Below are 57,671 nucleotides of genomic sequence, written 5' to 3'. Positions count from 1 at the left end.
AGTGCGGCGGTACTTTCAGCCCGGCGACCTGGGGATCGCGCTCACGAGCATCAGTCTGTTGTTTGTTGAAGGGTTTATTTCCTGCCATAGTGAATGGAGTTACCGAGATAATGATTGGGTCGAAAGATTACCACATTTCTTTTGGAGGAAGCATGGCAACGCGTATTGAATTTCACAAGCATGGTGGTCCTGAAGTGCTTCAGGTCGTCGAGTTTACGCCTGCAGATCCGGCAGAGAACGAAATCCAGGTCGAGAACAAAGCGATTGGCATCAACTATATCGACACTTACATCCGCAGTGGTCTTTATCCACCGCCTTCTCTGCCCAGCGGTCTGGGAACCGAAGCCGCCGGCGTAGTCAGCAAAGTGGGGAGCAAAGTGACGCACATTAAAGCTGGCGATCGCGTGGTGTATGCGCAGTCAGCGCTTGGCGCTTACAGCTCAGTGCATAACGTTCCGGCCGATAAAGCCGCCATCCTGCCCAATGCGATCTCGTTTGAACAGGCAGCCGCGTCGTTTCTGAAAGGGCTGACCGTGTTTTACCTGTTACGTAAAACCTATGAAATTCAGCCTGATGAACCCTTCTTGTTCCATGCAGCAGCGGGCGGCGTCGGGATGATTGCCTGCCAGTGGGCAAAAGCATTGGGCGCGAAGCTGATTGGTACTGTCGGCAATGCGCAGAAGGCACAAATTGCGCGGCAAGCCGGCGCATGGCAGGTCATTAACTATCGTGAAGAAAGCATAGTTGAGCGAGTGAAAGAGATAACCGGCGGAAAAAAAGTACGGGTGGTGTATGACTCGGTGGGGAAAGATACCTGGGAAGCCTCGCTGGATTGCCTGCAACGCCGGGGATTGATGGTCAGCTTTGGCAACGCCTCCGGGCCGGTAACCGGCGTTAACTTAGGTATTCTGAATCAGAAAGGCTCCCTGTATGTCACGCGCCCTTCTCTGCAGGGTTACATCACCAACCATCATGAATTAACCGAAGCCAGCAATGAGCTGTTCTCGCTGATTGCCAGCGGGGTGATCAAAGTGGATGTCGCGCCGGGTCAGAAATTTGCGTTAAGTGACGCACAACGGGCCCATGAAGCACTGGAAAGCCGGGCCACGCAGGGATCGAGTTTGCTAATCCCATAATGCTTCGACTTCCCCTAAATAATTCAAATTGCAGGAAGGCGGCAATTGAATGAATCCCCAGGAGCTTACTGGAGTAAGTGACTGGGGTGAATGAAAGCAGCCAACACACCTGCGGTTTGAATTATGACGGGGAAGTAAAGAATTAGGGCTTCCCATGGGAAGCCCTTTCTTTTTTTAGTTCGGCTGTATGTAGGGTACAGCTCGATGAATTCGTTAACCACGCAATAGTGACAGATTTGATAATCAATTCCTATTTGGTTCTAAAGGCAATGTTGCAGGTTGTGACGCACCGCTCAATACCTTAGTAAAATCGGCGGTTATTGCGCTGATACTGTGGGACTTTTGGCGCTTTTATCGCCTTGATAACCCACACTACGGCAACGGCCAGTAACAGCCAGGGTAACAGTTTAATCATCAACGCAAACATCCCACCGAGGAACATTACTGCCGTCGCCACCATCAGCGCGGCGAGGATGCCCAACAGTGATATGCCAGTGACCATCAGCATGATAAAAAAACCAATCACAAAAAGTAGTTCCAGCATGACGCTCTCCCGAAATGAAATTCTCTCCATTGCATTACAAGAAACATGCCAAAATTAATGCATTGATTTATAAAGAAAATGCCCCGCGACAAAGCGCAGGGCGTGGTGAAATTAACTAACTTTTGGTGAAAACTTAACGCTTGTCTGCCACCAGTTTCAGCGCGTGTTCCAGAACGTTAATATCGGCCCCGGCTTTATGCGCATTTTCACTCAGATAACGACGCCATTGGCGTGCGCCTGGAATTCCCTGGAACAACCCCAGCATGTGGCGGGTCACATGCCCCAGATACGTACCTTTACTCAGCTCCCGCTCAATATAGGGATACATGGCACGCACCACGGCGACAGGGTCTGCATCCGGCGTGGTCGCAGCAAAAATTTCACGGTCGACCGACGCCAGAATCCCCGGGTTTTGATAGGCTTCCCGGCCCACCATTACGCCGTCCATATATTGCAGATGCGTTTTTGCTTCTTCCAGTGATTTAATTCCGCCGTTAATCGACATCGTCAACTGCGGGAAATCACGCTTCAACTGATAAACACGGTCATAATCCAGCGGTGGGATTTCGCGGTTTTCTTTCGGGCTTAACCCCGACAGCCAGGCCTTGCGGGCGTGGATGATAAACATCTCACATTCGCCGTTACCCGAGACCGTGTTGATGAAGTCACACAGGAATTCGTAGCTGTCCTGATCATCAATGCCGATACGGGTTTTCACCGTCACCGGAATCGACACCACATCGCGCATCGCCTTCACGCAATCGGCGACCAGTTGCGCATTCCCCATCAGGCAAGCGCCAAACATCCCGTTTTGTACGCGATCGGAAGGGCAGCCGACGTTGAGGTTAATCTCGTCATAACCTCGTGCTTCAGCCAGCTTTGCGCACTGCGCCAGTGCCGCCGGATCGCTCCCGCCCAGTTGCAATGCGACCGGATGCTCTTCTTCGCTATACGCCAGATAATCGCCTTTACCATGAATGATCGCGCCGGTGGTTACCATCTCCGTATAGAGCAACGTCTGGCGGGACAGCAGGCGCAAAAAGTAGCGGCAGTGTCTGTCCGTCCAGTCGAGCATCGGCGCGATAGAAAAACGATGAGCGGGAAAAGCGGTAGACTGAGATTCAGGCAGCATGGCGAATATTCAAGCATCCGGTTAAAAAAGGGGCGCTACTATAGCATAGACCGTTGCGATAGTGAGCCACATCATCGTGGATAGCGCCCTTCGTTCGCGTGGATTGTCATTTCCGCCCAGGTTTTCCGTCGTGTGGACCAAAAAACTGTGGAGGATGATCAACCCAGCGATCTTCACGCGTGACTGCATAGACCGGATTGAGTGGATAGTAGATGCGGTTATGCTTCTTGTTCGCCTCACCGACGACCAGCAGCCGCACCTCGTCACTGGTGTTGTTGATAAAAGTGTGGCACACACCGGTTCCTGCCGGAAAACCAACGCTGTCGCCGGGTTCCAGCTTCCATAAGTAACCATTTATCCAGGCTTCCGGGTACCCTTCCAGCACGTAGATGAACTCTTCTTCATCACTTTCAGCGTGTGGATAAGAAGTACGCCGACCCGGCGGCAGACGTTCGTGATGGATGCCTAATCGCCCTAACCCCAACCTGCGGGCCAGCGGCGCGCCAATAGAAAAAAGCTCATCGCTGCCTGGATAGGTGGAGTCATCAGGCCCCTCAACTTCACGCCAGTGGCGAATACAATCGGGTCTTTTCATGTTAATTTTCCAGTGTTGCGATGCGTCAGGTATAGCACACAGCGGTGGATCTCGGCGTTTTAAGCAGAACATGATAAAGTAAGGGATTAACCTTCCACGCAAATCGAGGCGCCAAATGGACAAAACCACCACGCAGGAGTTATTGGCTCAAGCTGAAAAACTCTGTGCGCAACGTAACGTGCGGCTCACGCCACAGCGCCTCGAAGTGCTGCGCCTGATGAGCCTGCAGGAAGGGGCAATCAGCGCTTACGATCTGCTTGATCTGTTAAGGGAAACCGAACCACAGGCTAAGCCGCCTACCGTCTATCGTGCGCTCGATTTTCTGCTTGAACAAGGTTTTGTGCACAAAGTGGAGTCAACCAACAGCTATGTGCTTTGCCATCTGTTCGATCAGCCAACCCACAGCTCCGCAATGTTCATCTGCGACCGCTGTGGCGTGGTAAAAGAAGAGTGTGCGGAAGGCGTGGAAGATATTATGCATACGCTGGCAGCTAAAATGGGATTTGCTCTGCGCCATAATGTGATTGAAGCCCACGGCCTGTGTCCGGCATGTGTGGAAGTTGAATCATGCCGCCATCCTGGCGAATGCCAGCATGACCATACCATTCAGGTGAAAAAGAAAGTCGGGCGGTAAATAAAAGAGCGTACGTCCTTGTACTCTCAGGAGGGAGGGGTTAATTACCAGCGGTAATCGTTGCGTTTTTCCCAATCTTTAACTTCTTTCTCCGCCTGATCTTTCGCGTACCCGTATCGTTCCTGGACTTTACCAACCAGCTGGTCGCGTTTACCTTCAATGACCGTCATATCATCATCGGTCAGTTTGCCCCATTGCTCTTTCACTTTACCTTTGAACTGTTTCCAGTTACCACTGACTTCGTCTTTATTCATCATCAAGTCCTCATCGTTAGGTTGTGAATAGCGAGAGTGCTGCGCCCGAATACATGCTGTTTTTGCTGGACGTGATAGTAAGTGTAGTCAGGGATTCTGGGTTTTATTTACTATTCGGAATTTTTAACCATAGGCATCAGGCAAACCAGGTGCCATTACGCCAGTGACGTCGCCAGATGAAGGCCAGTGAAAGCCCGCGCAGCGCGAGAAAAACGGTTAACGCCAGCCACAAGCCGTGGTTTCCCAGCAGCGGTAAAGTCAGGAGCGTTAAGGCGAATCCCACTGCGGCAACGGCCATACTGTTGCGCATTTCTGCGGCACGCGTTGCGCCAATAAACATGCCGTCCAGCAGATAACACCACACACCCACCAGCGGCAAAACCACCTGCCAGAAAAGATAGCGATCGGCCAGGTGTTGGATTTGCGGCAGCGAGGTCAGCAGCGCCACAATCTGCTCGCCGAACAGGGCATAAACCATCGAAAACAAGACGGCAACAATACCCGACTGCCGGCAGGCCGCCCGCCAGACATCCAGCAACTGGCTACCATCGCGTGCCCCATAGGCCTGGCCAGAGTGCGCTTCCACGGCATAGGCAAACCCGTCCAGCGCATAGGCAGTGAACGTCAGCAGGGTCATCAGAACGGCATTGACCGCAATGACATCGCTACCGAGGCGAGCCCCGAGTACCGTGATAGCACCAAAGCAGAGTTGCAACAGCAGCGAACGCAGCATGATGTCACGGTTGAGCGCCAGCAAACGGCGGAAGTTGCCACGCCACGCCTGCTTCAGCATTGCCAGCGAAACTCCGCGCAAATGCAGGACTTTGCGCACCATCATCAGACCGATAAGCAGCGTGGCATATTCGGCAATCACCGTCGCCAGTGCTGCACCCTGCACGTTCATATGCAGGCCCATCACCAGCCATAAATCGAGCGCAATGTTGAGAATATTGCCGACAATCAGCAGGATAACCGGCGCACGCGCATATTGTACGCCAAGCAACCAGCCGAGCAGCACCAGATTGGCCAGTGAGGCGGGCGCGCTTAGCCAGCGGATTTCCAGGAAACGCCGGGCTTGTTCCAGTACCGCTTCACTTCCCCCGACAATATGCAGCGCTAAATCGATAATCGGCATGCGAAACAGCGCGATAAGCAGCCCCGCTCCCAGCGCCAGTATCAGCGGTTGTACCAGCGCGCGCGCTAGCGCCTGAGGATTTTTCGCACCGAACGCCTGGGCCGTCAGGCCGGTGGTACTCATGCGTAAAAACAGCAGCAGCATAAAGAGAAAACTGGTCGCTGTTGCGCCGACAGCAACGCCACCCAGATAGACCGGGCTATCCAGATGACCAATCACTGCGGTATCCACCAGCCCCAGCAGTGGAACAGTGATGTTGGAGAAAATCATCGGTAAGGCAAGGTGCCAGAGTGCTTTATCAGAGGAGGTAAAGAAAGGCATGGAAAAGAGCCTGAAAAGAAATTAACGCGTTTTTGTAGGCCCGATAAGCGTAGCATCATCGGGCAATTTGCCGGAGAGCAGCGTAAACGCCCTTTCCGGCCGACAGGAAATCAGCAGATCATTACAGCCATTCACCGTTACGAATTACGCCGACAGCCAACCCTTCAATGGTGAAGTTTTGCTCGCGCAGATCGACAACGATAGGTTTAAATTCACTGTTTTCCGGCAGAAGTTCAACCTTGTTACCCTGCTTTTTCAGGCGCTTAACCGTGACTTCATCATCAATACGGGCAACAACAACCTGGCCGTTACGCACGTCCTGCGTTTTATGCACAGCCAGTAAATCGCCATCCATAATCCCGATATCTTTCATCGACATACCGCTGACGCGCAGCAGAAAGTCGGCGTTCGGTTTGAACAGTGATGGGTCAACCTGGTAATGGCCTTCGATGTGCTGCTGTGCCAGAAGTGGCTCACCGGCCGCCACACGACCGACAAGCGGTAAGCCTTCCTCTTCTTCCTGCAGCAGGCGAATACCACGCGATGCGCCAGAAACGATTTCCAGCACACCTTTACGCGCCAGTGCTTTCAGGTGTTCTTCAGCCGCGTTTGGGGAACGGAACCCCAAACGCTGCGCGATCTCCGCACGCGTCGGTGGCATACCTGTCTGGCTGATGTGATCTCTAATGAGATCAAACACCTCTTGCTGCCTGGCCGTTAACGCTTTCATTCCGCCCCCTGGGTGTATATACAGTTATGCTGTGAGTATATACAGCTAAAGGCGAATTTGGAACCGCAAACTGCACAAAAAACAGGAGATTTATGAAGTTGTGGAATCTTTATCGCAAATGCGACCACAACAGGATGCCCCAGGTGATCACAGCGACAAAAATAGAAAGCAATACCGCAGCCGATCCCATATCTTTCGCCCGACCAGAAAGCTCGTGATACTCAGAACCAATTCGGTCGACAACCGCCTCAATGGCGCTATTCAGAATTTCAACGATCATCACCAGCATCACCGAACCAATCAGCAGTACGCGGGTAATCGCGTCAACGTCCAGCCAGCAGGCAATTGCTACCCCCAACAGTACGGCAACGCTTTCCTGACGAAATGCCGCCTCATTGATCCATGCTGCGCGGAAACCTTGCCAGGAATAGCCTGCTGCTTTGATAATCCGAGTGAATCCAGTGGTATTATTGGCCATCAAAAGAACCTTTTTACATTATTAGCGTGAGTATTATTGCATCGTTACCCTGTTTGTTTCAGGGCATAAGCAAAGCTGCGCGAAGTATGACGGGATACCACAGAAATTCACTAAACTTTCTGATATCCTTGCAGCGCATTTGCATTATTAACCAGAGGCTTTACATCGTTTATGTCCGGCTGGCCACGAATTTACTACAAATTACTGAATTTACCATTAAGCATCCTGGTAAAAAGCAAGTCTATCCCGGCGGAACCCGCCCCGGAATTGGGACTCGATACCTCTCGTCCCATTATGTACGTCTTACCGTACAACTCAAAAGCTGACTTGCTGACGCTGCGTGCCCAATGCCTGGTGCACGACCTCCCTGATCCCCTGGAACCGCTGGAGATAGACGGGACTTTGCTGCCGCGCTACGTGTTTATACACGGCGGCCCGCGTGTATTCACCTATTACACGCCAAAAGAAGAGTCCATCAAGTTGTTCCATAACTATCTCGACTTACATCGCAGCAACCCCGATCTGGATGTTCAGATGGTGCCGGTGTCTGTGATGTTTGGCCGTGCTCCTGGGCGCGAGAAAGGCGAAGTCAATCCACCACTGCGCATGCTGAATGGCGTACAGAAATTCTTTGCTGTGTCCTGGCTGGGCCGCGACAGTTTTGTCCGCTTCTCACCTTCCGTCTCCCTGCGCCGCATGGCAGACGAACACGGCACAGATAAAACCATCGCGCAGAAACTGGCACGCGTGGCGCGTATGCACTTTGCCCGCCAGCGCTTAGCGGCGGTTGGCCCTCGCCTTCCTGCCCGCCAGGATCTGTTTAATAAACTGCTGGCCTCAAAAGCCATCGCACGCGCGGTGGAAGATGAAGCACGCAGCAAAAAAATCTCCCATGAAAAAGCGCAGCAAAACGCTATCGCATTGATGGAAGAGATTGCCGCCAACTTCTCCTACGAAATGATCCGTTTGACGGACCGTATTCTGGGCTTTACCTGGAACCGTCTGTATCAGGGGATTAACGTTCATAATGCGGAGCGCGTACGCCAACTGGCGCACGACGGACATGAAATCGTCTATGTGCCGTGCCACCGCAGCCATATGGACTACATGCTGCTGTCGTACGTTCTGTACCATCAGGGACTGGTTCCACCGCATATCGCGGCAGGGATCAACCTGAACTTCTGGCCGGCAGGTCCGATTTTCCGCCGTCTGGGCGCATTCTTTATTCGTCGTACGTTTAAAGGCAATAAGCTCTATTCCACCGTATTCCGCGAATACCTGGGCGAGTTGTTCAGCCGCGGCTATTCGGTTGAGTACTTTGTCGAAGGTGGGCGGTCGCGTACCGGCCGTCTGCTCGACCCGAAAACCGGCACTCTGTCGATGACCATTCAGGCGATGCTGCGCGGCGGTACGCGTCCGATTACCCTCGTACCGATCTACATCGGCTACGAGCACGTAATGGAGGTGGGCACCTACGCCAAAGAGCTGCGTGGCGCGACGAAAGAAAAAGAGAGTCTGCCGCAAATGCTGCGTGGCTTAAGCAAGCTGCGTAATCTGGGTCAGGGCTACGTTAACTTTGGCGAACCAATGCCGCTGATGACTTACCTCAACCAGCATGTGCCGGAGTGGCGTGAATCTATCGATCCTATCGAGTCTATCCGTCCGGCCTGGCTGACGCCGACGGTGAATAACATTGCTGCCGATCTGATGGTGCGCATTAACAACGCAGGCGCGGCCAACGCCATGAACCTGTGTTGTACCGCGCTGTTGGCTTCCCGCCAGCGCTCTCTGACCCGTGAACAGTTAACCGAGCAGCTCGACTGCTACCTGAGCCTGCTGCGCAACGTGCCGTACGCGACGGACTCAACCGTTCCCGCGCAGAGCGCCAGTGAACTGATCGACCACGCCTTGCAGATGAACAAGTTTGAGGTTGAGAAAGACACCATCGGCGACATCATCATTCTGCCGCGCGAGCAGGCGGTACTGATGACCTACTACCGCAACAACATTGCGCACATGCTGGTTCTGCCTTCGTTGATGGCAGCCATCGTGACTCAGCACCGTCGGATTTCACGCGCCGCATTGCAGCAGCATATTGAAGCGCTGTACCCGATGCTGAAAGCCGAGTTGTTCCTGCGTTGGGAGCGTGATGAGCTTGCCGGGGTAATTGACGAGCTGGCCAACGAAATGCAACGTCAGGGTCTGATAACCCTGCAGAACGATGAGCTGCATATCAACCCGGTTCATTCTCGCACGCTGCAGCTGTTGGCTGCGGGCGCGCGTGAAACGCTACAGCGCTATGCCATTACCTTCTGGCTGCTGAGTGCGAACCCATCCATCAACCGCAGTACCCTGGAGAAAGAGAGCCGCACCGTGGCACAACGTCTTTCCGTGCTGCACGGTATCAACGCGCCTGAGTTCTTCGATAAAGCCGTGTTCAGCTCCCTGGTGCTGACGCTGCGTGACGAGGGCTACATCAGCGATACCGGTGATGCCGAACCGGAAGAGACGATGAAGATCTATCAGATGCTGGCCGAGCTGGTCACGTCCGATGTGCGTCTGACCATCGAAAGCGCAACGCAGGGCGAGTAAGCATAAAAGAACCGGTCGAAATGACCGGTTTTTATTTTGCAGGCTAAGCCAAACTCAAAGGTGCCAGTAGCTCATCGCCAGCCCTAAGAACAGTACCAGCCCCACATAGTTATTGTTCATAAACGCTTTAAAGCAGGCATCCCGTTCACGATCGACAATCAGTTTCTGCTGATACACAAACAGCGCGCCCGCCACCAGCAGTGACCAGTAATAGCCCAGCCCCAACCCGTTTAACCACCCCACCATCGCCATCAGCGCCAGCACACCGACCTGCAGAATGCCAATAATCAGCTTATCGTTTTGGCCAAACAGAATGGCGGTCGATTTAATGCCAATCTTCAGATCGTCATCACGATCAACCATCGCATACTGCGTGTCATACGCCACCGCCCAGAGAATGTTGGCGAGGAACATCAACCAGCAGCTCAGCGGTACAGATTCACTGACGGCGGCGAACGCCATGGGAATAGACCAGCCAAACGCCGCCCCCAGCACCACCTGCGGCAGGTGCGTATAGCGTTTCATGAAGGGATAAACCCACGCCAGTGCTAACGCGGCAACGGACAACAAAATCGTCATCGTGTTAAGAGTCAGAACCAACAGAAAGGCGAGCAACACCAGCACAACAAACAGTGTTCGGGCCTCTTTCTCCGTGACTGCACCGCTCGGCAGCGGCCGGTTTGCGGTCCGTTTGACGTGTCCGTCAAATTTCCTGTCGGCATAATCATTCACCACGCATCCGGCAGCGCGCATCAGCCACACACCGGCGACAAACACCGCCAGTATCCATAATTGCGGTACACCAGGGGTCGCTACCCACAGCGCCCACAGCGTCGGCCAGAGCAGCAGTAAGGCGCCAATTGGCTTATCCGTACGCATCAAGCGGTGAAACGCCAGCAGCTTACTCTGCGTCAGACTCCACTCCATCTTTATCTTCCTCTCAGTACAACGGCGATGCAGGCAAAAAAAGCTCGGTAAGCATCAGCGGCTTACCGCTCAGCCGCAGGCGGGAACGACGCCCCCACAGCGCTGCATCGCGGCCAATCTCAATAAAATCGCGGGTCAATGTCGATGATGTAAACAGATAGCGCCCGAGCGGGGTTTTCCCCAGATTTTGTAAAGCCAGTTCGGGGCCGCACAAGGTGGATTCAGGCACCACGGTCCGCCCGGCAAGCCATGGCTCACCATCCGCGCATAACAGGATTTCCCGCAACCAATAGCGGGATTCTGCCGGCAGCAGCGTCAACTCTTCAGCGACCTCATTTTGCCCAACGAATCCTTCTCGTATCAATGTTACGGTGACCTGTTTTCCCTGCTGCTCAAAACGTTTGGTCATCGAATCTTCCAGTAACAACCAGTCGAGCAATTGAGGGTCAAGCGACGGGATCGCATCAAAATAACGCAGAGCACGCAGTTGCGTTAACGCGGGGTGTGGCATGCCTTACTCTCCGATTCATAACCTGAAGGCATTGTATCGCAGAAAAGGCTTTGCGGGGTGAGCAAACACGATTAAGTGATCGGTAGGGCAACATAAGTGTAACAAGTAGCATCGAAGGATAAAAAAAGGTGCGCCAGGAGACGCACCAGTTGTTGCAAAATCAACAATGTGGGGAGATGGTTACCCCTTGCCTTTTACACTGCTGATAAAGGTGGAACGGGCAGATTTGGATCCCAGACGTTCAGCTTCATCAAGCAGCTTCAGCGCTTTATCAACATCACCTTTCGCCACGGCATCCTTAATCGCCTGGTTAAAATAGTTCTCAGTGTCATTCAGCATCGGCTCGCTTTTCTTCACCGGTTGCGGTGCCGGTGCGGCTACCGCGGCAGCCGGGGCTGCATAGGCCACCGCAGGTGCAGCGGTATTACCCACCGTCACCGGACCCGGGCCAGAGGAGCCAAACAGCGGCCCAACCAGCACGCTGGAGGTGCTGTTAGTTTTCACCTGCAGTTTCACCAGACCATCGGTAGTATGGCGGGCAATCGGATCCGGAATATCCGGAACAGCATTGCCCACGCCCTTGGCATACGCTTTCGCCGGGTCAAGCAGCGTGGTGGTCTGTTGGAGATCTTTATCAGTAGTAAAGACCAGAACATAAAGCTTCTGCTGTCCCAGCGCTGGCGTCAGACGCATCACCCCTTCCAGGCGATCCGCACTCATCACACCCGGTGCCTGGTAGGTAAAGTAGCTGCTGGGGAAGAACGCAGATGGCGTCATGTTCTGATCAAGAATTAAAACGTTTGGCGCAAATACGCTGGTTTGTTGGTTAACTTCACTGCTCAGCGTCAGGGTCAGTTCACCAATATTGGCCGGTACGCTATAGGCGGCAACCGGGCCGCTAATACCGGCAATGTCCAGACGCTGTCCCGCTGTCGCCAACGGGGTTGACTGGGTTTTCGATTGGTCGACGGGCGTCCAGGCCAGTTGTTGCAACGCAGCCGTCGGAATCGACGGTGCAGCTGCGGTGTCCTGCGGAACGATATTCACATCGGCCAGGCTGATTCCGGGAACGCTGGCAAATAACCCTGCCGATAAACAAAGGGCAACGAGACTTTTCTTCATTTTCATTGTTATCACCTCAGATAGCATGGGTTCAGCGGTGGCCAGGCAATAGCGCGCTAAACCGTAAGTAAGAGGGGCTTACGCCCCTCTTTAGGTCATTACGTCAGGTTAATGCTGGATTACCACCAGATTTCCATCTGGGCACCGAAGGACCACTCGTCGCTATCGCCACGGCTGGTTGTGCTGATACCGGAGTTGGTTGCAGCAGCATATTTAGAGACCTTATCTCCGTTTTTCACGTAGCCCCATTCTTCATCCCATTTGGCATAGGTTGCAAAGACGCGGATTGCCGGACGAGACCAGATGCTGTCGCCTGCCTGCCACTGTTGCGCCAGGGTGATTTTGTATTGGCTGTTGCGATCGCCAGTCTGTTGAGATTTGACGTTGTCGTAGCCGACTTCCATCAGGGTGCTCATGATTGGCGTCCATTTGTACATCGGACGAATACCCACGGTGTACCATTCAGTACCCAGGTCGTTATCCATGTCGATATTCTGATACATACCGACGTACATCAGGTCCCACTTGTCGCCCAGAGAGATAGCACCGTGGTCAAGTACGCGCACCAGGCTACCGTTGTTATTGATGTTGTTGTTTACATGATGGATAACGGGATCATTTGGTGTTGCCTGGGTATCGAAGGTTGAACCGTAAGTACCCTGCGAGCCACCTTTACCCTGCGTGGTCATCGCGTCAGTTGCATACTGAACCACAAACTTGTTATAGCCCTTCAGCATGCTCTGAGTATGTTCTGCAGTGAACATCCAGCCATCTTTAGAAGCGCTATCCGCGTAGCTATAACCGTCAGTTTTATTCGCACGACCGTAGTCAACACCCAGCTCCAGCATGCCGTCCGGGTTAATGGCCATCTGCGCTAAACGCATGTCGAATACGTCGTTCGCGGTATCTTTGGATGTGTCGTAGATATTCTGGCTACTGAAGGTGTAAGAACCACCCGCTTCCTGAGAACGGGTTGCGGCCAGAGACAGCTTACCAAAGCCCAGATCGATGTTTTCAATACCGGCACCAGGACCTGAAATATCCCAGTAGTAGAAGTCGATCATATGGACGTCATGACGCTGATAGAAACGTTTACCGGCCCAGATGGTGGAACCCGGCAGCCATTCAATCAGGTTTTTACCCTGCACGTTGGCTTCGCGGAAAGCAGGATCGGTCGCTTCCCAGTCATTCTGCTGTGCAACAGAGTAGGCAACGTTAGTGTCGAAGTAGAAGCTCTTATCGCCTTCTTTCCACACTTCCTGGCCCAGCTTAATTTCGGCATAGGTTTCACATTCGTTACCGAGACGGTATTTACTTTGGGCACCGGTTGCCTGGAAACATTGTTGTTCGCCGCCACTACCCGTCCAGCCGATACCGGAACGAGCATAACCATGGAAATCGACAGCCATTGCCTGAACAGACATAATGCCTGCTGCCACAGCAACCGCCAGAGGAAGTTTGCGCAGAGTAATCATCGTTCTATCTCCTGAGATCATTGCTTTTCTTTAAACGCTTCACCTTGACGGTTTTGCGCTTTTTTTTAATGGGATACCTTAAACGCCCGGCTCTTGATGCAACCGACGACATGCAGTGCCATCCTCACGGAACAGATGGCAACGCTCTGGCGGCAGGCCGATAGCGAATGTGGCACCCTCTTCTACCAACACCACGTCGTTCTGGCGGTAAACCAGGTTCTGACGGATGGCGGGGATCTGGATATGGATTTGTGTTTCGTGACCAAGCTGCTCGACTACCTGTACTTCACCTTCGAGGGTGACATCAGCAATATCGCTGGGCAGCAGATGTTCCGGGCGGATACCTAAAGACATATTGGCGCCGACCTGCACCGCACGGCTTTCCACTGGTAGCCATATTTGCTGGCGGTTAGGCAGCTCAACCTGAACCTGATCGATCGCCGTTGCCGTCACTTTCACCGGCAGGAAATTCATCTTTGGCGAACCAATAAACCCGGCAACAAAGCGGTCAGCCGGGTAGTGGTACAGCTCCAGGGGTTTACCTACCTGCGCGACGCGGCCGGCATCCAGCACCACAATTTTGTCGGCCAGGGTCATCGCTTCGACTTGATCGTGGGTGACGTAAATCATCGTGCGGCCAAGACGCTTATGCAGGCGGGAGATTTCAATGCGCATCTGGACGCGCAGTGCGGCATCGAGGTTTGACAGCGGTTCGTCCAACAGAAAGACTCGCGGCTCTGCAACCAACGTTCGGCCAATCGCCACACGCTGACGTTGTCCACCAGAGAGCGCTTTGGGTTTGCGCTCCAGCAGATGGGCCAGTTGCAGCACTTCTGCGACCTGATTAACACGCTGGTTCATCACCTCTTTTTTGGCACCTGCCAGCTTGAGGCCGAACGACATGTTTTCGGCGACGGACAAATGGGGATACAGCGCATAGGACTGGAAGACCATCCCCACGCCACGTTCGGCGGGCGGAATGTCATTCATCCGGGTCTCCCCGATAAACAAATCACCACTGGTGATGGTTTCAAGTCCGGCGATCATACGCAGCAAGGTTGACTTACCACAGCCTGACGGTCCGACAAACACCACGAATTCCCCTTCGTGAATGTCGAGATTGATATCTTTCGATACCACCACGTCACCCCAGGCTTTCGTTACATTTCGCAGCTGTACGCTCGCCATGCCCTTCTCCCTTCGTTACAACCTGTCATCGACAGCAACATTCATTGATGGATTGACTATGCGTTATCCCTTAACGGCGTGAATCCTCCACCCCCCGGCTTTTTTATGGGGGAGGAGGCGGGAGGATGAGAGAGCAGCGTCTGAGACCCTGGCTGTACGCCGTGGAGGAATTTCGTGATGTCGCTTGCAAAAATCAGTGGGTTTTTATGTGCGCCAGTACGCATTACTCACATTTATGTAACACAGATCACATAAAGAATGGGTGGGGCGTAGGGGTAAGGAGGATGGAAAGAGGTTGTCGTATAAAGAAACTAGTCACCGTTAAGCCACCTCTGCAAAATCACCAAACAGGATGGGAACTATGAAAATCAAAACTGGCGCACGCATCCTCGCATTGTCCGCATTGACGACGATGATGTTCTCCGCCTCGGCTCTCGCCAAGATTGAAGAAGGTAAGCTGGTTATCTGGATTAACGGCGATAAAGGCTACAACGGCCTCGCTGAAGTGGGCAAAAAATTCGAGAAAGACACCGGGATCAAAGTCACCATTGAGCACCCGGACAAACTAGAAGAAAAATTCCCGCAGGTTGCCGCGACCGGTGATGGCCCGGACATCATCTTCTGGGCACATGACCGCTTTGGCGGCTACGCGCAGTCTGGCCTGCTGGCTGAAATCACCCCGGATAAAGCGTTCCAGGACAAACTCTACCCGTTCACCTGGGATGCCGTACGCTACAACGGCAAACTGATTGCTTACCCAATCGCGGTTGAAGCGCTGTCGCTGATTTACAACAAAGACCTCGTGCCAAATCCACCAAAAACCTGGGAAGAGATCCCAGCGCTGGATAAGACACTGAAGGCGAAGGGTAAATCTGCGCTGATGTTCAACCTGCAAGAACCGTACTTCACCTGGCCGCTGATTGCTGCCGACGGCGGTTACGCGTTCAAGTTTGAAAACGGCAAATATGACGTGAAAGACGTGGGCGTGGACAACGCTGGCGCGAAAGCGGGTCTGACCTTCCTGGTTGACCTTATCAAGAACAAACACATGAACGCGGATACCGACTACTCCATCGCAGAAGCGGCCTTCAACAAGGGCGAAACGGCGATGACCATCAACGGTCCGTGGGCGTGGTCGAACATCGACAAGAGCAAAATTAACTACGGCGTAACGCTGCTGCCAACCTTCAAAGGCAAAGCGTCTAAACCGTTTGTTGGGGTACTGAGCGCCGGTATTAACGCCGCCAGCCCGAACAAAGAACTGGCGAAAGAGTTCCTCGAAAACTACCTGCTGACCGACCAGGGTCTGGATGAAGTGAACAAGGACAAACCGCTGGGTGCCGTGGCGCTGAAATCCTTCCAGGATCAATTAGCAAAAGATCCACGCATCGCCGCCACCATGGATAACGCCCAGAAAGGCGAAATCATGCCGAACATCCCGCAGATGTCCGCATTCTGGTATGCCGTTCGTACCGCAGTGATCAACGCAGCCAGCGGCCGTCAGACCGTCGATGCCGCGCTGAAAGATGCACAAGGTCGTATCACCAAGTAATACGGTTTCCCTTATTTCTTAGGGAATCAGGTTTATTGAATACGTTGTTACGCGAAATCATTCGCGCTACATCGAGGCGGCAAGGAGGCAAATCCCCAGGAGCTTACATAAGTAAGTGACTGGGGTGCGCTTCCGCAGCCAACAAAGAGGTAGTGCGAAGGATAAAGCGTAAAGAGGAAGATCCCCATGGATGTCATTAAAAAGAAACACTGGTGGCAAAGCGACCGGCTTAAATGGTCAGTGATAGGTCTGCTTGGGCTGCTGGTCGGTTACCTTGTTGTTTTGATGTATGCTCAGGGGGAGTACCTGTTTGCCATCATGACGCTGATTTTAAGCTCTGCTGGCCTGTATATTTTCGCTAACCGTAAAACCTATGCCTGGCGTTATGTTTATCCTGGCGTCGCTGGTATGGGGCTGTTTGTTCTGTTTCCATTGGTTTGCACCATCGCAATTGCCTTTACCAACTACAGCAGCACCAACCAGCTGACCTTTGAACGTGCTCAGGAAGTCCTGATGGATCGTTCGTATCAGGCTGGTAAAACCTACAACTTCGGTCTGTATCCGGCGGGTACGGAGTGGCAACTGGCGCTCACCGACGGTGAAACCGGCAAAAATTATGTTTCCGATGCCTTCAAATTTGGCGGCGAACAGAAACTGCAACTAAAAGAAACGGATGCCTTACCAGCGGGCGAACGTGGGACGCTGCGCATCATCACCCAGAATCGCCAGGCGCTAAACCAATTGACCGCTATCCTGCCGGATGAAAGCAAAGTGATCATGAGTTCACTGCGCCAGTTTTCCGGCACGCAACCGCTCTATACCCTCGCTGACGACGGCACGCTCACCAATAACCAGAGCGGCGTAAAATACCGCGCCAATAACGATATTGGTTACTATCAGGCGATTAACGCTGACGGTAGCTGGGGTAGCGAAAAACTCAGTCCAGGCTATACCGTTGCCATCGGCTGGGATAACTTCACCCGCGTGTTTACCGACGAAGGCATCCAGAAACCGTTTTTCGCCATCTTTGTCTGGACGGTGGTCTTCTCCGTTCTGACAGTGATCCTCACCGTTGCTGTGGGGATGGTGCTGGCCTGTCTCGTACAGTGGGAGTCTCTCAAAGGCAAAGCGATTTACCGTGTCCTGCTGATTCTTCCGTATGCCGTACCGTCGTTTATCTCGATTCTGATTTTCAAGGGCTTATTCAACCAGAGCTTTGGTGAAATCAACATGATGCTGAGCGCACTGTTTGGTATCAAACCGGCCTGGTTCAGCGACCCAACCACCGCACGTTCGATGATTATTATCGTCAACACCTGGCTCGGTTATCCGTACATGATGATCCTGTGCATGGGTCTGCTGAAAGCAATTCCTGACGATCTGTATGAAGCCTCGGCGATGGATGGCGCAGGCCCGTTCCAGAACTTCTTTAAGATAACGCTACCGCTGCTGATTAAGCCGCTAACGCCGCTGATGATTGCCAGCTTTGCTTTTAACTTTAACAACTTCGTGCTGATTCAGCTGTTGACCAACGGTGGCCCGGACCGACTTGGCACCACCACGCCAGCCGGCTATACCGACCTGCTCGTGAGCTACACCTACCGTATCGCCTTCGAAGGCGGCGGCGGACAGGACTTCGGTCTGGCAGCGGCGATTGCCACGCTGATCTTCCTGCTGGTGGGTGCGCTGGCGATTGTTAACCTGAAAGCCACACGAATGAAATTCGACTAAGGAGGGCACGGAATATGGCTATGGTCCAACCCAAATCTCAGAAGCTACGTTTATTGACCACGCACCTTCTGCTACTGATTTTCATCGCGGCGATCATGTTCCCGCTGCTGATGGTCATTGCTATTTCGCTGCGCGAAGGTAACTTCGCCACCGGTAGCCTGATCCCGGAAAACATCTCCTGGGAACACTGGAAACTGGCGCTGGGCTTTAGCGTTGAGCACGCAGATGGCCGTGTGACGCCGCCGCCGTTCCCGGTACTGCTGTGGCTGTGGAACTCAGTGAAGGTGGCCACCATTACCGCGATTGGTATCGTGACGCTTTCCACCACCTGTGCTTACGCCTTTGCCCGTATGCGTTTCCCGGGTAAAGCAACCCTGCTGAAAGGGATGCTGATTTTCCAGATGTTCCCGGCAGTACTGTCTCTGGTCGCCCTGTACGCGTTGTTTGACCGCCTGGGCCAGTACATTCCGTTTATCGGCCTGAACACGCACGGCGGCGTGATCTTCGCCTATCTTGGCGGTATTGCACTGCATGTATGGACGATTAAGGGTTATTTCGAAACCATCGACGGTTCGCTGGAAGAAGCGGCCGCGCTGGATGGCGCAACGCCGTGGCAGGCATTCCGCCTGGTGCTGCTACCGCTTTCCGTTCCGATTCTGGCGGTGGTATTTATTCTGTCGTTCATTGCCGCTATTACCGAAGTCCCGGTCGCGTCACTGCTGCTGCGTGATGTGAACAGCTATACCCTCGCGGTAGGTATGCAGCAGTACCTCAATCCACAGAACTATTTGTGGGGCGACTTTGCCGCCGCAGCTGTACTTTCCGCCATTCCGATCACGCTGGTATTCCTGCTGGCGCAGCGCTGGCTGGTCAACGGCCTGACCGCGGGTGGTGTGAAAGGTTAAGTTTCATCAAAGTAGTTGTGTTACCCCGCCCGGCAACGGGCAATGCCACTGCAACCCTCAACTTATGTTATCCCAACCTGTGACTGTTATTCGGCGCTCTACGGAGCGCCCTTTTTTTATGTTATTTTGCATTACCGTTATGATTATTTCCTTTCGTGCTCTCCATCACTGCAATTCTATTTTTCGTCTGGAAATAAACTAATTAAACGGAATTAAGATCACAGAAAAGACAAAACGTAATTGCAATGTAAAAAATGATAATTGTCTTCCCTGCCTGTTAAATTCACCATCACAGCACTGATCAAAAGAGCTGTACCCTCTAAGGCAGGTCTGAATGAACACTCAATATAATTCCAGTTATATTTTTTCGATTACATTAGTCGCAACTTTAGGAGGACTATTATTCGGTTACGACACTGCGGTCATATCCGGAACGGTAGAATCCTTAAATACCGTATTTGTCGCTCCACAACACTTAAGTGAATCCGCCGCCAACTCATTGTTGGGTTTTTGCGTCGCCAGTGCGTTGATTGGCTGCATCATCGGCGGTGCGCTGGGCGGGTATTGTAGTAACCGCTTTGGTCGCCGGGATTCGCTGAAAATCGCTGCGCTGTTATTTTTTATTTCCGGCATCGGATCCGCATGGCCAGAATTAGGTTTCACCACCATTAACCCCGATAATGCTGTGCCTGTTTATTTAGCAGGATACGTCCCCGAATTCGTTATTTATCGCATCATCGGTGGTATTGGCGTAGGTTTAGCCTCAATGCTCTCACCTATGTATATTGCTGAGCTGGCTCCGGCACATATTCGTGGGAAATTGGTTTCCTTTAACCAATTCGCGATTATTTTTGGCCAGTTACTGGTGTATTGCGTTAACTATTTTATTGCCCGTTCAGGCGACGCCAACTGGCTGAATACCGATGGCTGGCGATATATGTTTGCCTCCGAAAGTATCCCCGCCCTGCTGTTTTTACTGCTGCTGTATACCGTACCAGAAAGCCCACGTTGGCTGATGGCGCGTGGCAGACACGAACAAGCAGAAGGTATTCTGCGCAAGATTATGGGTAGCACTCTCGCCACTCAGGCCATGCAGGAGATTAATCAGTCACTCGAGCATGGGCGCAAAACCGGTGGTCGCCTGTTGATGTTTGGTGCAGGCGTGATCGTTATCGGCGTGATGTTATCCATCTTCCAGCAGTTTGTCGGTATTAACGTCGTGCTGTACTACGCACCGGAAGTCTTCAAAACGCTTGGGGCCAGCACCGATGTGGCGTTATTGCAGACCATTATTGTCGGCGTGATCAACCTGAGCTTCACCGTGCTGGCTATCATGACGGTGGACAAATTTGGTCGCAAACCGCTGCAGATCATTGGCGCTCTGGGCATGGCCATCGGTATGTTCAGTCTCGGTACTGCATTTTATACGCAGGCTTCCGGCCTGGTGGCGCTGCTGTCGATGCTATTTTATGTCGCGGCATTCGCCATGTCCTGGGGACCGGTTTGTTGGGTGTTGCTGGCAGAAATCTTCCCGAATGCGATTCGCGGTAAAGCGCTCGCCATTGCAGTTGCGGCCCAGTGGCTGGCGAACTACTTCGTCTCCTGGACCTTCCCAATGATGGACAAAAACTCCTGGCTGGTTTCCCATTTCCACAACGGTTTCTCCTACTGGATCTACGGTTGTATGGGCATCCTGGCGGCGCTGTTCATGTGGAAGTTCGTGCCGGAAACCAAAGGCAAAACACTGGAAGAACTTGAAGAACTGTGGGAACCCGCCGCAGAGAAAACCCAGCCTGCCTCTGCGCAGTAATCCTGACCTGCAACACGCCGCCCCAACGGCGTGTTGTTTTTTTTACTCTCGCTTCAGCCGTTTGGAATTACACAGCCACAGGGTGATCACCAGCAGCAGGATCGCAGCAGAATAGATCAGCACATCCATCGGCGCTTTATGATCGACAATGATCAACCGCACAATCGCAGTGATCCCGATATAGACAAAGTAGCGCAAAGGAAAGTGAAACCCTGACTGAAAGTACTTCACAATCAACGCGATAAATTCAAAATACAGAAAGTAAACCACCAGTCCTTCCACCAGCTCATATTTGCTGGTTTGTTCCGGCGCGAACAGCACATCTGCCAGATGCAGCGTTTCTTTCCCGAGGAATACGACCAGGATCAGGCCCAGACTCAGCAGCCCCAGATTCAGCACGGTCTGCAAGATGGTGGAGATAAACTCCACGCGGGGACGAGATAGCGACGTCATAACAGCACCTCTTACTCAGTGGCGAGGTTCCTGTATAACGCAAAAATGTGACAGAGATCTACATTTTTTGTTTATATTTTGTTCGCATGACGGTTCTTGCCGGATGCCCGGTAAGCGTAGCGCCACCGGGCGATCAACATTCACATCACCGAAAATTCTCACTCCTGTCACTGGTCATATCGTACAGACCGAACTTACGCCCTAGCTGCTGACCGCCATCACGCGTTAACGGTGTCCAGCCTATCGCCGCGCGACTGCGGGTTGGGCCTGACGAGAACAGATCCAGCGGCACGGAAACGTACACCCCTTTAGTAAAATCACCCTCGCCGTACTCATCCGGCGAGGCATTAGTGATAGTCGCATAACCGCCAACAACCACGCCGCTATCGAAGCGTTTCGCAATTTCCAGCGTGCCGCCCTTATCCCCCGCCAGATATTGCCCCACGCTGGCTTTCACCAGAACATCCTGAGCAAACGAAGGATTCCAGTAAGCCGTCAAATGCCCGGTCTTCACGCTGTAGTCGGTGAATTTCATCATGTCCTGTGCGCTACGCCAGTCACGCTGTTTCACGTAGTTGGCGTCAATGCCAAACGCCCAGTTGCTGTCCAATGGACGGTACAATACTTCCGCGCCCGCCCCGCCATACATGGTCTCCAGATAGCCGCCGTAAACCTGTCCGTAAAACCCGTTCCCGAGTGACTGGAAGTAATTGGCCTGCAGGTTATTCACGTAGACGTCGTTCTGTACATACTCACGCACATGGGTACGCACCCGCGGTAAATGCGAATCCTGCGGCGGGTTGGTGTAGTTAAACTTGTCATAGTTATTGGCGAGGTTGGCGAACAAACTCCCGGTGGTCAGCAGATGATCGGTCACCCACCAATCTGCCGTGCCCATCACGCCCAACTGATACATATAGAAATTTTCCGGGCCGCCTACCGACTGGTTAAGCACCGGATCGATGTGGAAATCGAAGCGCGACTTATCGATATACCAGCCCTGCTCGGTCGTTTTCGGCACTACGGGCTCAACGCGTTTTTGCGCCAGTTGAGTCTCATGGCCCAACGGCTCGCCTTCCAGATGGCGCTTCAGGCTGGAAACATCCGTTTCGGTCGTCACCTGCGGCAAGTTAAGGCGATTTTCCGTAATACGGATCGTGCGGATCCCGTCGGGAAGATCGTTCATCACGATCCGGTTGGCACGCTCGATCCCCTCGCGCGAGTCACGGTATTTCACCTGTTCGCCTGTTACATACAGCGTATCGCCCTGCACCTGGATTTTAGGATCCGCCAGCCCGGCATTATATTTCAGCAGCGTTAGCTGATTCGCCACCACCGAATGTTGCAGGATGGCATCCTGCGGCTGCGGCTGATATTTCGGGCGGGCGTTGTCGTTATAGTGTGGTCGCAGATCGTTAAAGTTAGTCCGCAGCGTGACCCCAAACATAAAGGTATTGCCGCGCTCATAGCTGAGGTTAACGTCGGCCCAATCGGTGACGCGATAAATAGCGCCGACGTTAAACTTGCTCTTCTGATCCAGCTTGCCCGCAAAATCCTGCTGATAATTATTTCCCTCGTACTCCAGCTTCAGGCGCAGCGGCTGCCAGGGAGTCTGATACTCTACGCCGCCAAACAGCGATGCCGGGCCGTGGAACATCTGGCTGCCGTCAATGGAACCCGCCTGCTTGTAGCTGTTATCGCGATGACAGAATTTATCGCTGTATGAACAAAATGGATTGCTGACGTTGCCGCTGGTCCCGAGGTATCCCCAGCCGAGACCGAGCGAGAAATCAAACGGTCCCCAGGCTTTGTTCGCCACAATATACTCCGCATCAAACAGGCCCGTTCCGCCTATATCGCGCGCGCCAACTGCCACCTGCGGCATCCAGTAGCTCTCTTCCCACAACCGCAACTTCAGGTCGAACGCCTTATCCTTGTATGTCTGATCGCCTGAAAACGACTCCACGCTGCTGTATTTTTTGGTGCGCACATCGGTATAGCGCAGGGTCGTTTCCAGCCACGGGAACAGTTGCACCGACGCGGAGTAGTAGCGGTACTGATCGTTATCGCGGTAGTTAAGGCTCATTTCGCCCTCACGCGCCATGCGTGCGGTTGGGGTTTGCAGCAGCCCCACGCCGCCAAAATCAGACTGGGAAGGACCAATCGGCGCAGGATACGTTTCACCGTGACAGGCCGCACTGATCCCCAGCGCCAACAGGCTGAGCAGATAAGTTTTTCTCATTATTCGGGTATCCGCTGGGTCAGGGTGCGAAGAATGTCGGCATTGATTTCATCCGGGGTGCTGCTCCAGACAGAGTCCGACAGCCCGACAAAAATGATGCTGCCGGGCATCGGCTCAATGTGACGTTTGTTCCAGTAGGCGACCGGCACTTTTTGTGTGCGTCCGTTGGGATAGACAACCCAGGCGTAGCTACGATCCGCGCCGCTGAGCCGATGCTGCCCATCGAGATAGCTGGCAACATCACGTCCGGGTATAAACGGCTGTTTACCCGGGTGGCTTAGCAAACCCAACAGCGTGATATCCGTGGGCTGCGGCCCAACCCACAGCGTGTAATTGCCCTGCAGCGGCGGGTTGCCTCGCTCGCTGACGCGTACAACATCCGGGTCGAGATTAATCGTCTGTCTGCCGGTCACCTTCAGCGCCTGAATTTGCTGGCGTAACGCGTTGATAGCCGCGGCATCATCACCGCTTTCTCCAGCACTCAACGTCGCCAGACGATCCAGTAATGCCTGCTGCTGACGTTGTGCCTCAGCCTTTGCCCGCTCTTCGCCAATCACCGCACCTGGCCACCAGCTATTCGCCAGCTTCGGTTGACCCACCAGATCGACCAAATGCTCCGCGCCGGTCAGCGTTTTTGCTTCGGTGCTGCCTGTCGTGATCACTTTTACACTGCCCGCAGCAAAAACAGATGCCGCGCACAGGCTGAAGGAAAGCGCGGTAATCATTCGTTTCATCATGATTTTGCCGCCTTAATCAGCGTAGTTTTCACCGGGAATAAACTTGCGCCAAGATACTGTTCTGACTGGCGAATCATGCCGTCACTGTCTACCCAGTAACGGTTATGCCAACGCGTTTGTTCGGTGGTGACGTCTTCATCGAGGATGCGTACCGGCGTTTCATCGCTGCCGACCTTGATGGTGTCAGCGTCATCCCATGTGAAAACCGAGCGGGCGGTGGCATAGCGCGCCTGCTGATGCTCGGTCCAGCCCATCGTACGGGACCACGTTGCGCCATCGACTATCTGATTGGGCTTACTGAGCGGGTCGGCAGCCAGATTATTCACCTCGATGAGGTTGTCTCCGTCGAGCTGTGTTTTCACCAGTCGCCCATGTTGCGTCACGAGAATGGCCCGATCCTGAGTCACCCATTTCTGCTGTCCGTTTTCCGCAAACGCGAGTACCACAAACAGCTGGGGACCACCGTTGAGCTGCATATACTGGCTGGCGTAAGGCATATTTTGGATTTCATCATCCGTCATCTGTACGCCGGGAGTCCCAAATACGCTATCCCACAGCGAATGCCCCAAACCTTCGGTGGTGGCTGAGCACGCCTGTAGTAACAGACAAACCATTATGAGCGCGGGTCGCTTCACGACGTTTCTCCAGAGAGGCAAAATAACCACACCGAAGTGTGGTTAGAATTAAACGTACCGGTATTACTGGGTACTGGTGGTTGTCGTGGTAGTGGTTCCGGTATTAGAACCATCGCCGCCACCGGTTGCCGCCAGGGCAACCCCCACCGCAGAACTTACGGTGCTCACGCTGGTCGCGGAGGAACTTCCCGCCGAAACCGACGCGGCAGCCGACCCTGCAGCCTCACCCACCTGAACGGGGGCGGCATAGACAGACATCGCCGCAAGCGCAGATATAGCCCAAAGGCCATACACAACTTTTTTCATCACAAATTCCCTTCATTGCATGAATGGAGATTTACCCAAAAGAATTTCGGGCGAGATCGAGTATACACAAGCCAAAGTGATCAAATTACGCCACAGGGGAATTTAGGATAATTAGATAGCGAGAGAGAAAACGATTAACAATAAATAATAAAAACAATTAAATTCAAATAGTTAAAATATAATAGTAAAAACACAATATCCGGTAAATCTTAAAACATCAGAAACAGGATAACGTTGAACATATTATTTTAGGATTAAGCTCAATTAAATTTTTAGGTAATAAGGTGGAGAAGTGGAATTATCTTATAAAAAAAGCTGATAATAATATCAGCTTCTATCACAGGTAATCTGCAAATTCATTCGAATTGCAGCAAGGCGGCAAGATCGTTAATCCCCGGGAGCATAGATAGCTATGTGACCGGGGTTAACGAACGCAGCCAACACCGCTGCGGTTCGAAGGAAGAAGCAGATTAGCGCCAGGACTTATAACGGTTAATCAACCCATTAGTAGAAACATCATGGGAAGAAACAGTTTTATCATCGTTCAGCTCTGGCAGAATGCGGTTCGCCAGCTGTTTGCCCAGCTCAACGCCCCACTGGTCAAAGGTGAAGATGTTCAGGATCGCGCCCTGAGTGAAGATTTTGTGCTCGTACAGCGCAATCAACGCACCCAGGCTGAATGGCGTAATTTCGCGCAGCAGGATGGAGTTCGTTGGACGATTACCTTCGAACACTTTGAACGGCACAACGTGCTCAAGCGTAGCCGGATCTTTACCCTGGTCGCGATATTCCTGCTCAACCACTTCACGAGATTTACCAAAAGCCAGCGCTTCGGTTTGCGCGAAGAAGTTAGACAGCAGTTTCGGATGGTGATCCGACAGCGGGTTGTGGGTGATTGCCGGCGCGATGAAATCGCACGGAACCATTTTGGTGCCCTGGTGAATCAGCTGGTAGAACGCATGCTGGCCGTTAGTGCCCGGCTCACCCCAGATGATTGGGCCAGTCTGGTAATCCACCGCATTGCCGTTACGGTCAACGTATTTACCGTTGGATTCCATGTTGCCCTGCTGGAAGTAGGCCGCGAAACGGTGCATATACTGGTCATACGGCAGAATCGCTTCGGTTTCGGCACCGAAGAAGTTGTTGTACCAGATACCGATCAGCGCCAGCAGCACCGGCAGGTTTTTCTCAGCCGGGGTGGTGGAGAAGTGTTTGTCCATCGCATGCGCGCCGGAGAGCAGCTCAACAAAGTTGTCGAAGCCTACGGACAGGATGATGGACAGACCAATGGCAGACCACAGGGAGTAACGACCGCCAACCCAGTCCCAGAACTCGAACATATTGGCAGTATCAATACCGAACTCGCCAACCGCTTTACTGTTAGTGGAGAGCGCTGCGAAGTGTTTGGCTACGTGCTTGTTGTCGCCAGCGGTCGCCAGGAACCAGTCGCGCGCGCTGTGGGCGTTGGTCATGGTTTCCTGGGTGGTGAAAGTTTTGGAAGCGACCAGGAACAGCGTGGTTTCCGGATTCACTTTTTTCAGCACTTCGGCGATGTGCGTACCATCGACGTTAGACACAAAGTGCATGTTCAGGTGATTTTTGTACGGACGCAGCGCTTCGGTCACCATGAACGGGCCGAGGTCAGAGCCGCCGATACCGATGTTTACTACATCGGTGATGGCTTTGCCGGTATAGCCTTTCCAGCTTCCGGAGATGATCGCTTCAGAGAAAGATTTCATCTTCTCCAGTACCGCATTCACTTCCGGCATCACATCTTTGCCGTCAACGATGATCGGCGTATTGCTACGGTTACGCAGCGCCACGTGCAGCACGGCACGGTCTTCAGTACGGTTGATTTTCTCACCGGAGAACATGGACTTGATGGCGCCGGCCAAATCGGTTTCTTTCGCCAGATCCTGCAGTTTAGCCAGCGTCTCTTCAGTGATGCGGTTTTTGGAGAAATCCACCAGCATCAGATCGTCAAACGTCGCGGAAAACTTCGTGAAACGATCGCTATCTTTCGCGAAAAGATCCGCGATAGTAACGTCTTTCATTTCTTCAAAGTGTTTTTGTAGTGCCTGCCAGGCTGAGGTCTGCGTTGGATTGATGTTTTTCATTAGCAATACTCTTCTGATTTTGAGAATTGTGACTGAGATCGATTGTAACGCCAGTCACAGAAAAGTGTGATTGTTTTAATGCCATTGCCAGGGCATCCGCCAAACGTGGCTAAAAAGTATAGCGGTTATCAGCGTTGTTATTAGTACCGTTACTCAACGCAGTTGCAGCATGAAAAATCCGCATAATCCCAGCGTTGACAGTGCAAGCTACACATTTTATTTATAAATACGGTATTTGCATTTGCGCCTGCACCAGTTTCCTTTGTGCCATGGTCGCTCTATTCATTCCCTGACACGAGGTAGTTATGACTGATGTAGTTGTCTCCAAGTTTGGTGGTACCAGCGTGGCGGATTTTGATGCCATGAATCGCAGCGCTGATGTCGTGCTTTCTGATGCTAACGTCCGTGTGGTGGTACTTTCCGCTTCTGCGGGAATCACCAACCTGCTGGTCGCACTGGCTGAAGGGCTGGAGCCAACCGCGCGCTTCGAAAAACTCGATGCCATTCGTCAAATTCAGTTCAATATTCTGGAACGCCTGCGTTATCCAAACGTGATCCGTGAAGAGATCGAACGTCTGCTGGAAAACATCACCACACTGGCAGAAGCGGCGTCACTGGCGACCTCAACCGCGCTGACCGACGAACTGGTCAGCCACGGTGAACTGATGTCTACCCTGCTGTTCGTCGAGATCCTGCGTGAACGCAACGTGCAAGCGCAGTGGTTTGACGTGCGTAAAGTGATGCGCACTAACGATCGTTTTGGTCGTGCAGAACCCGACGTCACGGCGCTGGCTGAACTGGCGACGCTCCAGTTGGCCCCGCGTCTGAGCGAAGGTCTGGTGATTACTCAGGGCTTTATCGGCAGTGAAGGCAAGGGCCGCACCACCACGCTGGGACGCGGCGGCAGCGATTATACCGCCGCCTTACTTGCAGAAGCCCTGCACGCAACGCGCGTTGATATCTGGACCGACGTTCCCGGCATCTACACTACCGATCCGCGCGTGGTTCCGGCTGCGCAGCGTATTGATGAAATTGCCTTTGAAGAGGCCGCGGAAATGGCGACCTTTGGCGCGAAAGTTCTGCACCCGGCAACCCTGTTGCCAGCCGTACGTAGCGATATTCCGGTGTTTGTGGGCTCCAGTAAGGATCCAAAAGCAGGCGGTACGCTGGTGTGTAATAAAACCGCGAATCCACCGCTGTTCCGGGCCCTGGCGCTACGCCGTAAGCAGACGCTGCTGACGCTGCATAGCCTGAATATGCTGCACTCTCGCGGCTTTTTGGCGGAAGTGTTCGGTATCCTGGCACGCCACAATATCTCGGTCGATTTAATTACCACATCCGAAGTCAGCGTGGCGCTGACGCTGGATACCACCGGTTCAACGTCCACCGGCGATACACTGTTAACACAGTCTCTGCTGATGGAACTGTCTGCCCTGTGTCGGGTTGAAGTGGAAGAAGGCCTGGCGCTGGTGGCATTGATTGGCAACGACCTGTCCAAAGCCTGCGGCGTGGGTAAAGAGGTGTTCGGCGTACTGGAGCCGTTCAATATTCGGATGATTTGCTACGGCGCGTCCAGCCACAACCTGTGCTTCCTGGTACCTGGTAGCGAAGCCGAGCAGGTGGTACAGAAGCTGCACCATAATTTGTTTGAATAATATTCCATCACGCGATAAACAATAACTATAGCCGGGCTCGAACCCGGCTTTTTTATAACAACACAACATCTTTAAATCGCAAGGAATACAATATGCTCGCTACTCTCACGCGGCTGTTCCCGTTATGGGCGCTGCTGCTCTCTGTTATTGCGTATTACACGCCCTCCACCTTTACGCCTGTCGGGCCATTAGTGCCGTCGTTACTGATGCTGATTATGTTCGGCATGGGCGTGCACCTGAAGGTGGATGATTTTAAACGCGTACTCTCACGCCCAGCCCCGGTCGCGGCGGGTATTTTCCTGCACTATCTGGTGATGCCGCTCGCCGCATGGATTTTGGCGCTGGCTTTTAATATGCCGCCGGAATTGTCCGCAGGTATGGTACTGGTCGGTAGCGTGGCCAGCGGAACGGCATCTAACGTAATGATCTACCTGGCGAAAGGCGATGTGGCGCTCTCCGTGACGATTTCATCGGTTTCAACGCTGGTCGGTGTTGTCGCCACGCCGCTGCTCACCCGTCTTTACGTCGACGCGCATATCCAGGTAGATGTGATGGGGATGCTGCTAAGTATTCTGCAGATCGTAGTCATTCCGATTGCTTTGGGCCTGGTCATTCATCATCTGTTCCCACGCGTCGTAAAAACCGTAGAACCGTATCTGCCTGCGTTTTCTATGGTGTGCATTCTGGCGATTATCAGCGCTGTTGTGGCAGGTTCTGCATCGCACATTGCGTCGGTCGGCTTTGTGGTGATTATCGCCGTTATTCTGCATAACACCATTGGCCTGCTTGGCGGCTACTGGGGCGGGAAACTGTTCGGCTTTGATGAATCCACCTGCCGCACACTGGCGATTGAAGTCGGCATGCAGAACTCCGGCCTCGCCGCTGCGCTGGGCAAAATCTACTTCGGTCCGCTCGCCGCCCTGCCCGGCGCGCTGTTCTCCGTCTGGCATAACCTTTCTGGTTCGCTGCTTGCGGGGTACTGGTCCGGTAAGGCGATTGAAGAGAAACCACACGCAGTAAAACAACACTAATCTTCATAAATGGAGGAGGCATCCTCCATTTCTCCCTACCTGCATTTGAACTCCATCACAAAACAACAAACATCCACACAAAACAAAATCTTAATTTATTCTTTTTATTTCAAGCAATTAATAAACAAACCCCATACAAATGGCAATTTACCTCGCTAATTTAATGTTGATTTGTTTTGTTTTAGTTGGGATTATGATTCCACTACAACACAAATAACCCCTTTACCCTATCTTTGAGGCCGCTATGAAAAAAATTGCGATTATTGGAAGCAGTGGAGGCAACCTCTACAACCTGGGTGGCGCAGAGCCAGAGAAGCTACTCCTGGAAATTTATCAGCAGTGCGAAGCCGCAGGTGTGGAAGTTGCCGCCGTGCAGTTTATCGCGGCGGAAGCCTCGATGGATGTTGCCAAACCCCACACAGCGGCATCCGTGTTTGCATTAACCAAAGAAAACCAACAAAAACCACAACGGATATTTCAGGGAAAACTTTCAGAGGTAAACGCTTCGGTGGTCGAAAGCGATCGCCAGATTGCTGAGATGATCCGTAGCGGCGCGATCGACGGGATCGTCGTGATGAGCGCCGATCCGGGAAAAGCGAACCACGAAGTCTTCACCGCTGCCGTTGAAATGAAAACGCCGATCGTTGGCACCGGCGGAACGTCAATGGCGCTGGTGGCCGCAAAAGGGGCAAATGTCGTCGCAACCTCGGGCACGACGGGTACCACCAGCCGCACCCGCGCAGTCTCCTTCGTGGCGTCTCTGTGTAAACACTGGGGCATTAAGTACAAGCCGCAGTTGGGTAGCGCTTCACCCTCCCAGGGTGGCTCCGGAAAGAGCCTGCTCAAACGCTTTAACATTCGCAGCATTATGATCCCTGCGCTGCCTGGCTTTATCGCGATGGCAATTGTTCTCGCCCTGAGCCACATCCCGGGTCTGGAAAAACTTAACGATATTTTTGAAATCCTGCTGAAAGGCCTGCCGGTATTGGTTGCCGTGCTGGCGGCAAAACAGATTTCTGAGCTGGATGAAGTCTCAATCGTTGCCGGGGTCGTCGCCGGGGTGCTGTCCGTTGAAGGGGGGCTGATCGGCGGGATTATCGGCGGATTGATGGCCGGGATTTTCGTTCGTTGGCTGTTTGAACTGTGCCTGAACTGGCGCTTTCCGATGACCACCGTCAACATCGTCGCCGGTGGGATTTCAGGTCTTGCCGCCGGGTTGATCATGCACTATCTGCTGAGTCCGCTGGCGCTGTCGGCAGGTAATTACATCAAACTGGCTATCGAAAGCACTCTGGCTTTCAGTCCTGTTCTTGCCGGACTGCTGGCGGGGTTGGTTATCTGGCCAGCCATCCTGGGCGGAGTCTACCACGCGGTCATTCTGCCGCTGGTTCTGCTGGAGATGGAAAAATCCGGCGTAAGCTTCCTCGGCGCAGTCGATATGGTGGGTCTGGTGATGGTTGCCGCAGGGATTAACCTTGCCAACGTTATCGCCCCTCGCGAAAAAAGTGAAGCCGCCGTCGCCACACCGGGGCTGCTTATTAACCTGGGTTTCGGAACCTTCGTGGAATCTGCCTATCCCTTCATGTTCGCCAACAAAATTGTCTTTGGCTCCGCCATTTTCTGGGCCGGAATGGGCGGCATGATGCTGGGCTTCTTTAACGTTAAAGGCGTGGCTTATGTTCCCGCTTTTGCCTCGCCATTCTTGTCCAGCAATGCGCTTCAGATGGCTATCGTGATGATCACAACAATGGCGATGACCTGTATTACCACCGTTATTGCTAACCGTTTTAAGGCTGTCGTACAGAGCGAACCTGCAGCGTCAGCCCGTTAATTAATGCACCAACACCAGAGGTACACCATGTTTAAAGGCGATATGAATAAAAAACGCGCCAAAGCGTTACAGAAAGTGAAAGATGCCATTGCGCTCCACGGCGGACAAACCATCCTCAGTACGGGGATCACTGGCGACGATGCGCGTCTGGCGAAAGCAGTGTGTGAGGCTGGCGTTAAGCTGCTGGAGCCAAACCACCCGGCACTGGCGCTGGCGCGTGGACACAAAGGCGTGAGCAATATGCATGCAGCAGAGCAGATCCGCCATGAAATCACCAACGGGCAAATGGCTGAAGCGGTACACGGCGTGCGTAACGTGGTTCCTGACGATATTTTCATTACCGTGGGTATTGCGGGAGGTTTTACCGAAACCTTGCCCGTGCCGCTCAGTGACACTGAGATTCTGGAGATTGCCCGTGCCGGAGCCGATGGTTTGCACACGCATAAATCCGACTGGGACGATCTGCAGGATATCGTTAATCTCGCCCATCAATATGGTCTGACCGTTGACGCCTATATTGGTCACCCGGACGATCTGCATACTTTCGGTATTCCTGCGCGTACGCCGGAAGAGGTTTCCAGCGTGGCGAAGCGGATGCAGGAAATTGGCGTCGATATGATCGGCCTGATGACCGGTATGAGCTATGAAGGCGTAGCAGCAGGCGACATTCCACAGGCCATTAAAGAAAGGCTGCGAGCGCTGGTTGGCGCGGTTGATGTACCAACGCTGGCAGAAGGCGGTATTAACCTCGCCAACGCCAAAGCGTTTAAAGATACCGGGGTCAATATTCTGGTCGTCGGTACGGCAATCGACAATATGGTCTGCAACGCCGCCAAAGAGGCCGTCACACCGTTTATTGCTCAGTAAACGCAGAGGAAAGAGAAATGTTGCTGGTGACCGATCTGGATGGAACGTTACTGACATCGCAGAAAACAATCAGCCCGCGCACGCGTCAGGCGCTGATTGAGTTCCGCCAGCGTGGCGGTCTGCTGGCAGCCTGTTCCGCCAGGCCGGTCTCCTCTATGCTGCGCCTGTTACAACAGCAACAGGTAGATAAATTGTTTGCCTGGTGCGCCGGTTTTAATGGCGGGCAAATTCTGGAGATGACGTCGCAGCATATTATTCATACTGCGACACTCTCTTGCATGGATCTCCGGGAGATTGACCGATCTATTTCTCTTTCCTGCTACCCCCATCATTTTTTTAGCGCCGATGCTATTTATCATCGTGATGACCGACTCGTAGCACCATGGACGACTTATGAGGCCAACTTATTTGAGCTACCCTTTATTTCGGCAACGCCTGAATATATTTTTAATCAGCATGACATTTATAAGATCACATTAGTGGCAGAACAATCAAAAATAAATGCATTATGTACGGCAATGATCAATGAATTGCCCTGTGGTTATATGGCGACAATCACCGGGGGGAATTATATTGACATCCAACGAACTGAAATAAACAAAGGCTATGCTATAAACATGTTAAGGCAACAGCTAAATATAGCGACCGAACAGGTTACGGCGATTGGCGATCAGCAGAACGATATCAGTATGTTTACCGCTGCGAACATCGGTATCGCCATGGGCAATGCGCCTGATGCAGTAAAACAACACGCCAGCTATGTGACGGCCTCTAATGATGATGAAGGTATTGTCTGTGCGCTGGAGTGGTTGCGTTGCTTTGCGCATCCAGTTACCATGCGCCAAAGCACGACATTGGCGGAAAATAATGAACCCGATTAAAAGAAGAAAACATATTCTTGATGAATTAAATAAGTTCGGTGAAGTCACAGTCATCAAATTATCGGAAACGCTAAAAGTTACATCAGAGACCATTCGCCGTGACCTCTCGATACTGGAGTCCGAAGGACAAATTACCAAAATCCATGGCGGGGCTGTCAAAAAACAGGTCGTTCAGGAAGATGAGTTCGGCGCGCGGATTGATATACACCGTGATGAAAAAATGGCAATTGGTAAAATTGCCGCCACGATGGTTAGCGAACGCGATACGCTGTTTATTGACTCCTGTACGACTAACTTAATTCTTGCTGAACTATTACCCCCACTCGCTTATTCTGTTATTACCAACTCAGCGTTAATTGCGGATAAAATTAAAGAGCATAATCTTCAGGCCCGCGTTTACGTCTTAGGCGGTGAATATGACTACCATTTTCGCGCCAATCTCGGTGTCTCGGTTTGTCAGCAAATTAACGCCATTCACGCCGATATCTGCTTCATTGGCGCAGGTGGAATTTCGCCTCAGCATGGAGTGCTAGTAAAAAGTTTTGATGAGGCGTACGTGGCGAAGTCCATGATTGCCATGAGCAAAAAAGCGGTAATTCTCGCCGACCATACCAAATTTGGTCAGGATGGGGTGATGTGTATCGCCACGTTAAAAGAAATCGATAGCATCATCACGGATAAAGGATTCAAAACAACGGGTTATACCCAGCAGGACTTTGGCGGGAAATTACGTATTGCCTATTGAGCGCTATCAGCCTGACCAGGATTACCGTACACTGAGAATATCGGCTAACAGAGGGCACCCGTATGGCACTCCCCCGCATTACCCAAAAAGAGATGACCGAGCGCGAACAGCGTGAACTGAAAACGCTGCTTGACCGCGCGCGCATTGCACATGGTCGCCTGCTGACCAACGCTGAGACCAACAGCATCAAGAAAGAGTACATCGATAAACTGATGGCCTTGCGCGAAGCAGAAGCTAAAAAAGCCCGCCAGTTGAAGAAAAAGCAGGCTTATAAACCGGATTCAGAGGCGTCATTTTCCTGGTCGGCGAATACGCCAACGCGCGGCAGACGTTAACGTCCTTTCTTCTTACGCCCCGGCGAGGTAAAACGCTTCCCGTTTGCCGCCGGGCGCGATTTCTCTTTCTCCGCCGATTTTTCGATTTTCACTACCGGGCGCTTGATGCCTGCGGTGGCGGCTTTTGGCTTCGCTTTCGCCTTCGGTTTAGCTTCTGATGATGAATTCTCAATCAGCTTGAACAGATCGATCAGTTCGTCATCCGTCAGGTCACGCCATTCACCCAGCGGCAGGCCGGACAAACTCACGTTCATGATGCGTGTGCGCTCAAGCTTCGTCACTTCATAACCAAAGTGCTCACACATACGGCGGATCTGGCGGTTCAGCCCCTGAATCAGCGTGATGCGAAACACAAACGGCGCTTCTTTCTTGACCTTACATTTTTTGGTGACGGTGCCGAGGATTGGCACACCGGCTCCCATCCCACGAATAAAGTCGTCGGTTACGGGCTTATCGACCGTCACCAGATACTCTTTTTCGTGATCGTTACCGGCACGCAGGATTTTATTCACCAGGTCGCCGTGGTTAGTCAGAAAGATTAACCCCTGGGAATCTTTGTCCAGACGACCGATGGGGAACACGCGTTTGCTGTGATTGACGAAATCAACAATGTTGTCGCGTTCGCTGTCTTCGGTGGTGCTGACAATTCCTACCGGCTTGTTCAGCGCGATAAAAACCAGATCCTCCGCTTCACGTGGCTCAATCAACCGACCATTCACTTTTACGACGTCGCCAGGCATCACCTGATCGCCGATGGTGGCGCGTTTACCATTCAGGAAGACATTCCCTTGTTCGATAAAGCGATCCGCCTCGCGACGCGAGCAGATTCCGCTTTCACTGATGTATTTATTTAATCGGATGGATGAGTCGGGCAGCATAATTTCTCCTTTGACAGCGAAATATACCCTACCTTGCGGACGATAAAAAATAATCGTGCTCGACTGCCCACGCGCTATTTGTGATCCGTCACACCTTTTGACACAAAAGTGTCAGCGATTCATCCCTGCAATTTTGTTGGGTGAAAACAAGCAGAATCAATACATTAGAGAGACAAGCACATCTGTGCCGACAGCACGCCATCACCACATCAAATGTGCAACACAATCGGTCATTACAGGGCACTGAAATAAGTGAAAATAGCTTTGAGATGGAGAACAGTTGGGGTTATATCAGATCAAGAAGACAATTTCGTGATTTGCACAAATGTGCAGGAGTCCAAAAATGGCGACGGAAAACAGCGATGATATCCGCCTGATCGTAAAGATAGCGCAGCTGTATTACGAACAGGATATGACACAAGCGCAAATCGCCCGCGAGCTGGGTATTTACCGCACCACGATCAGCCGTTTGCTAAAACGTGGACGCGAGCAGGGTATCGTCACCATCGCCATTAATTACGACTACAACGAAAATCTGTGGCTGGAACAGCAGCTAAAACAGAAATTTGGCCTGAAAGAAGCGGTGGTGGTCTCCTGCGACAGCGAACAGGAAGATGAACAGCTCACAATGATGGGTGTGCACGGCGCACAGTTGCTGGAACGCTTGCTGGAGCCTGGGGACATTATCGGGTTCTCATGGGGCCGCGCGGTACGGGGACTGGTGGAAGGGTTATCCCCTGCCAGCCAGTCGCGCCAGCTGATCTGCGTGCCGATTATCGGCGGACCGTCCGGCAAGCTTGAAAGCCGCTACCACGTCAATACGCTAACCTACGGCGCTGCGGCAAAGCTTAAAGGGGAATCACACCTGGCAGATTTCCCGGCACTGCTGGAAAACCCGCTGATCCGTAACGGGATCATGCAGTCACGACATTTTAAATCGATTTCCGCTTATTGGGATAATCTGGACATCGCGCTGGTCGGGATTGGATCTCCGGCAATACGTGATGGCGCCAACTGGCACGCTTTTTACGGCAGTGAAGAGAGTGATGACCTGCATGCTCGCCGGGTCGCCGGAGACATTTGCTCGCGCTTTTACGATATCAACGGTGTAACCGTAGAAACCAATATGAGTGAAAAGACGCTCTCCATCGAAACCAATAAATTAAAACAGACGCGTTACTCCATTGGCATTGCAATGGGTGAAGAAAAATACAGTGGGATATTAGGCGCATTACGTGGGAATTATATTAACTGTTTAGTCACCAACAGCCATACCGCTGAATTATTGTTGAAGTAAATAAATTCCAATTGGTCCTGCCATAATTAATTTTATGTGGGATCCCCTTATCTGAAATCGGGAGTTAATTATGCAAACGTGGTTAAACTTGCAGGGCAAAGTCATTATTGTTACCGGTGGTGCATCCGGTATTGGGCTGGCGATTGTTGAAGAGTTATTAGCGCAGGGCGCGAATGTGCAAATGGCGGATATTCATGGTGGTGACGGTAAGTATGAAGGCCATAGTGGATATCATTTCTGGCCGACAGATATTTCCAGCGCCAAAGAGGTTAATCATACCGTTACCGAAATTATCCACCGCCATGGGCGTATTGATGGTTTGGTGAATAACGCAGGCGTTAATTTTCCGCGGCTGCTGGTCGATGAAAAAGCACCCGCCGGGCAATATGAACTCAACGAAGCCGCTTTTGAAAAAATGGTGAATATCAACCAGAAAGGTGTGTTCTTAATGTCGCAAGCCGTAGCACGCCAAATGGTAAAACAGCGTAACGGCGTGATTGTGAATGTCTCTTCAGAAAGCGGGCTGGAAGGTTCAGAGGGCCAAAGTTGCTATGCCGCCACCAAGGCCGCACTGAATAGCTTCACCCGTTCCTGGTCAAAAGAGCTGGGAAAACACGGGATTCGTGTGGTTGGCATTGCGCCTGGCATTCTGGAAAAAACCGGTCTGCGCACTCCCGAGTATGAAGAAGCGCTGGCCTGGACCCGCAACATCACCGTCGAACAGCTGCGCGAGGGCTACACCAGGAACGCGATCCCAATTGGTCGCTCAGGGCGCTTAAGCGAAGTCGCTGATTTTGTTTGTTATCTTCTTTCAGAACGCGCCAGTTATATTACCGGAGTAACCACTAACATTGCGGGCGGAAAAACGCGCGGCTAAGGAGGTTTTATGGTCAATGCAATCTTCTGTGCTCACGGCAAACTGGCCTGCGCCATGCTGGAATCGGTACAGATGGTCTACGGTGATGCCAACGTTGAAGCTGTGGCATTTGTCCCCGGAGAGAACGCCAGCGACATCGTGGAAAAGCTGAAAAAGTTAGTAAGTATTCACACCGGAGATGAATGGCTGATTGCCGTCGATTTGCAGTGTGGCAGTCCCTGGAATGCCGCCGCGACGCTGGCGATGCACAATCCGGCGATACGGGTCATCAGCGGGTTATCACTGCCGTTGGCGCTGGAGCTGGTAGACAACCAAAGCAGTATGAATGTGGATGAACTGTGTGAACACCTGACGACCATTGCTCAACAAACCTGTGTCGTCTGGAAACATCTGGAAACGGCCGAAGAGGATTTCTGATGAACATTACCCTTGCTCGTATTGATGACCGATTGATCCACGGTCAGGTCACCACCGTCTGGTCGAAGGTGGCGAATGCACAACGGATTATTATCTGTAATGACGACGTTTATAACGATGAAGTACGTCGCACATTATTGCGTCAGGCCGCCCCACCGGGAATGAAAGTGAACGTCGTTAATATCGAAAAAGCAGTCGCGGTTTACCATAACCCGCAATATCAGAACGAAACCGTTTTTTATCTGTTTACCCGTCCGCAAGATGCCCTCGCAATGGTAAAACAAGGGGTAAAAATCGCCACGTTAAATATTGGCGGCATGGCCTGGCGACCCGGTAAAAAACAATTAACCAAAGCGGTCTCATTAGATGATGACGATATTCATGCTTTTCATGAGTTAGCTAAATTAGGCGTTACGCTTGATCTACGCGTCGTCGCATCAGACCCATCAGTTAATATCCTTGAGAAAATAAAAGAACAATCGCTCGCTGAATAAATAAAAACGCCTGTGTATTTATGCTGTAACAGGCAGGGATGATCACATTCACAAGGTGACATATTATGGAAATAAGTACCCTACAGATTATCGCCATATTTCTATTTTCCTGTATTGCCGGAATGGGTAGCGTGCTGGATGAGTTCCAGACCCACCGCCCGCTCATCGCCTGTACCGTCATCGGCCTGATCCTCGGTGATTTAAAAACCGGGATTATGCTCGGCGGCACGCTGGAGTTAATCGCTCTGGGCTGGATGAACGTTGGCGCTGCACAGTCTCCTGATTCGGCACTCGCCAGTATTATCTCCGCCATTCTGGTGATTGTCGGGCAACAGAGTATCGCCACCGGGATCGCCATCGCTCTGCCAGTCGCGGCAGCAGGCCAGGTACTGACGGTATTCGCCCGTACCATCACCGTTGTGTTCCAGCACGCGGCGGATAAAGCCGCCGAAGACGCCCGTTTTCGCACCATCGATTTGCTGCACGTTTCCGCCCTCGGCGTACAGGCGCTGCGCGTCGCCATTCCAGCGCTGATTGTCTCGCTGTTTGTCAGCGCGGATATGGTCAGCAACATGCTGAATGCCATTCCGGAATTCGTCACCCGTGGGCTGCAGATTGCCGGAGGATTTATCGTAGTCGTCGGTTACGCCATGGTACTGCGCATGATGGGCGTGAAGTACCTGATGCCCTTCTTCTTCCTCGGGTTTATCGCTGGGGGTTATCTCGATTTGAGCCTGCTGGCTTTCGGTGGGGTTGGCGTGATTATCGCGCTGGTCTACATCCAGCTGAACCCACAGTGGCGTAAGACTGAACCGCAGGCGCAAGCCCCCTCTTCTCAAGCTCTTGATCAGCTTGAAGACTAACGGAGCCCATCATGGAACAGAAAAAACTGACCAAATCCGACCTGTTTAGCATGTTTGTTCGCTCCAACCTGCAACAGGCGTCATTCAACTTCGAACGCATTCATGGGCTGGGCTTTTGCTACGACATGATCCCCGCCATCAAGCGCTTGTATCCACTAAAAGAGGATCAGGTTGCCGCACTCAAACGCCACCTGGTGTTCTTCAATACCACCCCTGCCGTTTGCGGCCCAGTGATTGGCGTCACCGCCGCAATGGAGGAAGCACGCGCCAACGGTGCGGAAATTGACGATGGCGCAATCAACGGCATCAAAGTCGGCCTGATGGGTCCGCTGGCAGGCGTCGGCGATCCGCTGGTATGGGGAACGCTGCGCCCGATTACCGCCGCGCTCGGCGCATCGCTGGCGCTATCCGGTAACATTCTCGGCCCGCTATTGTTCTTCTTTATTTTCAATGCAGTACGTCTGGCAATGAAGTGGTACGGCTTACAGCTTGGCTTTCGTAAAGGGGTCAACATCGTCAGCGACATGGGCGGCAACCTGCTGCAGAAACTGACCGAAGGCGCATCGATTCTCGGCCTGTTTGTGATGGGAGTATTGGTCACCAAATGGACCAGCATCAACGTGCCGCTGGTGGTATCGCAAACGCCTGGCGCAGACGGCACTACCGTCACCATGACCGTGCAGAACATTCTCGACCAACTCTGCCCCGGCCTGCTGGCGTTGGGTCTGACGCTGCTGATGGTGCGGCTACTCAACAAGAAAATTAATCCGGTATGGCTAATCTTCGCCCTGTTTGCGCTGGGAATTATCGGTAACGCACTGGGCTTCCTGTCCTGACTTTTTCGCTCCGGCAATGCCGGGGCAACTTCAACAAATAGTCCTCGAAAGAGGAAGAGGTGGTAACAATGCAAACAACAACAGCTTTACGTCTTTATGGTAAACGCGATCTGCGCCTGGAAACCTTCGATCTTCCTGAAATGCAGGACGATGAAATTCTGGCCTCAGTCGTAACCGACAGCCTGTGCCTTTCTTCCTGGAAAGAGGCTAACCAGGGCGAGAACCACAAAAAGGTGCCGGACGATGTGGCCACCAACCCGATCATCATCGGTCATGAGTTTTGCGGCGACATTATTGCCGTAGGCAAAAAATGGCAGCATAAGTTTCAACCCGGCCAGCGCTATGTCATTCAGGCTAACCTGCAACTGCCGGATCGCCCGGACTGCCCGGGATACTCCTTCCCGTGGGTGGGCGGTGAAGCCACCCACGTCATCATTCCTGATGAAGTCATGGAGCAGGACTGCCTGTTGGCCTACGAAGGTGAAACCTATTTTGAAGGTTCGCTGGTTGAGCCGCTATCCTGCGTGATTGGCGCATTCAACGCCAACTATCACCTGCAGGAAGGCACTTATAACCACAAGATGGGCATTCGTCCGCAGGGGCGTACACTGATACTCGGCGGCACCGGGCCGATGGGACTGCTGGCGATCGACTATGCACTGCATGGCCCGGTTAACCCGGCGCTGCTGGTGGTAACCGACACCAATAACGACAAGTTGAGCTACGCCCGCAAGCACTATCCATCAGAACCACAAACGTTGATCCACTATCTCCACGCCGAGAATGCGGCGTATGACACGCTGATGGCGCTGAGCGGCGGTCACGGGTTCGACGACATCTTTGTGTTTGTGCCGAACGAGCAACTGGTCACGCTGGCCTCTTCCCTGCTGGCAGCCGATGGCTGCATGAATTTCTTTGCCGGTCCGCAGGATAAGCAGTTCAGCGCGCCGATTAATTTCTACGACGTACACTACGCCTTCACCCATTATGTTGGGACGTCTGGCGGCAATACCGACGACATGCGCGCGGCGGTAAAACTTATTGAAGAGAAGAAGGTTCAGGCGGCAAAAGTGGTGACGCACATTCTGGGGCTGAATGCGGCAGGTGAAACCACGCTGGAACTGCCAACAGTCGGCGGCGGGAAAAAACTGGTTTACACCGGCAAAGCCTTACCATTAACCGCGCTCACGCAGATTGATGATCCAGCCTTACGTGACATCCTGGAACGACATGAGGGGATTTGGTCGCAGGAAGCCGAACAGTACATATTGTCTCACGCCGAGGAAATTTAACATGATTAACCGCGACACCCAGTTGTGCATGTCGCTTGCCGGTCGCCCTGGCAACTTTGGCACTCGCTTTCACAACTATCTGTATGAAAAGTTAGGGTTGAATTTTATCTACAAAGCCTTTACCACGCAGGATATTGAGGCCGCAGTGAAAGGCGTTCGCGCGCTGGGTATCCGCGGTTGCGCGGTCTCAATGCCGTTTAAAGAGAGCTGCATGCCGTTTCTGGATGCCATCGATCCTTCCGCAAGCGTCATTGATTCCGTCAACACCATCGTCAATGATAACGGTACGCTGACAGGATTTAACACCGACTACATTGCGGTAAAAAGCCTGATTACCAGCCACCAGCTTGATAACCGTGCTCGGGTCATGATCCGCGGTAGCGGTGGAATGGGCAAAGCCGTCATCGCCGCGTTTCGCGATGCCGGTTTTCGCAATGTAATCGTCGCCGCCCGTAACCGGGAAAGCGGCCCTGCGCTGGCAAAACAGTACGGTTTCCAGTGGCAGCCACAGCCGGATGGGATTGCCTGCGATATTCTGGTCAACGTGACGCCCGTCGGCATGGTGGGCGGCAAAGAGAGCGATGCACTTGCCTACAGCGAGGCGATGGTCGCTACCGCCAGCGTGGTGTTTGACGTGGTCGCCCTACCGCCGGAAACACCGGTGATTAAGCTGGCGCAGAAGCTGGGTAAAAAAACCATCAGCGGCGCAGAGGTCATTGCCTTACAGGCGGTGGAGCAATTCGCCATGTACACCGGCGTGCGCCCGGATGACGCGCTGATTGCCGAAGCCGCAGAATTTGCGCGGGCGGGGTAAAGAAGCAGGAACAGAGCGCCGGGGATGGGCGCTCTAATAGCCATTAATCAGAAAATCAATCGCATCCCGAAGTTCTGCCCTGTTTGCGGTCAGATCTCCCACAAAGTTACCCACATTCTTCACAGGTATGCCTGTCATCATGTACGTCATCACCACATAGGCTTGCCCACCAATGCTAACAACCGGGCAAATTTTAGCTGGCGGGACTTCGTTGGGAAACTGGCTTAGCGCTATAACGGGTGCGACCAGTACATGCTGCAAAACAGCGGCCACCGGATGCTGTAAGCTAATTAAAAACGGATAAACGCTTTTTCCACTTCCTGTATTCTCATAAGCGCAATACTGCTCCATCAGAATGTCCTTTGAAAATCACTGAACGAACCGTTTTCTTCCACCCATTGATTTAATGCTTCTATCGATTTTTTATTATCCCGCAACCATTCTTCGCGTTTGTTCTCGCGAAATTTTTCGATTAGGGCTTCGGTTAAAACCGCTGACAGATTGATTTTAAGCTTGCGCGCCTCTTCCAGGATCTCTGGAGCCAGAGAGACATTAACTGATTTTTTTACCTTAGACATAATGCGCATGATAACCCCCATAGCAGTGCGCATGACATGCCTAAGATTAGCGTAATAAGCGAGCATTTCCTATTCCCCGACCAGCAAATCATCATGTCACACTAAGGTGGTTGCACAGGCCTGTCACGCCCCGAAGAAGATGTCTGCGAGGCGCTTTCCTGTTTACGCCCACCAGCATTTCCTCTTACCTCCCAGTTTTTTATTCTCTACTTTCAACTTGTCAATTCACAATGTAGTTTATAAAATACATGGAACGTAATCATGGAAATTCTTCAGACCACGGTTTTCCAACGCTGGGAACAGAATCTGCGAGATCGCAGGGCCAAAACGCTCATTGCCGCACGACTTTTTCGACTGGCGAATGGTTTAGCTGGCGATGTTAAACCTGTAGGTGAAGGCATCAGCGAAATGCGCATTTCTTACGGTCCTGGTTACAGGATTTACTTTAAACAGCATGGCTGCCGCATCATCATTTTGCTATGTGGTGGCGATAAAAGCTCACAAGCCAACGATATCACCCTTGCAAAAGTGCTCGCCCGTTCACTGGATTATCAGGAGACCTTCCGCCATGAATAAGCTTACTCAGTACGATCCCGCTGCTGCGCTAGTTGATGATGAAGAAATTGCTGTATTTATGGCGGATGCCCTCGAAACAGGCGATGCAACGTACATTGCAAAAGCATTGGGCGTGGTGGCACGCGCTAAGGGAATGGCGAGCATCGCGGCAGAAACGGGATTATCCCGCGAGCAGCTTTATCGCTCTTTTAGTGAGAAAGGTAATCCGACGCTGAAAACCACGCTTGCAGTGATGAAGGTACTCGGCATTGAATTGACACTAAAAAAATAGCCCCTGCGTCTATCTCCCCCTTCCAACATCGTGAGCCATATCAGGAAGGCGTTAGATTGATAGTGGTAGCATTAGCGCGGTTTGTAATTTTCTGATTACATGGAGAAATGATGGAACTGCTTTTATTGAGTAACTCGACGCTGCCGGGCAAAGGCTGGATGGAACATGCGCTGCCGCTGATTGCTGAGCAACTGAATGGTCGCCGCACGGCGGTGTTTATTCCGTTCGCTGGCGTGACGCAAACCTGGGATGAGTACACGGCGAAAACGGCAGCCATCTTTGCGCCAATGGGCGTTAACGTTACCGGTATTCATACCGTTGCCGATCCAATTGCAGCCATTGAAAACGCCGAGCTGGTGATTGTCGGCGGCGGGAATACCTTCCAGTTGCTGAAAGAGAGTCGTGAGCGCGGGTTGCTGGCACCGATCGTGGATGTCGTCAAACGCGGTGCGCTGTACATCGGCTGGAGCGCGGGTTCCAACCTTGCCTGCCAGACCATCCGCACCACCAACGACATGCCGATTGTCGATCCCAAAGGCTTTGATGCCCTGGGTCTGTTCCCGCTGCAGATTAACCCACATTTCACCAACGCGCTGCCGGAAGGCCACAAAGGCGAAACGCGTGAACAGCGTATTCGCGAGCTGCTGGTTGTGGCGCCAGAGCTGACGGTAATTGGCTTGCCGGAAGGTAACTGGATTAAGGTGAGTAACGGTAAGTCCGTGCTCGGCGGCCCGAACACCACGTATATCTTTAAAGCGGGTGAAGAGGCGGTTGCCGTTGAAGCAGGCCACTGCTTTTAGTTGATTTATTGTCTGATGCCGGATGGCGGCTTCGCCTTATCCGGCCTACCGCTTCACTTCACTCAATAATCATCCCGCTCATCGTCTTCATCCGGCTGTTCCAGCACGCTGTAAGCCACAGAGCAAAACAGTGAGTTCAGACGCTGCATATCGCCCAACAGCGCCAGGTGCAGGGAACTGGTCTCGATGCTTTGCACGTTCTGCTGATGCAAACGGTCAACGTGCGCATGCGAATAACGACGGTTGAGAATACGGAAACGGTGCTTGCTACGGCGCAGACGGCGGGCGCTGGTCACATCGCCTGAGAAGAATACCGACATCGCCAGTTGCAGATTGCTGAGCAGCAGATCGTAGAGCGCATCCAGCTCTTTCAGCCCTTCTACCGAGAATGCCCGACGGGCGGCCAGAGACTTATCGGCTATCTCACTGCCCATACGTTCGACAATATCGGAAGCCTGTTCGAGGTTGAGCGACATTTCGATAATCTCCGCCCAACGGCGTGACTCCTCTTCCGCCAGTTCATCCTTTGGCATCCGCGCCAGATAGAGCTTAATCGCCGTGTACAGCACGTTGATGTCATCCGCCATCCTGCGCAACTCTTTCTCTTCGCGCGGCTCGCCGTGCATCACCTTCTTCAACCCGTCCATCATCTGCTCCATCGCATCGCCAATACGCAGCGCTTCGCGGGCAGCATTAGCGAGAGCGAGCGTTGGCGTATCCAGCGCGCTGACGTCCAGATGCTTGGGCTTCAGATGCGCGTCCAGCTCCGGCTCATCGCGGATGATGCGCTTACAAAAACGCGCCATCGGTTCAGCGAACGGCACCATCGCTACGCAGCGCACCAGGTTGTAGAAGACGTGGAAGTAAATAACCAGTTCGGATTTCGGCAGCGGCAGTTCATCCATCAGATTGGCCAGCGGATGAACAAACGGCAGAATAATCAGGCTACCCACCAGCTTAAACAGCAGACTGCCTAGCGCCACACGACGGGCAGCAGCATTCGCAGCACTGTTATTCAACATCGCCAACAGACCAGAGCCGAGGTTGGCGCCAATCACCAGACACAACGCTACCGGGAACGAGATAATGCCCGCCGCGGTCAGCGTAGCCGTCAGCAGTACCGCCGCCAGGCTGGAGTAACTGATAATCGCAAACATGGCGCCAATCAGCGCATCGAGCATGATATCGCCGGTGAGCGAGGCGAAAATAACCTGTACGCCATTAGCCTGAGTGATCGGCGTTACTGCCTGCACAATCAGCTCCAGCGCCAGTAAAATCAGCCCCAGTCCAATACCAACCCGCCCCAGTTGCCCCACGCGGGACTGCTTACGACCGAGAAAGAAGATCACGCCGATAAAAATCAGCAGTGGCGACAGCCAGGAGAGATCGAAAGTCAGGATACGCGCCATCAGCGCGGTCCCCACGTCGGCGCCCAGGACAATCACCAGCGCAGGGGTGAGCGCCACGAGATCCTGCGCGACAAACGACGTCACCAGCATGGTGGTAGCGTTACTGCTTTGCACCAGAGCAGTAACGCCGATCCCCGCGCAAAAGGCGAGCGGCTTCTTTTCAACACTACGGCTGAGCACAGTGCGTAAACGGGCGCCGAAGACGCGCATCACGCCGGTACGCACAATATGCGTACCCCAGACCAGCATAGAAACAGCAGAAAGCAGGTGTAACAGAGTTAACACGGAATCAGGTACTCCTTATCGTTATATGTTCCTGAGGCCGAAGCCTTCTTTCAGTATAAGGGTTTAAACGTAATAAAGAGACAGGGCACTCATTGAGTGCCCTGTTTGTTGTAAATAAAGATGACAGTTTTGTGAATCAATCGGCGTCGTAGCCGAGGTTCGGCGCTAACCAGCGCTCCACTTCTGCCACGCTCATCCCTTTACGGAAGGCATAATCTTCAACCTGATCGCGCTGGATTTGCGCCACAGCGTAGTACTTGCTGTCCGGATGACTGAAATACCAGCCGGAAACCGAGGCACCTGGCCACATGGCGAAGGATTCGGTGAGCTTCATCCCGGTATGCGCCTCCACGTCCAGCAGTTCCCAAATGGTGGCTTTTTCGGTGTGTTCCGGACAAGCCGGATAGCCCGGTGCCGGGCGAATCCCCTGGTAGTTTTCGCGGATCAACTCCTCGTTACTGAGATTCTCATTCGCCGCATAGCCCCAGTAGACTTTACGCACGCGCTCATGCAGATATTCTGCGAACGCTTCCGCCAGACGGTCAGCAATCGCTTTCACCATGATCTTGTTGTAGTCGTCATGTTGCGCTTCGAAAGCATCTGCCAGCGCGTCTTCTTCCAGACCACCAGTGACCGCAAAAGCACCGATGTAATCCGCTTTACCGCTCAGTTTCGGCGCAACAAAGTCAGACAAGCAGTAGTTGGCGAAACCGACTTTTTCCGTCTGCTGGCGCAGGTGATGACTCACATTGATGACGTGCGTACGCGTCTCGTCACGGTAAATCTCGATGTCGTCACCCACGCGGTTGGCCGGGAATAAACCCACCACGCCACGCGGATTCAGCGTCTTCTCAGCGCTGAGTTTATCCAGCATGTCGTTGGCATCTTTGAACAAGCGCTTCGCCTCTTCGCCCACTACTTCATCTTCGAGGATTCGCGGATATTTCCCGGCCAACGACCAGGTCATAAAGAACGGCGTCCAGTCGATGTAGTTGCGCAGGGTTTCGATGCTGGCTTCCACTTCCTGTACGCCCAGACGGTGCGCCACCGGCGGGGTGTAGTTTTCCCAGTCAAAGGCCAGATCGTTGTCGCGGGCAGCCTGTAACGTTACGGGCGGAGTACGCGGTTTCTTACGCGCATGCTGGATACGCACAGTTTCGTACTCTTTACGCGTACGGGCGACAAAGTCATCACGCTGGGTGTCAGAGAGCAGCGCAGCCACAACACCAACGGTACGCGAGGCGTTCTGCACGTACACCGTCGGGCCGCTGTAGTTCTGCTCAATTTTCACCGCCGTGTGCGCTTTCGAGGTGGTCGCGCCGCCAATCAGCAGCGGAATAGTGAAGCCCTGACGCTCCATCTCTTTCGCCACGTTGACCATTTCGTCCAGCGACGGGGTAATCAAGCCTGAAAGGCCGATCAGATCGGCATTCACTTCACGCGCGGTTCTGAGGATTTTCTCTGCGGGCACCATCACGCCAAGATCGACGATTTCGTAGTTGTTACATTGCAGCACCACGCCGACGATATTTTTGCCGATGTCGTGCACGTCGCCCTTCACGGTAGCGATGACCATTTTGCCGTTGCTGGAGCCTTTCTCTTTGCTGGCCTCAATGTACGGTTCGAGGTACGCCACCGCCTGCTTCATCACGCGGGCGGATTTCACCACCTGCGGCAGGAACATTTTGCCCTCGCCGAACAGGTCGCCAACCACGTTCATGCCGTCCATCAGCGGTCCTTCAATAACCTCGATCGGGCGCGCAGCCTGCTGGCGCGCTTCTTCGGTATCCAGCTCAATAAACTCGGTAATGCCTTTCACCAGCGAGTATTCGAGGCGCTTTTTCACGTCCCAACTGCGCCACTCCGCCATCTGGGCATTCGCCGTATCGTCGGTTTTACTGCCGCGATACTTCTCAGCAAGCTCCAGCAGTCGTTCGGTGCCATCGTCACGGCGGTTGAGGATCACATCTTCAACCGCATCTCGCAGCTCGGCGGGCAGGTCGTCATAGATTGCCAGTTGTCCGGCGTTGACGATCCCCATGTCCATGCCGTTGCGAATGGCGTAGTAGAGGAATACCGCGTGAATGGCTTCACGTACCGGGTCGTTACCACGGAACGAGAATGAAACGTTAGAAACGCCGCCGGAGATCAGCGCATGCGGCAGTTCGCGTTTGATGTCTTCACAGGCCCCGATAAAGTCCTGCGCGTAGTTGTTGTGTTCATCAATCCCGGTCGCGACGGCAAAGATGTTCGGGTCAAAGATAATATCTTCCGGCGGGAAACCCACCTCTTCGGTAAGAATCTTGTACGCCCGACGGCAGATCTCAATTTTGCGCGCGCGAGTGTCGGCCTGGCCCTGCTCGTCAAAGGCCATCACCACCACTGCAGCACCGTAGCGACGCAGCAGCTTCGCATGATGGATAAAGGTCTCAACCCCCTCTTTCATCGAGATGGAGTTAACGATGCCTTTACCCTGAATGCACTTCAGCCCTTTTTCGATTACTTCCCATTTCGAGGAGTCGATCATAATCGGCACGCGGGCGATATCCGGTTCACCGGCAATCAGGTTGAGGAAACGAACCATCGCCGCTTCGGCGTCGAGCATCCCCTCATCCATGTTGATATCGATGATCTGCGCGCCGCTTTCTACCTGCTGGCGGGCGACGTCCAGCGCTTCGCTGTATTTCTCTTCTTTGATCAGGCGCTTAAACTTCGCTGAACCGGTAACGTTGGTACGCTCGCCGACGTTCACAAACAGGCTGTCGTCGCCGATGTTCAGCGGCTCAAGGCCGGAAAGGCGGCAGGCAACCGGGATTTCCGGCAAGCGGCGTGGCGACAAGCCATCCACCGCGCGGCTCATGGCAGCGATGTGTTCCGGCGTGGTGCCGCAGCAGCCGCCAACAATATTCAGGAAGCCCGCCTCGGCCCATTCGCGGATTTGCGCCGCCATGGTGTCGGCATCAAGATCGTACTCACCAAATGCGTTCGGCAGCCCGGCGTTCGGGTGCGCGGTCACGTAGCATTCGGCAATGCGCGACAGTTCCTGCACGTACTGGCGCAGTTCGTCCGGGCCTAAGGCACAGTTCAGACCAAAAGTCAGCGCATCGGCGTGGCGCAGGGAGTTGTAGAATGCTTCGGTGGTCTGGCCGGAGAGCGTACGCCCGGAAGCGTCAGTGATGGTGCCGGAGAGCATAATCGGCAGCTCAACGCCCAGCGCTTCGAATTCAGTTTTAACCGCGAAAATAGCGGCTTTGGCGTTGAGGGTATCGAAAACGGTTTCAATCAGGATCAGGTCACTGCCGCCTTCCACCAGCGCTTTGGTGGATTCGCGGTAGGCGGCCACCAGCTGATCAAAGGTAATATTACGGTAAGCCGGGTCGTTGACGTCGGGCGAGATAGATGCCGTACGGTTAGTTGGGCCAAGCACGCCCGCGACATAGCGCGGTTTGTTCGGCGTGCGCGCCGTCCATTCGTCTGCCGCCGCGCGCGCCAGTTTGGCTGCCGCAAAGTTGATTTCCGCCGACAGGGATTCCATCTGGTAATCCGCCATGGCGATAGTCGTGGAGTTAAAGGTGTTGGTTTCGATGATGTCCGCGCCCGCCTCGAAGTAGGCGTGGTGAATCGCGGCGATCACCTCCGGTTTGCTGAGCACCAACAGGTCGTTGTTGCCTTTCAGATCGCACGGCCATTCGGCAAAGCGTTCGCCGCGGAAATCCTCTTCGCTCAGACGATATCCCTGGATCATGGTGCCCATACCGCCGTCCAGCACCAGAATACGTTCATTTAACTGCTGACGTAATTGTTCTACTTTGCTGCTCACACTCGCTCCCGACAACGCTCAACCAGACCGAAAAAAACTCAACAGGTCATACTGGCACAAACCTGAGAGGCGGAAAAGAGAACAACGGCCAACATGAGACATGTTCAGCTTCACTCATCCGATCAGTACAGGAATTCTTGCATTATATTTGAATAAAACGAAAATGATTTCCACGATACAGAAAAGGAGTCTGCCATGGTTGCCCCCGTTCCCGCGAAACGCGGTAGAAAACCCGCCGCTACTACTGCGCCCGCAACCGGGCAGGTTCAGTCCCTGACGCGTGGCCTGAAGCTACTGGAGTGGATTGCGGAATCCAACGGCAGCGTGGCGCTGACCGAGCTGGCGCAGCAGGCCGGCCTGCCAAACTCCACGACTCACCGTTTGCTGACCACCATGCAGCAGCAGGGATTTGTTCGTCAGGTCGGTGAATTAGGGCATTGGGCCGTGGGTGCACATGCGTTTATCGTCGGCAGCAGCTTCTTGCAAAGCCGTAATCTGCTGGCGATTGTCCACCCAATCCTGCGTAAACTGATGGAAGACTCCGGTGAGACGGTAAACCTGGCCGTGCTGGATCAAAGCGATCATCAGGCCATTATTATCGACCAGGTGCAGTGTACCCAACTGATGCGCATGTCTGCGCCCATCGGCGGTAAACTGCCGATGCACGCCTCCGGGGCGGGCAAAGCGTTTTTATCCCAGCTGAGCGAAGAACAGGTGACTGGGCTGCTGCACCGTAAAGGTCTGCACGCATACACCCACGCCACGCTGGTGTCGCCGGTGCATCTGAAAGAGGATTTGGCCCAGACGCGCAAGCGTGGCTATTCCTTTGATGATGAGGAACATGCGCTGGGTCTTCGCTGCGTGGCGTCGTGCATTTATGACGAGTACCGCGAGCCGTTCGCCGCGATTTCCATCTCCGGCCCGATTTCGCGCATTACCGACGATCGCGTGACCGAGTTTGGCGCCATGGCGATCAAAGCGGCGAAAGAAGTGACGCTGGCGTACGGCGGATTTCGCTAAGATGGGATTGCCGGGTGGCGGCTACGCCTTACCCGGCTTACGATCGGTTTCATAACGCACGCTGAAACGTTGTTTGCGCCGGTAGGCGTAAACATCTTCCACATGCCCGCTTTTAATCCGCGTTTGCAGACCACGCCAGTAGTCGGCGCTGAACAAGTCAGCGTGCATCTCTTCAAATAGCGGACCAATACGCGGGTCGGCACATAGCCAGTGGCGAAACTCTTCCGGGAAGACATCTCCAGGCGATACGCTGTACCACGGCTCGGCGCTCATCTCATCTTCCGGGTAACGCGGTGGCGGGATATGGCGGAAATTCACCTCCGTCATATAGCAAATTTCGTCGTAGTCATAGAACACCACGCGCCCGTGACGGGTCACGCCGAAGTTCTTAAACAGCATATCGCCGGGGAAAATATTGGCGGCGGCCAACTGACGAATCGCGTTACCGTACTCTTCAATGGCATCGCGCAGTTGTTGACCTTCGACCTGCTCCAGCCAGATATTCAGCGGCACCATCCGTCGTTCGATATACAGATGGCGAATGACAATCTGATCGCCAAGATCGGTAATTTTTTCCGGGGCTTCCTGCAATAGCAGCGCCATCAGTGCCGGATCGATTTGCCGTTTATCCAGCACAAAGTTCTCGAACTCCTGGGTGTCAGCCATCCGCCCAACGCGATCGTGCTCTTTGACCAGTTGATAACAGGCGCGGACGTGAGCGGCAGACATCTCTTTCTGCGGCGCAAATTTGTCTTTGATGATTTTAAACACTCGGTCAAAGCCCGGCAGGGTAAACACCAGCATCACCATACCGCGGATCCCCGGCGCTTCAATAAACTGCTCATCACAGTTGGCCAGGTAGAGCAGATACTCCCGATAACTTTCCGTTTTCGCATGCTTCTGGCAGCCAATCGCCATATACAATTCAGCGGTGGTTTTACCGGGCAGGATCTCGCGCAACCACTCCACCAGTGCGGCGGGCAGCGGGGCATACACCATAAAGTAGGAGCGGGCAAAGCCAAACACAATGCTCGCCTCCGCCGTCGTGGTCAGGCAGGTATCGACAAACAATTCACCTTCGTCTGTCCGGTGAATCGGCAGTAAAAACGGCAGCGTCCCGGAAGGGGTAATCAGCTTCCCGAGCAGCCAGGCGGCCTTATTGCGATAAAACAGTTCATTCGCCACCTGTAAATGGCAGCCCTGCAACACATCCGCACCAAAGGTTTCCGTCAGGTGTTCGATGATGTAGTGGATATCCCGATGTTTGTTCTGCCATGGCAGACGCAGGGGCAGATCGCTGAGTACACGCGTGAGCAGCCCCTCCCAACCTGAATCAGGGAAAAAGTCTTTTGCCAACGGGCGTGGGATCGTGCGGAAACGGCGCTCTGGCTGAGAGCTGAAAATAAACAGCCGCTCGGGAGTCAGCGAGTGGTGGTCAAATAACCGGCAGTAAACGGAGTTAAAAAAGCTCTCCGCAATCTCGAAGCGCGGGTAATCCGGCAAAAGCCGGGTGTAATGCTCTTTCACACGAAGTAAAAAATCCGCGTCGGTACTTTTGCCGTCTGTAATGCAGCGCAACTGCTCCACCACCAGACCCACGTGATGATCGTAAAGGTGAATACGGCTTTTCATCGCCTGCTGAACCGCATGCCAGTCGGCATGTTCAAAACGCTGCTGCGCGCCGGAGGTGACTTCCAGAAAACGCCCGTACTGGGCGTCGAAACCTTGCAAAATCGTCTGAGCAATCAGTAATTCCAGGCCACGCGTCATCGACTTCTCCCATCCGGCACAACGTCATGCCGGATGGCGCGTTCGCTTATCCGGCCTACATCCCTTCGTAGGCCCGGTAAGCGCAGCGCCACCGGGCATTAATCAAAACTGCGATTCTTCGGTCGAGCCGGTCAGCGCGGTCACCGAGGAAGCGCCGCCCTGAATGATAGTAGTGACTTTGTCGAAGTAGCCTGTACCCACTTCCTGCTGATGGGACACGAAGGTGTAACCGTCTTTAGCCGCCGCAAATTCTGGCTGCTGAACCTTCTCAACATAGTGGCGCATGCCTTCACCCTGCGCATAGGAGTGCGCGAGGTCGAACATGTTGAACCACATGCTGTGGATGCCCGCCAGGGTAATGAACTGGTATTTGTAACCCATATCCGACAGTTGCTGCTGGAAGCTGGCGATGGTTTTGTCGTCCAGGTTTTTCTGCCAGTTAAATGACGGCGAACAGTTGTAGGCCAGCAGTTTGCCAGGGAATTTCGCGTGAATCGCATCGGCAAAGCGCTTCGCCAGTTCGAGGTCCGGCGTGGAGGTTTCACACCACACCAGGTCGGCATATGGCGCATACGCCAGGCCACGGCTGATCGCCTGCTCAATGCCCGCATGGGTGCGGTAGAACCCTTCACTGGTACGTTCGCCGGTGATGAACTCGCTGTCGTACGGGTCACAGTCAGAGGTAATCAGGTCAGCGGCGTCAGCATCAGTACGCGCAATAACCAGCGTCGGAACACCCATGACGTCGGCTGCCAGACGGGCGGCCACCAGTTTCTGGATAGCTTCCTGAGTCGGCACCAGAACTTTGCCGCCCATGTGACCACATTTTTTTACCGATGCGAGCTGATCTTCGAAATGAACGGCCGCTGCACCAGCCTCAATCATCGATTTCATCAGTTCAAACGCGTTCAGTACGCCGCCAAAACCCGCTTCCGCATCGGCAACGATCGGCAGGAAGTAATCCACATAGCGCGGATCGTTCGGTTCAATACCGGTTGACCATTGGATCTGATCGGCGCGACGGAATGTGTTGTTGATCCGATCCACCACCGCCGGGACGGAGTTCGCCGGATACAGCGATTGGTCCGGGTACATGCTGGAGGCCAGGTTGGCATCTGCCGCCACCTGCCAGCCTGAAAGGTAGACCGCCTCAATACCGGCTTTCGCTTGCTGCAGCGCCTGACCGCCAGTCAGCGCGCCGAGGCTGTTGATATAACCTTTTTTCGATCCGCCGTGCAGCAAACGCCACATTTTCGCCGCGCCAAGCTGCGCCAGCGTGCATTCCGGGTTGACCGAGCCACGTAATTTCACCACTTCCTCCGCGCTATATGGACGGGTGATGCCTTCCCAGCGCGGTTGAGTCCATTCTTTCTGTAATTCTTCGATTTGTTGAGTACGGGTTTTCATGTGCAGATGCTCCATATTGTTATGTGGTGGATTACGCCAGCAGGCGGTAGCCTGGCAGGGTCAAGAAATCGATCAGTTCATCAGAGGTAGTGATTTGCTCCATCAGGCGCGCGGCATCGTCAAAACGCCCGCTGCTGTAGCGGTGTTCGCCCAGCTCGTCCTGAATCACCAGCATCTCTTCGGCCAGCATCTGACGGAACAGCGGTTTGGTAACCGGCTTGCCGTTGCTGAGCGTCTTCTGGTGGTGGATCCACTGCCAGATGGAGGTTCGGGAGATTTCGGCAGTGGCCGCATCTTCCATCAGGCCATAAATCGGTACGCAGCCGTTGCCGGAGATCCACGCTTCGATGTACTGCACCGCAACACGGATGTTGGCGCGCATGCCTTCTTCGGTGCGTTCCCCCTCACACGGAGCCAACAGCTGTTCGGCGGTAATCGGCGCATCTTCATTGCGGGTCACAAACAGCTGGTTTTTGTGATCGCCCAGTACCTCATCGAAAATCGCCATCGCGGTATCAGCCAGCCCAGGATGTGCAACCCAGGTTCCGTCATGACCGTTATTGGCTTCCAGCGCTTTGTCCGCTTTGACTTTGGTCAGCACCTGGTTGTTACGTTCCGCATCTTTGCTGGGAATGAACGCCGCCATGCCGCCCATCGCGAACGCGCCGCGTTTATGGCAGGTTTTAATCAGCAGGCGCGAATAGGCGCTGAGGAATGGCTTATCCATCGTCACCACCTGACGGTCCGGCAACACGCGATCCGGGTGGTTCTTCAGGGTTTTGATATAGCTGAAAATGTAGTCCCAGCGACCACAGTTCAGGCCGACAATGTGATCACGCAGCGCGTGCAGAATTTCGTCCATCTGGAAAACAGCCGGCAGCGTTTCAATCAGCAGAGTCGCTTTGATGGTGCCGCGCGGCAGATTAAAACGATCCTCCGCATAGCTGAACACTTCGCTCCACCATGCCGCTTCTTGCCAGGCCTGCGTTTTTGGCAGATAGAAATAAGGGCCACTGCCTTTTGCCAGCAACGCTTTGTAGTTGTGGAAGAAATAGAGGGCAAAATCGAACAGGCTGCCCGGGATGGATTCGCCACGCCAGGTAACGTGTTTTTCCGGCAGATGCAGACCACGAACGCGGCATACCAACAGAGCCGGATTAGGTTTGAGCTGATAAATTTTACCCGCTTCGTTGGTATAGCTAATGGTGCCATTGACCGCATCACGCAGGTTTATCTGCCCGTCGATTACTTTGCTCCACTCAGGAGCCAGCGAATCTTCAAAATCAGCCATAAAGACTTTGACGTTCGCGTTGAGCGCGTTGATGACCATCTTGCGCTCAACGGGTCCGGTGATCTCTACGCGGCGATCCAGTAAATCATCAGGAATACCGCGAATCTTCCAGTTACCTTCACGAATGGAAGCTGTTTCCGAAATAAAATCAGGCAACTTACCGTCATCAATATCCTGCTGTTGTTGGATACGTGCAGCCAGAAGTTTATTGCGTTTCGGCGTAAATCTTGTCACCAGTTCAGTCAGAAACTCCACCGCTTCAGCGGTCAGAATCTGCTGTTCCTGTTCGCCACGCGGCCTGGTGAAGACCAGTTCATCGGTTGTCGTTGCCTGTTGATTCATTGCGTAGTTCCTCGTCATTGATCCAATCACATCCCCAATGCGAACGAAGGATCGTTGTGCGGTTTTCGTTCAGCACAACTAAGACTACTCATTTAAATTTCAAAATCAAAAACAATTTCCATTTTTAATTTAAATATCAATTAACTCATTGATAACAATATAAATAAAATTTAATTACATGATGAGGTGCGTTTCGGAAATAAAAAAGGCACCCGAAGGTGCCTGATTCAACATGCTGAAACGCTTAAGGATCGTCTGCTACAGAAGATTAATCCAGCGTTGGATTCATGTGACGCAGATCATATGGCGTGATCTGATAGACGTAATAGTTGAGCCAGTTAGTAAACAACAGATTGCCGTGGCTGCGCCAGGTTGCCCGCGGTTTGTTTTGCGGGTCATCTTTCGGGAAGTAGTTATAGGGTACTTCCGGCGTTAAGCCCGCTTCGACGTCACGAAAATACTCACTGCCGAGCGTATGGGCGTCATACTCCGGATGACCCGTCACAAAGGCAATACGTTTATCTTTGCTGGCAAACAGGTAGGCATCTCCCTCTTCTGTCTCGGCAAAAATCTCGAGATCGGTGTAGTCCCGGATAAGCGCAGCAGGAAAATCGGCATAGCGCGAATGCGGAGCCAGGAACGCATCATCAAATCCGCGCGTCAGTAGCGCATGAGGGTGAAGAATATGGTGCTCATAAACACCTGAGAGTTTGTCCGTACGGGTTTGCTTAGGAATTCCGTACAGGATATTCAGCGCGGCCTGTACCGCCCAACAAACAAATAGCGTCGAGGTAACGTGATCTTTCGCCCATTCAAGCACTTGTTGAATCTGCGGCCAGTAAGCCACGTCATTAAATTCAACCAGACCCAACGGCGCGCCGGTCACGATCAGTCCGTCAAAGTTCTGATCGCAGATATCCTCGAAATTACAGTAAAAGTTATTCAGATGTTCCGTTGGGGTGTTACGTGACTCCCGGGCATCAATGCGTAACAGCTGAACATCTACCTGCAGGGGGGAGTTCGACAGTAAGCGCAGGAACTGATTTTCCGTTTCAATCTTCTTGGGCATCAGGTTGAGGATGAGCACCTTCAGTGGTCGAATTTCCTGACCGGAAGCGCGGGATGTCGTCATCACAAAGACGTTTTCCTCACGCAAGAAATTGACGGCGGGTAGCTCGTCCTGCACGCGAATTGGCATAACCTGATAACCTCACTACATACGTTTAAACGTTTAGACATCCAGACAGCTGAAGATACCCAGGAATCATGCGAATGTCGAGTCTGCATCCTCAAGTTGAGAAAGTTTCACGGCCACTTGCTGTAGAATAGTGCAGCAAAGAAAAAAGGAGAATGCTATGTCCCTTACCATTCGTCGTTCGCGTAAGGACGAAGGCGATAAACTCGTATCTATCTGGTGTCGTTCAGTCGATGCGACGCACCATTTCCTCTCACCGGATTATCGCCTTGAGCTGGAAGAACTGGTACGTTCATTTTTACCAGAAGCTCCGCTATGGGTTGCAGTGACAGAACAAGATGAACCTGTCGCCTTTATGCTTCTGACCGATCAGCATATGGATGCCCTGTTCGTCGACCCGGATGCACGTGGTCGCGGCGTTGGTAAGTTACTGATTGAACATGCTTTATCAATGACTTCAACGCTAACGACCAACGTTAATGAACAGAATAAACAGGCAGTTGGATTCTATAAGAAGATGGGATTTAGCGTG

The 57,671-nt window shown here is 53.1% G+C and carries 55 protein-coding genes (1 of these 55 running past the window's edge); 27 read left to right on the top strand and 28 right to left on the bottom strand.

What is annotated here, in order from left to right; genetic code table 11:
- A protein-coding gene (dnaB, locus tag FDX24_RS12270; RefSeq protein ID WP_005132645.1) for a replicative DNA helicase crosses the window boundary here: on the bottom strand, nucleotides 1-88 show its 5' end (the start). 1,328 nt of this gene lie to the left of the window's left edge; 88 of the gene's 1,416 nt are visible here — the first part of the coding sequence; its start codon is at nucleotides 86-88; its stop codon lies off the left edge, out of view.
- Between the two features lie 64 nt (nucleotides 89-152).
- Between dnaB and FDX24_RS12265 the strand changes: the two genes are divergently transcribed.
- Nucleotides 153-1,136, top strand: a complete 984-nt coding sequence (locus tag FDX24_RS12265) for a quinone oxidoreductase (protein WP_137364377.1) — start codon at nucleotides 153-155, stop codon at nucleotides 1,134-1,136.
- Between the two features lie 301 nt (nucleotides 1,137-1,437).
- On the opposite strand, the gene pspG is transcribed toward FDX24_RS12265, so the two are convergent.
- The 3 genes from pspG to FDX24_RS12250 all read right to left on the bottom strand — a co-directional run bounded on the left by pspG (nucleotide 1,438) and on the right by FDX24_RS12250 (nucleotide 3,407).
- Nucleotides 1,438-1,680, bottom strand: coding sequence for an envelope stress response protein PspG (pspG, locus tag FDX24_RS12260; protein ID WP_048213926.1), 243 nt, complete (start codon nucleotides 1,678-1,680; stop codon nucleotides 1,438-1,440).
- Nucleotides 1,681-1,813: 133 nt separating this feature from the next.
- Nucleotides 1,814-2,812 carry a tRNA dihydrouridine(20/20a) synthase DusA gene (dusA, locus tag FDX24_RS12255; protein WP_048213927.1) on the bottom strand — a complete coding sequence of 333 codons (999 nt, stop codon included), beginning with the start codon at nucleotides 2,810-2,812 and terminating at the stop codon, nucleotides 1,814-1,816.
- A gap of 106 nt (nucleotides 2,813-2,918) precedes the next feature.
- Nucleotides 2,919-3,407, bottom strand: coding sequence for a cupin domain-containing protein (locus FDX24_RS12250; protein ID WP_048213928.1), 489 nt, complete (start codon nucleotides 3,405-3,407; stop codon nucleotides 2,919-2,921).
- 115 nt (nucleotides 3,408-3,522) lie between these two features.
- Here FDX24_RS12250 and zur point away from each other — a divergent pair, with 115 nt between their 5' ends.
- Nucleotides 3,523-4,041, top strand: coding sequence for a zinc uptake transcriptional repressor Zur (zur, locus tag FDX24_RS12245; RefSeq protein ID WP_003031709.1), 519 nt, complete (start codon nucleotides 3,523-3,525; stop codon nucleotides 4,039-4,041).
- A 44-nt stretch (nucleotides 4,042-4,085) separates the two neighbouring features.
- On the opposite strand, the gene FDX24_RS12240 is transcribed toward zur, so the two are convergent.
- From FDX24_RS12240 to FDX24_RS12225, 4 genes are all read right to left on the bottom strand, one after another.
- Nucleotides 4,086-4,295, bottom strand: coding sequence for a CsbD family protein (locus FDX24_RS12240; RefSeq protein WP_005132658.1), 210 nt, complete (start codon nucleotides 4,293-4,295; stop codon nucleotides 4,086-4,088).
- Between the two features lie 136 nt (nucleotides 4,296-4,431).
- Nucleotides 4,432-5,751 carry an MATE family efflux transporter DinF gene (dinF, locus tag FDX24_RS12235; RefSeq protein ID WP_137364376.1) on the bottom strand — a complete coding sequence of 440 codons (1,320 nt, stop codon included), beginning with the start codon at nucleotides 5,749-5,751 and terminating at the stop codon, nucleotides 4,432-4,434.
- Nucleotides 5,752-5,872: 121 nt separating this feature from the next.
- Nucleotides 5,873-6,481, bottom strand: coding sequence for a transcriptional repressor LexA (gene lexA, locus FDX24_RS12230; RefSeq protein WP_003826596.1), 609 nt, complete (start codon nucleotides 6,479-6,481; stop codon nucleotides 5,873-5,875).
- 109 nt (nucleotides 6,482-6,590) lie between these two features.
- Entirely contained in the window at nucleotides 6,591-6,959 is a 369-nt protein-coding gene (locus tag FDX24_RS12225) for a diacylglycerol kinase (RefSeq protein WP_048213931.1), read from the bottom strand.
- Nucleotides 6,960-7,130: 171 nt separating this feature from the next.
- On the opposite strand from FDX24_RS12225, the gene plsB reads away from it, so the two are divergent.
- A complete protein-coding gene (plsB, locus tag FDX24_RS12220; protein WP_048213932.1) occupies nucleotides 7,131-9,551 on the top strand; it encodes a glycerol-3-phosphate 1-O-acyltransferase PlsB in 2,421 nt (806 codons plus the stop codon).
- Nucleotides 9,552-9,605: 54 nt separating this feature from the next.
- Here plsB and ubiA read toward each other — a convergent pair whose 3' ends face one another.
- From ubiA to malK, 5 genes are all read right to left on the bottom strand, one after another.
- Nucleotides 9,606-10,478 carry a 4-hydroxybenzoate octaprenyltransferase gene (ubiA, locus tag FDX24_RS12215; protein ID WP_048213933.1) on the bottom strand — a complete coding sequence of 291 codons (873 nt, stop codon included), beginning with the start codon at nucleotides 10,476-10,478 and terminating at the stop codon, nucleotides 9,606-9,608.
- A gap of 13 nt (nucleotides 10,479-10,491) precedes the next feature.
- Entirely contained in the window at nucleotides 10,492-10,989 is a 498-nt protein-coding gene (ubiC, locus tag FDX24_RS12210) for a chorismate lyase (RefSeq protein ID WP_048213934.1), read from the bottom strand.
- Between the two features lie 180 nt (nucleotides 10,990-11,169).
- Complete coding sequence (gene malM / locus FDX24_RS12205) at nucleotides 11,170-12,117, bottom strand: maltose operon protein MalM (RefSeq protein ID WP_061067019.1); 948 nt, start codon at nucleotides 12,115-12,117, stop codon at nucleotides 11,170-11,172.
- A 113-nt stretch (nucleotides 12,118-12,230) separates the two neighbouring features.
- Nucleotides 12,231-13,586: a maltoporin gene (locus FDX24_RS12200; protein WP_048213936.1), complete on the bottom strand. Its 1,356-nt coding sequence runs from the start codon at nucleotides 13,584-13,586 to the stop codon at nucleotides 12,231-12,233.
- Between the two features lie 78 nt (nucleotides 13,587-13,664).
- On the bottom strand, nucleotides 13,665-14,774 hold the full coding sequence (malK, locus tag FDX24_RS12195) for a maltose/maltodextrin ABC transporter ATP-binding protein MalK (protein ID WP_005132674.1): 1,110 nt from the start codon (nucleotides 14,772-14,774) through the stop codon (nucleotides 13,665-13,667).
- 361 nt (nucleotides 14,775-15,135) lie between these two features.
- Between malK and malE the strand changes: the two genes are divergently transcribed.
- From malE to xylE, 4 genes are all read left to right on the top strand, one after another.
- Entirely contained in the window at nucleotides 15,136-16,326 is a 1,191-nt protein-coding gene (gene malE, locus FDX24_RS12185) for a maltose/maltodextrin ABC transporter substrate-binding protein MalE (protein WP_048213937.1), read from the top strand.
- Between the two features lie 186 nt (nucleotides 16,327-16,512).
- Nucleotides 16,513-18,057, top strand: a complete 1,545-nt coding sequence (gene malF, locus FDX24_RS12180; RefSeq protein ID WP_115644065.1) for a maltose ABC transporter permease MalF — start codon at nucleotides 16,513-16,515, stop codon at nucleotides 18,055-18,057.
- Nucleotides 18,058-18,071: 14 nt separating this feature from the next.
- Nucleotides 18,072-18,962 carry a maltose ABC transporter permease MalG gene (malG, locus tag FDX24_RS12175; protein ID WP_016155340.1) on the top strand — a complete coding sequence of 297 codons (891 nt, stop codon included), beginning with the start codon at nucleotides 18,072-18,074 and terminating at the stop codon, nucleotides 18,960-18,962.
- A 334-nt stretch (nucleotides 18,963-19,296) separates the two neighbouring features.
- Entirely contained in the window at nucleotides 19,297-20,772 is a 1,476-nt protein-coding gene (xylE, locus tag FDX24_RS12170) for a D-xylose transporter XylE (protein WP_003031675.1), read from the top strand.
- Between the two features lie 42 nt (nucleotides 20,773-20,814).
- Here xylE and psiE read toward each other — a convergent pair whose 3' ends face one another.
- From psiE to pgi, 6 genes are all read right to left on the bottom strand, one after another.
- Nucleotides 20,815-21,225, bottom strand: coding sequence for a phosphate-starvation-inducible protein PsiE (gene psiE / locus FDX24_RS12165; protein ID WP_003031674.1), 411 nt, complete (start codon nucleotides 21,223-21,225; stop codon nucleotides 20,815-20,817).
- A 145-nt stretch (nucleotides 21,226-21,370) separates the two neighbouring features.
- Nucleotides 21,371-23,467, bottom strand: a complete 2,097-nt coding sequence (locus FDX24_RS12160) for a YjbH domain-containing protein (RefSeq protein ID WP_115644067.1) — start codon at nucleotides 23,465-23,467, stop codon at nucleotides 21,371-21,373.
- Complete coding sequence (locus tag FDX24_RS12155; protein WP_137364375.1) at nucleotides 23,467-24,204, bottom strand: capsule biosynthesis GfcC family protein; 738 nt, start codon at nucleotides 24,202-24,204, stop codon at nucleotides 23,467-23,469. The genes FDX24_RS12160 and FDX24_RS12155 overlap by 1 nt, the downstream gene beginning before the upstream one ends.
- Nucleotides 24,201-24,839: a YjbF family lipoprotein gene (locus tag FDX24_RS12150; protein WP_212732651.1), complete on the bottom strand. Its 639-nt coding sequence runs from the start codon at nucleotides 24,837-24,839 to the stop codon at nucleotides 24,201-24,203. The genes FDX24_RS12155 and FDX24_RS12150 overlap by 4 nt, the downstream gene beginning before the upstream one ends.
- Nucleotides 24,840-24,902: 63 nt before the next feature.
- The gene (yjbE, locus tag FDX24_RS12145; protein ID WP_116360982.1) at nucleotides 24,903-25,145 is read right to left on the bottom strand and encodes an exopolysaccharide production protein YjbE; all 243 of its coding nucleotides are present in this window, start codon (nucleotides 25,143-25,145) and stop codon (nucleotides 24,903-24,905) included.
- Between the two features lie 470 nt (nucleotides 25,146-25,615).
- Entirely contained in the window at nucleotides 25,616-27,262 is a 1,647-nt protein-coding gene (gene pgi / locus FDX24_RS12140; protein WP_101742882.1) for a glucose-6-phosphate isomerase, read from the bottom strand.
- A 305-nt stretch (nucleotides 27,263-27,567) separates the two neighbouring features.
- On the opposite strand from pgi, the gene lysC reads away from it, so the two are divergent.
- From lysC to FDX24_RS12105, 7 genes are all read left to right on the top strand, one after another.
- Nucleotides 27,568-28,917, top strand: a complete 1,350-nt coding sequence (gene lysC / locus FDX24_RS12135) for a lysine-sensitive aspartokinase 3 (protein ID WP_101742883.1) — start codon at nucleotides 27,568-27,570, stop codon at nucleotides 28,915-28,917.
- Between the two features lie 92 nt (nucleotides 28,918-29,009).
- Complete coding sequence (panS, locus tag FDX24_RS12130; RefSeq protein WP_115644073.1) at nucleotides 29,010-29,948, top strand: ketopantoate/pantoate/pantothenate transporter PanS; 939 nt, start codon at nucleotides 29,010-29,012, stop codon at nucleotides 29,946-29,948.
- A 244-nt stretch (nucleotides 29,949-30,192) separates the two neighbouring features.
- A complete protein-coding gene (locus FDX24_RS12125; RefSeq protein WP_170973067.1) occupies nucleotides 30,193-31,779 on the top strand; it encodes a PTS sugar transporter in 1,587 nt (528 codons plus the stop codon).
- A 27-nt stretch (nucleotides 31,780-31,806) separates the two neighbouring features.
- On the top strand, nucleotides 31,807-32,646 hold the full coding sequence (locus tag FDX24_RS12120; protein ID WP_044702272.1) for a histidine biosynthesis protein: 840 nt from the start codon (nucleotides 31,807-31,809) through the stop codon (nucleotides 32,644-32,646).
- 17 nt (nucleotides 32,647-32,663) lie between these two features.
- Nucleotides 32,664-33,527: a Cof-type HAD-IIB family hydrolase gene (locus tag FDX24_RS12115; protein WP_137364373.1), complete on the top strand. Its 864-nt coding sequence runs from the start codon at nucleotides 32,664-32,666 to the stop codon at nucleotides 33,525-33,527.
- Entirely contained in the window at nucleotides 33,514-34,272 is a 759-nt protein-coding gene (locus FDX24_RS12110; protein WP_005132777.1) for a DeoR/GlpR family DNA-binding transcription regulator, read from the top strand. Before FDX24_RS12115 ends, FDX24_RS12110 begins: the two co-directional genes overlap by 14 nt.
- A gap of 62 nt (nucleotides 34,273-34,334) precedes the next feature.
- Nucleotides 34,335-34,607 (top strand): DUF3811 domain-containing protein, encoded by a 273-nt coding sequence (locus tag FDX24_RS12105; protein WP_003031655.1) that lies wholly within the window; start codon nucleotides 34,335-34,337, stop codon nucleotides 34,605-34,607.
- On the opposite strand, the gene rluF is transcribed toward FDX24_RS12105, so the two are convergent.
- The gene (rluF, locus tag FDX24_RS12100) at nucleotides 34,604-35,485 is read right to left on the bottom strand and encodes a 23S rRNA pseudouridine(2604) synthase RluF (RefSeq protein WP_032948298.1); all 882 of its coding nucleotides are present in this window, start codon (nucleotides 35,483-35,485) and stop codon (nucleotides 34,604-34,606) included. The two genes, FDX24_RS12105 and rluF, sit on opposite strands and share 4 nt — an antisense overlap.
- Nucleotides 35,486-35,828: 343 nt before the next feature.
- Between rluF and FDX24_RS12095 the strand changes: the two genes are divergently transcribed.
- The 8 genes from FDX24_RS12095 (at nucleotide 35,829) to FDX24_RS12060 (ending at nucleotide 42,375) form a co-directional block, all read left to right on the top strand.
- Complete coding sequence (locus FDX24_RS12095) at nucleotides 35,829-36,782, top strand: sugar-binding transcriptional regulator (RefSeq protein ID WP_061547491.1); 954 nt, start codon at nucleotides 35,829-35,831, stop codon at nucleotides 36,780-36,782.
- 70 nt (nucleotides 36,783-36,852) lie between these two features.
- Nucleotides 36,853-37,659, top strand: coding sequence for an SDR family oxidoreductase (locus FDX24_RS12090; RefSeq protein ID WP_115601159.1), 807 nt, complete (start codon nucleotides 36,853-36,855; stop codon nucleotides 37,657-37,659).
- Between the two features lie 9 nt (nucleotides 37,660-37,668).
- Entirely contained in the window at nucleotides 37,669-38,076 is a 408-nt protein-coding gene (locus FDX24_RS12085) for a mannose/fructose/sorbose PTS transporter subunit IIA (RefSeq protein WP_003031647.1), read from the top strand.
- Nucleotides 38,076-38,570, top strand: coding sequence for a mannose/fructose/sorbose PTS transporter subunit IIB (locus FDX24_RS12080; RefSeq protein ID WP_048213952.1), 495 nt, complete (start codon nucleotides 38,076-38,078; stop codon nucleotides 38,568-38,570). The genes FDX24_RS12085 and FDX24_RS12080 overlap by 1 nt, the downstream gene beginning before the upstream one ends.
- 65 nt (nucleotides 38,571-38,635) lie before the next feature.
- Entirely contained in the window at nucleotides 38,636-39,433 is a 798-nt protein-coding gene (locus FDX24_RS12075; protein WP_115601162.1) for a PTS mannose/fructose/sorbose transporter subunit IIC, read from the top strand.
- 11 nt (nucleotides 39,434-39,444) lie between these two features.
- Nucleotides 39,445-40,269, top strand: a complete 825-nt coding sequence (locus tag FDX24_RS12070; RefSeq protein WP_003031641.1) for a PTS system mannose/fructose/sorbose family transporter subunit IID — start codon at nucleotides 39,445-39,447, stop codon at nucleotides 40,267-40,269.
- Between the two features lie 68 nt (nucleotides 40,270-40,337).
- Nucleotides 40,338-41,561 (top strand): L-sorbose 1-phosphate reductase, encoded by a 1,224-nt coding sequence (gene sorE / locus FDX24_RS12065; RefSeq protein ID WP_137364372.1) that lies wholly within the window; start codon nucleotides 40,338-40,340, stop codon nucleotides 41,559-41,561.
- A gap of 1 nt (nucleotide 41,562) precedes the next feature.
- Nucleotides 41,563-42,375 (top strand): shikimate 5-dehydrogenase, encoded by an 813-nt coding sequence (locus FDX24_RS12060; RefSeq protein WP_137364371.1) that lies wholly within the window; start codon nucleotides 41,563-41,565, stop codon nucleotides 42,373-42,375.
- A gap of 33 nt (nucleotides 42,376-42,408) precedes the next feature.
- Here the strand turns inward: FDX24_RS12060 and FDX24_RS12055 are convergent, their stop codons facing one another.
- The gene (locus FDX24_RS12055) at nucleotides 42,409-42,726 is read right to left on the bottom strand and encodes a CcdB family protein (protein ID WP_003841409.1); all 318 of its coding nucleotides are present in this window, start codon (nucleotides 42,724-42,726) and stop codon (nucleotides 42,409-42,411) included.
- Nucleotides 42,726-43,019, bottom strand: coding sequence for a type II toxin-antitoxin system CcdA family antitoxin (locus FDX24_RS12050; RefSeq protein WP_137364370.1), 294 nt, complete (start codon nucleotides 43,017-43,019; stop codon nucleotides 42,726-42,728). The genes FDX24_RS12055 and FDX24_RS12050 overlap by 1 nt, the downstream gene beginning before the upstream one ends.
- A gap of 192 nt (nucleotides 43,020-43,211) precedes the next feature.
- On the opposite strand from FDX24_RS12050, the gene FDX24_RS12045 reads away from it, so the two are divergent.
- From FDX24_RS12045 to pepE, 3 genes are all read left to right on the top strand, one after another.
- On the top strand, nucleotides 43,212-43,529 hold the full coding sequence (locus FDX24_RS12045) for a type II toxin-antitoxin system RelE/ParE family toxin (RefSeq protein WP_048213960.1): 318 nt from the start codon (nucleotides 43,212-43,214) through the stop codon (nucleotides 43,527-43,529).
- Complete coding sequence (locus FDX24_RS12040) at nucleotides 43,522-43,800, top strand: addiction module antidote protein (RefSeq protein WP_121585314.1); 279 nt, start codon at nucleotides 43,522-43,524, stop codon at nucleotides 43,798-43,800. The genes FDX24_RS12045 and FDX24_RS12040 overlap by 8 nt, the downstream gene beginning before the upstream one ends.
- Nucleotides 43,801-43,910: 110 nt before the next feature.
- Nucleotides 43,911-44,600 carry a dipeptidase PepE gene (gene pepE / locus FDX24_RS12035; protein ID WP_003841421.1) on the top strand — a complete coding sequence of 230 codons (690 nt, stop codon included), beginning with the start codon at nucleotides 43,911-43,913 and terminating at the stop codon, nucleotides 44,598-44,600.
- Nucleotides 44,601-44,662: 62 nt separating this feature from the next.
- Here the strand turns inward: pepE and FDX24_RS12030 are convergent, their stop codons facing one another.
- Together FDX24_RS12030 and metH are read right to left on the bottom strand one after the other, a co-directional pair.
- Nucleotides 44,663-46,294 (bottom strand): Na/Pi cotransporter family protein, encoded by a 1,632-nt coding sequence (locus FDX24_RS12030; protein ID WP_137364369.1) that lies wholly within the window; start codon nucleotides 46,292-46,294, stop codon nucleotides 44,663-44,665.
- Between the two features lie 136 nt (nucleotides 46,295-46,430).
- Entirely contained in the window at nucleotides 46,431-50,114 is a 3,684-nt protein-coding gene (metH, locus tag FDX24_RS12025) for a methionine synthase (protein ID WP_137364368.1), read from the bottom strand.
- A 195-nt stretch (nucleotides 50,115-50,309) separates the two neighbouring features.
- Between metH and iclR the strand changes: the two genes are divergently transcribed.
- Nucleotides 50,310-51,134 carry a glyoxylate bypass operon transcriptional repressor IclR gene (gene iclR, locus FDX24_RS12020; protein WP_137364367.1) on the top strand — a complete coding sequence of 275 codons (825 nt, stop codon included), beginning with the start codon at nucleotides 50,310-50,312 and terminating at the stop codon, nucleotides 51,132-51,134.
- Nucleotides 51,135-51,155: 21 nt separating this feature from the next.
- Here the strand turns inward: iclR and aceK are convergent, their stop codons facing one another.
- The 4 genes from aceK to metA all read right to left on the bottom strand — a co-directional run bounded on the left by aceK (nucleotide 51,156) and on the right by metA (nucleotide 57,142).
- Nucleotides 51,156-52,904, bottom strand: coding sequence for a bifunctional isocitrate dehydrogenase kinase/phosphatase (gene aceK, locus FDX24_RS12015; protein WP_137364366.1), 1,749 nt, complete (start codon nucleotides 52,902-52,904; stop codon nucleotides 51,156-51,158).
- A gap of 102 nt (nucleotides 52,905-53,006) precedes the next feature.
- Nucleotides 53,007-54,311, bottom strand: a complete 1,305-nt coding sequence (gene aceA, locus FDX24_RS12010; protein ID WP_137364365.1) for an isocitrate lyase — start codon at nucleotides 54,309-54,311, stop codon at nucleotides 53,007-53,009.
- Nucleotides 54,312-54,342: 31 nt separating this feature from the next.
- Complete coding sequence (gene aceB / locus FDX24_RS12005) at nucleotides 54,343-55,944, bottom strand: malate synthase A (RefSeq protein ID WP_048213966.1); 1,602 nt, start codon at nucleotides 55,942-55,944, stop codon at nucleotides 54,343-54,345.
- A gap of 268 nt (nucleotides 55,945-56,212) precedes the next feature.
- Nucleotides 56,213-57,142 (bottom strand): homoserine O-succinyltransferase, encoded by a 930-nt coding sequence (metA, locus tag FDX24_RS12000; RefSeq protein ID WP_003841431.1) that lies wholly within the window; start codon nucleotides 57,140-57,142, stop codon nucleotides 56,213-56,215.
- 157 nt (nucleotides 57,143-57,299) lie between these two features.
- On the opposite strand from metA, the gene FDX24_RS11995 reads away from it, so the two are divergent.
- Nucleotides 57,300-57,671, top strand: a 372-nt coding sequence (locus FDX24_RS11995) for an acetyltransferase (RefSeq protein WP_137364364.1), incomplete at its 3' end; no start/stop codon positions are given.

Source organism: Citrobacter sp. wls716 (assembly GCF_005280975.1).
GTDB classification, from domain to species: domain Bacteria; phylum Pseudomonadota; class Gammaproteobacteria; order Enterobacterales; family Enterobacteriaceae; genus Citrobacter; species Citrobacter youngae.
The sequence above is the reverse complement of the archived record's forward strand: the minus strand, read 5'-3'. Positions and strand labels throughout refer to the sequence as shown.

Bases quoted from the DNA above. Each gene is read 5' to 3' on its own strand.
- FDX24_RS12265 (WP_137364377.1), top strand. From the start codon at position 153: ATGGCAACGCGTATTGAATTTCACAAGCATGGTGGTCCTGAAGTGCTT.
- pspG (WP_048213926.1), bottom strand. From the start codon at position 1,680: ATGCTGGAACTACTTTTTGTGATTGGTTTTTTTATCATGCTGATGGTC.
- dusA (WP_048213927.1), bottom strand. From the start codon at position 2,812: ATGCTGCCTGAATCTCAGTCTACCGCTTTTCCCGCTCATCGTTTTTCT.
- FDX24_RS12250 (WP_048213928.1), bottom strand. From the start codon at position 3,407: ATGAAAAGACCCGATTGTATTCGCCACTGGCGTGAAGTTGAGGGGCCT.
- zur (WP_003031709.1), top strand. From the start codon at position 3,523: ATGGACAAAACCACCACGCAGGAGTTATTGGCTCAAGCTGAAAAACTC.
- FDX24_RS12240 (WP_005132658.1), bottom strand. From the start codon at position 4,295: ATGAATAAAGACGAAGTCAGTGGTAACTGGAAACAGTTCAAAGGTAAA.
- dinF (WP_137364376.1), bottom strand. From the start codon at position 5,751: ATGCCTTTCTTTACCTCCTCTGATAAAGCACTCTGGCACCTTGCCTTA.
- lexA (WP_003826596.1), bottom strand. From the start codon at position 6,481: ATGAAAGCGTTAACGGCCAGGCAGCAAGAGGTGTTTGATCTCATTAGA.
- FDX24_RS12225 (WP_048213931.1), bottom strand. From the start codon at position 6,959: ATGGCCAATAATACCACTGGATTCACTCGGATTATCAAAGCAGCAGGC.
- plsB (WP_048213932.1), top strand. From the start codon at position 7,131: ATGTCCGGCTGGCCACGAATTTACTACAAATTACTGAATTTACCATTA.
- ubiA (WP_048213933.1), bottom strand. From the start codon at position 10,478: ATGGAGTGGAGTCTGACGCAGAGTAAGCTGCTGGCGTTTCACCGCTTG.
- ubiC (WP_048213934.1), bottom strand. From the start codon at position 10,989: ATGCCACACCCCGCGTTAACGCAACTGCGTGCTCTGCGTTATTTTGAT.
- malM (WP_061067019.1), bottom strand. From the start codon at position 12,117: ATGAAAATGAAGAAAAGTCTCGTTGCCCTTTGTTTATCGGCAGGGTTA.
- FDX24_RS12200 (WP_048213936.1), bottom strand. From the start codon at position 13,586: ATGATTACTCTGCGCAAACTTCCTCTGGCGGTTGCTGTGGCAGCAGGC.
- malK (WP_005132674.1), bottom strand. From the start codon at position 14,774: ATGGCGAGCGTACAGCTGCGAAATGTAACGAAAGCCTGGGGTGACGTG.
- malE (WP_048213937.1), top strand. From the start codon at position 15,136: ATGAAAATCAAAACTGGCGCACGCATCCTCGCATTGTCCGCATTGACG.
- malF (WP_115644065.1), top strand. From the start codon at position 16,513: ATGGATGTCATTAAAAAGAAACACTGGTGGCAAAGCGACCGGCTTAAA.
- malG (WP_016155340.1), top strand. From the start codon at position 18,072: ATGGCTATGGTCCAACCCAAATCTCAGAAGCTACGTTTATTGACCACG.
- xylE (WP_003031675.1), top strand. From the start codon at position 19,297: ATGAACACTCAATATAATTCCAGTTATATTTTTTCGATTACATTAGTC.
- psiE (WP_003031674.1), bottom strand. From the start codon at position 21,225: ATGACGTCGCTATCTCGTCCCCGCGTGGAGTTTATCTCCACCATCTTG.
- FDX24_RS12160 (WP_115644067.1), bottom strand. From the start codon at position 23,467: ATGAGAAAAACTTATCTGCTCAGCCTGTTGGCGCTGGGGATCAGTGCG.
- FDX24_RS12155 (WP_137364375.1), bottom strand. From the start codon at position 24,204: ATGATGAAACGAATGATTACCGCGCTTTCCTTCAGCCTGTGCGCGGCA.
- yjbE (WP_116360982.1), bottom strand. From the start codon at position 25,145: ATGAAAAAAGTTGTGTATGGCCTTTGGGCTATATCTGCGCTTGCGGCG.
- pgi (WP_101742882.1), bottom strand. From the start codon at position 27,262: ATGAAAAACATCAATCCAACGCAGACCTCAGCCTGGCAGGCACTACAA.
- lysC (WP_101742883.1), top strand. From the start codon at position 27,568: ATGACTGATGTAGTTGTCTCCAAGTTTGGTGGTACCAGCGTGGCGGAT.
- panS (WP_115644073.1), top strand. From the start codon at position 29,010: ATGCTCGCTACTCTCACGCGGCTGTTCCCGTTATGGGCGCTGCTGCTC.
- FDX24_RS12125 (WP_170973067.1), top strand. From the start codon at position 30,193: ATGAAAAAAATTGCGATTATTGGAAGCAGTGGAGGCAACCTCTACAAC.
- FDX24_RS12120 (WP_044702272.1), top strand. From the start codon at position 31,807: ATGTTTAAAGGCGATATGAATAAAAAACGCGCCAAAGCGTTACAGAAA.
- FDX24_RS12115 (WP_137364373.1), top strand. From the start codon at position 32,664: ATGTTGCTGGTGACCGATCTGGATGGAACGTTACTGACATCGCAGAAA.
- FDX24_RS12110 (WP_005132777.1), top strand. From the start codon at position 33,514: ATGAACCCGATTAAAAGAAGAAAACATATTCTTGATGAATTAAATAAG.
- FDX24_RS12105 (WP_003031655.1), top strand. From the start codon at position 34,335: ATGGCACTCCCCCGCATTACCCAAAAAGAGATGACCGAGCGCGAACAG.
- rluF (WP_032948298.1), bottom strand. From the start codon at position 35,485: ATGCTGCCCGACTCATCCATCCGATTAAATAAATACATCAGTGAAAGC.
- FDX24_RS12095 (WP_061547491.1), top strand. From the start codon at position 35,829: ATGGCGACGGAAAACAGCGATGATATCCGCCTGATCGTAAAGATAGCG.
- FDX24_RS12090 (WP_115601159.1), top strand. From the start codon at position 36,853: ATGCAAACGTGGTTAAACTTGCAGGGCAAAGTCATTATTGTTACCGGT.
- FDX24_RS12085 (WP_003031647.1), top strand. From the start codon at position 37,669: ATGGTCAATGCAATCTTCTGTGCTCACGGCAAACTGGCCTGCGCCATG.
- FDX24_RS12080 (WP_048213952.1), top strand. From the start codon at position 38,076: ATGAACATTACCCTTGCTCGTATTGATGACCGATTGATCCACGGTCAG.
- FDX24_RS12075 (WP_115601162.1), top strand. From the start codon at position 38,636: ATGGAAATAAGTACCCTACAGATTATCGCCATATTTCTATTTTCCTGT.
- FDX24_RS12070 (WP_003031641.1), top strand. From the start codon at position 39,445: ATGGAACAGAAAAAACTGACCAAATCCGACCTGTTTAGCATGTTTGTT.
- sorE (WP_137364372.1), top strand. From the start codon at position 40,338: ATGCAAACAACAACAGCTTTACGTCTTTATGGTAAACGCGATCTGCGC.
- FDX24_RS12060 (WP_137364371.1), top strand. From the start codon at position 41,563: ATGATTAACCGCGACACCCAGTTGTGCATGTCGCTTGCCGGTCGCCCT.
- FDX24_RS12055 (WP_003841409.1), bottom strand. From the start codon at position 42,726: ATGGAGCAGTATTGCGCTTATGAGAATACAGGAAGTGGAAAAAGCGTT.
- FDX24_RS12050 (WP_137364370.1), bottom strand. From the start codon at position 43,019: ATGCTCGCTTATTACGCTAATCTTAGGCATGTCATGCGCACTGCTATG.
- FDX24_RS12040 (WP_121585314.1), top strand. From the start codon at position 43,522: ATGAATAAGCTTACTCAGTACGATCCCGCTGCTGCGCTAGTTGATGAT.
- pepE (WP_003841421.1), top strand. From the start codon at position 43,911: ATGGAACTGCTTTTATTGAGTAACTCGACGCTGCCGGGCAAAGGCTGG.
- iclR (WP_137364367.1), top strand. From the start codon at position 50,310: ATGGTTGCCCCCGTTCCCGCGAAACGCGGTAGAAAACCCGCCGCTACT.
- aceK (WP_137364366.1), bottom strand. From the start codon at position 52,904: ATGACGCGTGGCCTGGAATTACTGATTGCTCAGACGATTTTGCAAGGT.
- aceA (WP_137364365.1), bottom strand. From the start codon at position 54,311: ATGAAAACCCGTACTCAACAAATCGAAGAATTACAGAAAGAATGGACT.
- aceB (WP_048213966.1), bottom strand. From the start codon at position 55,944: ATGAATCAACAGGCAACGACAACCGATGAACTGGTCTTCACCAGGCCG.
- metA (WP_003841431.1), bottom strand. From the start codon at position 57,142: ATGCCAATTCGCGTGCAGGACGAGCTACCCGCCGTCAATTTCTTGCGT.